At 52.2% G+C, this 43,518-nt stretch carries 31 protein-coding genes and 2 tRNA genes (1 of these 33 running past the window's edge); 15 read left to right on the top strand and 18 right to left on the bottom strand.

The genetic code is table 11. From position 1 onward, the window contains the following. Nucleotides 1–208: 208 nt before the first annotated feature. The gene (gene xylA, locus JNJ77_14235; GenBank protein ID MBL8823743.1) at nt 209–1,522 is read right to left on the bottom strand and encodes a xylose isomerase; all 1,314 of its coding nucleotides are present in this window, start codon (nt 1,520–1,522) and stop codon (nt 209–211) included. Between the two features lie 149 nt (nt 1,523–1,671). Between xylA and JNJ77_14230 the strand changes: the two genes are divergently transcribed. Further along, entirely contained in the window at nt 1,672–7,254 is a 5,583-nt protein-coding gene (locus JNJ77_14230) for a neutral/alkaline non-lysosomal ceramidase N-terminal domain-containing protein (protein MBL8823742.1), read from the top strand. A gap of 82 nt (nt 7,255–7,336) precedes the next feature. After that, the gene (locus JNJ77_14225) at nt 7,337–7,942 is read left to right on the top strand and encodes a hypothetical protein (protein ID MBL8823741.1); all 606 of its coding nucleotides are present in this window, start codon (nt 7,337–7,339) and stop codon (nt 7,940–7,942) included. Nucleotides 7,943–8,035: 93 nt separating this feature from the next. Here the strand turns inward: JNJ77_14225 and JNJ77_14220 are convergent, their stop codons facing one another. From JNJ77_14220 to argH, 4 genes are all read right to left on the bottom strand, one after another. Continuing rightward, nucleotides 8,036–9,571: a hypothetical protein gene (locus JNJ77_14220; GenBank protein ID MBL8823740.1), complete on the bottom strand. Its 1,536-nt coding sequence runs from the start codon at nt 9,569–9,571 to the stop codon at nt 8,036–8,038. A 158-nt stretch (nt 9,572–9,729) separates the two neighbouring features. Continuing rightward, nucleotides 9,730–12,015 carry a hypothetical protein gene (locus JNJ77_14215; protein MBL8823739.1) on the bottom strand — a complete coding sequence of 762 codons (2,286 nt, stop codon included), beginning with the start codon at nt 12,013–12,015 and terminating at the stop codon, nt 9,730–9,732. 70 nt (nt 12,016–12,085) lie between these two features. Next, nucleotides 12,086–13,369, bottom strand: coding sequence for a diaminopimelate decarboxylase (gene lysA, locus JNJ77_14210; GenBank protein ID MBL8823738.1), 1,284 nt, complete (start codon nt 13,367–13,369; stop codon nt 12,086–12,088). Nucleotides 13,370–13,442: 73 nt separating this feature from the next. Continuing rightward, entirely contained in the window at nt 13,443–14,846 is a 1,404-nt protein-coding gene (argH, locus tag JNJ77_14205; GenBank protein ID MBL8823737.1) for an argininosuccinate lyase, read from the bottom strand. A gap of 165 nt (nt 14,847–15,011) precedes the next feature. Between argH and JNJ77_14200 the strand changes: the two genes are divergently transcribed. Then, nucleotides 15,012–15,524, top strand: a complete 513-nt coding sequence (locus tag JNJ77_14200) for a hypothetical protein (protein ID MBL8823736.1) — start codon at nt 15,012–15,014, stop codon at nt 15,522–15,524. Between the two features lie 123 nt (nt 15,525–15,647). Here JNJ77_14200 and JNJ77_14195 read toward each other — a convergent pair whose 3' ends face one another. Beyond that, nucleotides 15,648–16,259: a YdeI/OmpD-associated family protein gene (locus JNJ77_14195; protein ID MBL8823735.1), complete on the bottom strand. Its 612-nt coding sequence runs from the start codon at nt 16,257–16,259 to the stop codon at nt 15,648–15,650. 157 nt (nt 16,260–16,416) lie between these two features. On the opposite strand from JNJ77_14195, the gene JNJ77_14190 reads away from it, so the two are divergent. From JNJ77_14190 to JNJ77_14180, 3 genes are read left to right on the top strand one after another with little or no spacing between them, the layout of a single operon-like run. Then, the gene (locus tag JNJ77_14190) at nt 16,417–19,095 is read left to right on the top strand and encodes a DUF1553 domain-containing protein (GenBank protein MBL8823734.1); all 2,679 of its coding nucleotides are present in this window, start codon (nt 16,417–16,419) and stop codon (nt 19,093–19,095) included. 18 nt (nt 19,096–19,113) lie between these two features. Continuing rightward, nucleotides 19,114–20,553 carry a DUF1501 domain-containing protein gene (locus JNJ77_14185; protein ID MBL8823733.1) on the top strand — a complete coding sequence of 480 codons (1,440 nt, stop codon included), beginning with the start codon at nt 19,114–19,116 and terminating at the stop codon, nt 20,551–20,553. 47 nt (nt 20,554–20,600) lie between these two features. Next, nucleotides 20,601–22,040 (top strand): DUF1501 domain-containing protein, encoded by a 1,440-nt coding sequence (locus JNJ77_14180; protein ID MBL8823732.1) that lies wholly within the window; start codon nt 20,601–20,603, stop codon nt 22,038–22,040. A 16-nt stretch (nt 22,041–22,056) separates the two neighbouring features. On the opposite strand, the gene JNJ77_14175 is transcribed toward JNJ77_14180, so the two are convergent. Continuing rightward, nucleotides 22,057–23,157: a hypothetical protein gene (locus JNJ77_14175; GenBank protein MBL8823731.1), complete on the bottom strand. Its 1,101-nt coding sequence runs from the start codon at nt 23,155–23,157 to the stop codon at nt 22,057–22,059. Between the two features lie 100 nt (nt 23,158–23,257). Here JNJ77_14175 and JNJ77_14170 point away from each other — a divergent pair, with 100 nt between their 5' ends. Together JNJ77_14170 and JNJ77_14165 are read left to right on the top strand one after the other, a co-directional pair. After that, nucleotides 23,258–24,373 carry an MCE family protein gene (locus JNJ77_14170; protein MBL8823730.1) on the top strand — a complete coding sequence of 372 codons (1,116 nt, stop codon included), beginning with the start codon at nt 23,258–23,260 and terminating at the stop codon, nt 24,371–24,373. 104 nt (nt 24,374–24,477) lie between these two features. Next, nucleotides 24,478–25,290: a sigma-70 family RNA polymerase sigma factor gene (locus JNJ77_14165; GenBank protein ID MBL8823729.1), complete on the top strand. Its 813-nt coding sequence runs from the start codon at nt 24,478–24,480 to the stop codon at nt 25,288–25,290. Between the two features lie 69 nt (nt 25,291–25,359). Here the strand turns inward: JNJ77_14165 and greA are convergent, their stop codons facing one another. Beyond that, nucleotides 25,360–25,833: a transcription elongation factor GreA gene (greA, locus tag JNJ77_14160; protein ID MBL8823728.1), complete on the bottom strand. Its 474-nt coding sequence runs from the start codon at nt 25,831–25,833 to the stop codon at nt 25,360–25,362. A gap of 175 nt (nt 25,834–26,008) precedes the next feature. Further along, on the bottom strand, nt 26,009–27,067 hold the full coding sequence (locus JNJ77_14155; GenBank protein MBL8823727.1) for a M42 family metallopeptidase: 1,059 nt from the start codon (nt 27,065–27,067) through the stop codon (nt 26,009–26,011). Nucleotides 27,068–27,252: 185 nt separating this feature from the next. Between JNJ77_14155 and JNJ77_14150 the strand changes: the two genes are divergently transcribed. Further along, nucleotides 27,253–27,771, top strand: a complete 519-nt coding sequence (locus JNJ77_14150) for a hypothetical protein (GenBank protein ID MBL8823726.1) — start codon at nt 27,253–27,255, stop codon at nt 27,769–27,771. Nucleotides 27,772–27,948: 177 nt separating this feature from the next. Here the strand turns inward: JNJ77_14150 and JNJ77_14145 are convergent, their stop codons facing one another. Then, nucleotides 27,949–29,511, bottom strand: a complete 1,563-nt coding sequence (locus JNJ77_14145; protein ID MBL8823725.1) for an amidophosphoribosyltransferase — start codon at nt 29,509–29,511, stop codon at nt 27,949–27,951. Nucleotides 29,512–29,692: 181 nt separating this feature from the next. Here JNJ77_14145 and JNJ77_14140 point away from each other — a divergent pair, with 181 nt between their 5' ends. Continuing rightward, the gene (locus tag JNJ77_14140) at nt 29,693–31,876 is read left to right on the top strand and encodes a hypothetical protein (protein ID MBL8823724.1); all 2,184 of its coding nucleotides are present in this window, start codon (nt 29,693–29,695) and stop codon (nt 31,874–31,876) included. 160 nt (nt 31,877–32,036) lie between these two features. On the opposite strand, the gene JNJ77_14135 is transcribed toward JNJ77_14140, so the two are convergent. Then, complete coding sequence (locus JNJ77_14135) at nt 32,037–32,288, bottom strand: hypothetical protein (GenBank protein MBL8823723.1); 252 nt, start codon at nt 32,286–32,288, stop codon at nt 32,037–32,039. After that, on the bottom strand, nt 32,288–33,154 hold the full coding sequence (locus JNJ77_14130; protein MBL8823722.1) for a fumarylacetoacetate hydrolase family protein: 867 nt from the start codon (nt 33,152–33,154) through the stop codon (nt 32,288–32,290). The genes JNJ77_14135 and JNJ77_14130 overlap by 1 nt, the downstream gene beginning before the upstream one ends. 225 nt (nt 33,155–33,379) lie before the next feature. Between JNJ77_14130 and JNJ77_14125 the strand changes: the two genes are divergently transcribed. Continuing rightward, nucleotides 33,380–33,736: a hypothetical protein gene (locus JNJ77_14125; protein MBL8823721.1), complete on the top strand. Its 357-nt coding sequence runs from the start codon at nt 33,380–33,382 to the stop codon at nt 33,734–33,736. Between the two features lie 216 nt (nt 33,737–33,952). Here the strand turns inward: JNJ77_14125 and JNJ77_14120 are convergent, their stop codons facing one another. Continuing rightward, nucleotides 33,953–35,272 (bottom strand): DUF2088 domain-containing protein, encoded by a 1,320-nt coding sequence (locus JNJ77_14120; GenBank protein ID MBL8823720.1) that lies wholly within the window; start codon nt 35,270–35,272, stop codon nt 33,953–33,955. A 60-nt stretch (nt 35,273–35,332) separates the two neighbouring features. On the opposite strand from JNJ77_14120, the gene JNJ77_14115 reads away from it, so the two are divergent. The 3 genes from JNJ77_14115 (at nt 35,333) to JNJ77_14105 (ending at nt 36,947) form a co-directional block, all read left to right on the top strand. Next, on the top strand, nt 35,333–36,667 hold the full coding sequence (locus tag JNJ77_14115; GenBank protein ID MBL8823719.1) for a bifunctional folylpolyglutamate synthase/dihydrofolate synthase: 1,335 nt from the start codon (nt 35,333–35,335) through the stop codon (nt 36,665–36,667). 111 nt (nt 36,668–36,778) lie between these two features. Further along, a tRNA-Lys gene (locus JNJ77_14110) sits at nt 36,779–36,851 on the top strand. Nucleotides 36,852–36,858: 7 nt separating this feature from the next. Continuing rightward, nucleotides 36,859–36,947 (top strand) — tRNA-Ser (locus JNJ77_14105). 39 nt (nt 36,948–36,986) lie between these two features. Here JNJ77_14105 and JNJ77_14100 read toward each other — a convergent pair. The 5 genes from JNJ77_14100 to JNJ77_14080 all read right to left on the bottom strand — a co-directional run bounded on the left by JNJ77_14100 (nt 36,987) and on the right by JNJ77_14080 (nt 42,448). After that, nucleotides 36,987–39,899, bottom strand: coding sequence for a tetratricopeptide repeat protein (locus tag JNJ77_14100; protein ID MBL8823718.1), 2,913 nt, complete (start codon nt 39,897–39,899; stop codon nt 36,987–36,989). 38 nt (nt 39,900–39,937) lie between these two features. After that, nucleotides 39,938–40,537, bottom strand: a complete 600-nt coding sequence (locus JNJ77_14095; GenBank protein ID MBL8823717.1) for an RNA polymerase subunit sigma — start codon at nt 40,535–40,537, stop codon at nt 39,938–39,940. 69 nt (nt 40,538–40,606) lie between these two features. Then, nucleotides 40,607–41,200, bottom strand: coding sequence for a hypothetical protein (locus tag JNJ77_14090; GenBank protein MBL8823716.1), 594 nt, complete (start codon nt 41,198–41,200; stop codon nt 40,607–40,609). A 159-nt stretch (nt 41,201–41,359) separates the two neighbouring features. Next, a complete protein-coding gene (locus JNJ77_14085) occupies nt 41,360–42,193 on the bottom strand; it encodes a hypothetical protein (protein MBL8823715.1) in 834 nt (277 codons plus the stop codon). Between the two features lie 18 nt (nt 42,194–42,211). Beyond that, nucleotides 42,212–42,448 carry a DUF1049 domain-containing protein gene (locus JNJ77_14080; GenBank protein ID MBL8823714.1) on the bottom strand — a complete coding sequence of 79 codons (237 nt, stop codon included), beginning with the start codon at nt 42,446–42,448 and terminating at the stop codon, nt 42,212–42,214. A 209-nt stretch (nt 42,449–42,657) separates the two neighbouring features. Between JNJ77_14080 and JNJ77_14075 the strand changes: the two genes are divergently transcribed. Continuing rightward, nucleotides 42,658–43,518 carry the 5' portion of a glycosyl hydrolase gene (locus tag JNJ77_14075; GenBank protein MBL8823713.1) on the top strand. Its footprint extends 2,298 nt past the window's final position, so 861 of the gene's 3,159 nt are visible here — the first part of the coding sequence; its start codon is at nt 42,658–42,660; its stop codon lies off the right edge, out of view.

Genomic DNA, 43,518 nt, shown 5'->3' with positions numbered 1-43,518 from the left:
GGGGAGGCGGACTAACCTGCCTCCCCGCCTGGGTACGCGGCCACCGACGCGTCCATCGTTTTGTGCAAGCCAAACTTGTCCTTACAGCACTCAAACGGCACGGACAATTAAGGACTTACGTTGCATGACGCAAAAAGCTCTAGCGCCCTGGGCTATCTTGTCTCGGCCCTTTGGGCCTGAAGCCATCTGCTTGTGGGTGCTGTCCTGCTTACAGGTACTGATTAAACACATTCTCCAAATGCTCCTGGCGGCCGCTGGTGTTGGGGGTGGCGTCGCCCTTGTCGAGCATGTACTTCTCCAGGTCTTCGAACTTGGCTGCACCCTTCTCGATAGTCGCACCAATACCACCATCCCAGGAAGCGTAGCGGTCTTTGATGAACTTGGAGAAGGCGCCGTCTTTGCGCATCTGGCTTGCGATCTTGAGGCCTCGTGCGAAGGCGTCCATGCCGCCGATGTGGGCGTGGAACAAATCTACTGGTTCGAAGCTTTCTCGTCTGACCTTGGCGTCGAAGTTGATGCCGCCGGTGCCGAAGCCGCCTTGTTGGAGGACGACTAGCATGCAGGTGGTGGTCAGATAGATATCGGTGGGGAACTGGTCGGTGTCCCAGCCGAGGAGCAGGTCGCCGCGGTTGGCGTCGATGCTGCCTAAGAAGCCGTACTGGCTGGCGTACTGCATCTCGTGGAACATGGTGTGGCCGGCCAGGGTGGCGTGGTTGGTTTCGATGTTGAGCTTGAAGTCTTTATCGAGGCCGTAGGTCTTGAGGAAGGCGATGCAACTGGCGGCGTCGAAGTCGTACTGGTGGACGGTCGGTTCCTTGGGCTTGGGTTCGATGTAGAACTGGCCGGTGAAGCCGATCTTTTTCTTGTAGTCGACGGCTAGATTGAGAAACCTACCCAGGTGGTCCAACTCCCGCTTCATGTCGGTGTTGTAGAGGTTGCTGTACCCTTCGCGGCCGCCCCAGAAGGTGTAGCCGGAACCGCCGAGGTCGTGTGTCACTTCCATCGCCTTCTTCACCTGGGCGGCGGCGTAGGCGAAGGCGTCGGCGTTGGGGCTGGTGGCAGCGCCGTGGACGTAGCGTTTGTTGCTGAAAAGATTGGCGGTGCCCCAGAGGAGCTTAATGCCGGTGCGCTGCTGTTCTTCCTTCAGCACCTTGACGACGGCATCCAGGTTTTTGTTGCACTCAGCGAGGTTCTTGCCTTCGGGGGCGACATCACGGTCGTGGAAGCAGTAGAAGCTGACGCCGAGCTTTTGCAGGAACTCGAAGGCGACACGTACGCGCTTCTGGGCCATCTCGACGCTGTCGGTGCCATCTTCCCAGGGGCGCACGGCACAGCCTGGGCCGAACGGATCAGCCCCCTGCCCTCTGAAGGTGTGCCAGTAGGAGACGGCGAAGCGGAACCAGTCGTGCATGGTCTTGCCGTCAACGACTTCGTCAGCCTTGTAGTGCTTGAAGCTGAGCGGGTTCTTGCTCGTGGGACCTTCGTACTGGATTTTGGTGGGAACTTCGGGGAAGTAGGTCATGATTCGATCTCTTCGGGGTTGTTCGTTTAGGTGAAGGATATAGGGGTGAGGGGTCTGGGGGCAGGGGTCAAAAAGGTAGGATATGAAAAACTTGTACTTTGATTTCACTCTGATACAGTACAGCATCCTACCAGTTTGGAATTCCAGCCATGCGTTGTCTGTTGTTGTCGTTTTTAGTTTTTGTCTTTCCCGAAATCAGTCTGGCACAGCCTGCTACAGTTCCTGTTGGCGTAGCCAAGGTTGACATTACGCCGAGTTATCCGGTGCGATTGTCGGGATATGGTTTCCGTCGCACGGAATCGGAAGGTGTGCTTCAGAAGATCTATGCCAAGGCTATGGTGATTGGCGACAAGGAACCGGTGATGGTGCTGGCGGTAGATGTGTGCGGTTTGTCGCATGAGTTTGTGGAAAAGTTTGCTGAGCAGTTGAAACAGAAACTGGGGCTGCCACGCGATAGGCTGGCGGTAACGGTGACGCATACGCACACTGCACCGATGGTGGGTGGTTACCTGACAACGCTTTTTGGGGTGGCAGTGCCTGAAGACCATCAGAAACGGATTGACCAGTTCACTCAGGAACTGCAGGAGAAGATGCTGACGGTTGCGGAACAGGCGTGGAAGAACAGGCAGAATTCCCACTTATCGTGGGGCATTGGGTTCGCCGGGTTTGCCCGTAATCGGCGGCCTGCTGCGTTGCAGACGCCGTCGGTTTATGGGTCGAACGCCTCACCCCTGGCCCCTCTCCCCGGAGGTGAGAGGGGAAAACTGCCTGTTGATCATGATCTGCCAGTCATGGCGGTGCGGGATGAGGCGGGGAAGTTGCGGGCGATCTGGGTGAATTACGCTTGCCATTGCACCACCATGTCGCTGAACAAAATCACCGGCGACTGGGCGGGGTATGCAGCACAGTTCCTGGAGGAAGAAAATCCAGGCTGCATCACTCTGGTATCCATTGGCTGTGGTGCCGACAGCAACCCGGAGCGGGCGGATCGGCAGGACAAAATCGAATACGCAGAAAAACAGGGCGGCTTCGTTGCAGCAGAAGTGAAGCGGATGCTCAACGGCTTCCTCGCGCCGCTCCCCGGAAAGATTGTCAGCAAGTATGACACGTTCACTCTGCCTTTGAGTGCTTTGCCCAGCGAGCAGACCTTGCAGGAACGGGCCAAGAAGAATGATGCGGTAGGCTATCAGGCTCGCATGTGTCTCGAACGGTTGGCCAAGGGTGAGAAGTTGCCTGCCGAGATTCCCTATTCGGTGCAGACGTGGAGCTTTGGCAACGATCTTGCGATGGTGTTCCTGCCTGGTGAAGTGGTGGTGGACTATGCCTTGCGTCTGAAGCAGGAACTGCACGCACAAAGGCTTTGGGTGAATGCCTATTCCAATCACGTGCCCTGCTACATCCCTAGTGAACGCATTCTGAAAGAAGGCGGTTATGAAGGTGGCGGCGCGATGGTTTATTACAATCTGTCGTCGCCTCTTGCGAGTGGAGTGGAAGACAAGATTATCAAAACCGTCAAAGAACAGCTGCCTGCATTTTCGCCACCTTATGATGATGTAACCAAGCTGGCGGGAACCAGGCCGATGTCTGCGCAACAATCGGGTGCGGTAATTAAAGTTGACCCGAAGTACACAGTAGAGTTGGTGGCCTGTGAGCCGCTGGTGGTTGATCCGGTAGCCATTTCATTTGGTGTTGATGGGCGGCTATGGGTAGCGGAGATGGGGGATTATCCGGCGGGGGCTGAATCACAAGAAATAAAGATTGTTAATCCCAAAGAATCGCTCCAAAAGGTTGAGTACGTGAAGCGCGAAAATAGACCAAAAAAAGGAGGCGGACGCATTCGCATACTCGAAGACACCAACGGCGATGGCAAGTATGACAAGGGCATTGTGTTCCTTGATAACATCCCCTACCCTACTGGGGTGACTGCCTGGCGCAAGGGTGTGTTGGTTTGTGCTGCTCCCGATATTCTTTATGCCGAAGATACCGATTCCGATGGCAAAGCGGATGTCGTGAAGAAACTCTATTCAGGGTTCGGCACGCACAATTTCCAGGCACGAGTCAACAGCTTGGAGTATGGACTCGATGGGTGGGTCTATGGTTCCTGCGGTCTCTTTGGTGGCAACATCAAGAGTTTCAATGGCAAAACCTATGCCCTGGGCAATCGCGATTTTCGAATCAAACCCGATACCGGCGAACTGGAACCTGCAACTGGCCAAACACAGCAAGGCCGGGTACGCGATGATTTCGACAACTGGTTCGGCTGCGATAACACGGTGCTGGCCCGGCATTATCCGATTGCTGATCATTATCTGTCGCGAAATGCTTCGGTGAAACCACCTGCCAACAGCATCTTTCTGCCCACAGGCAACAACGCCAACCGTCTGTTTCCGTTGCGTTCGCAAGTGCAACTGTTTGAACTCTCCGGCCCGCCGGGCTGGCCGACGGCAGCATGCGGACTGGGGGTTTATCGCGATACCTTGCTGGGCGAATCACTTAAAGGGCAGCTTTTCACCTGCGAACCAGTCAATCTGATCGTACATCGGTTGCAGCTTCAACAACAGGGCGCTACGTTCACCGGCCAACGTCCTGCTGATGAACCTAACTTTGAATTCCTGGGTAGCATCGACAACTGGTTCAGGCCGGTACAGATGCGAACTGGACCTGACGGCTGCATCTGGATTGTTGACATGCACCGCCTGGTGATTGAGCACCCGATCTGGATACCGCCAGCAGATTTAGCAAAGCTCGATGTGCGGGCGGGCAGCACCATGGGCCGCATCTTCCGTATCAAGCCAGCCAACGGCAAAGCGCATGCTGTTCCCCGGTTTGATCGCATGGATACAGCTCAGTTGATTGGAGCACTGTATTCGCCGAATGGTACACAGCGCGACCTGGCGATGATGCAACTGCTGTGGAACAAGTCAGATTCGCAAATGAAAACTTCCTTCGAATGGCAACTGCCCAAATTACCTGAGGTAAAAGTGCAGTTGCTCTCAACACTGGCGTTGCTAGGCAAGCTCGATGCCGGGATGATTCGCTCAGCCATTACCGATAGCCATGAAGCAGTACGCAAAACCGGCTGGCGGCTGGCGGAAAAATTGCCTGCATTAAACGGGCTGCTGGATAGCGTAACAAATGAACGGTTGAGCAAGGAATCGGTCCCTGTTCTGATGCAGATGGCCTGGACGCTCGGTTCTCACTTCAAGGGTGAAGGCGGTAACCAACTGGCTTCCATTCTGCTGACGCATCCCGACGATGCTTATCTGCGGGCAGCGGTGTTCAGTAGTTTGCGACCTGAACATGGCGATACCTTCTTAACAGCCATGATCCAGGCTGCGCATCAGGGCAAAGCTTCGCCGGAACTGATGATGCAGTTGATTGCAACTCTCACAGCAGACCCGCAAACCGCAGGCAACAACATGCTGAAGCGACTCGCGGTTCCAAGCGACAAGGGCTATGCCACCTGGCAATATCGTGCCGTCGCGTCGTTGCCCGTATTGAAGGCAGCAACGGTCAGTCAAGAACACCAGGCGCTGCTGCAACCCATGTATCGTGCTGCACGGGCGCTGGTGAAGAATGAATCCACTCCCGAAACAGATCGACTGGCGGCGCTTTCGATTATCATGGGATCAGGTCAAAAGGATGATAATCTGAATGAATCCCGTTCACTGCTGTTTTCACTGTTGCATCAGAATCAGACCCCGGCATTACAGCAGGCGGCGTTTGCCGTGCTGGCTAAAAATATGAATTCGGGTAATATGATGCTGATGCTGGTTTCCTGGCATGTCTTTTCACCAGCCATTCGCTCTCAACTCGTCGATTTGATGTTGAGCCGGGAGGAATGGCAGAGGGATCTGCTGGAAGCTGTCGAGAAGAAACTGATCGCGGTATCGCAGATAGATGCCAGCAGCAGGCAACGGTTGCTGCTCTCGCGGAAAGATGCCATCAGGCAGAAAGCAGAGCAACTTTTCAGTCAGGTTTCGTCCAACCGTGCCGGGCTGATTGCCGAGTATTCCCAGGCGATCAGCAAGAAGGGAAATGTTCAGCACGGCAAAGAAGTATTCACCAAGACCTGTTCAGTATGTCATCAACTGGGCGAACAGGGGCATGCGGTTGGCCCGGACTTGACGGCACTCGCCAATCGAACGCACGAATTCCTTCTGCAGGAAATTCTCGATCCTAACAAGAACCTTGACAATCGATATGTGGAATATGTCTGCGTCACCAAGGAAGGACGCACCATCACCGGTCTGTTGAGCAGTGAATCGGGCAATGCCATCACGCTCAAAGGCAAGGAAGGCAGGCAGGAAACGCTGCTCCGTTCGGAGATTGAAGAAATCAAAGCGAGTGGCAAATCGCTCATGCCCGAGGGGCTGGAAAAGGAAATCAACCCCGCGGCGATGAGCGACTTGATTGCCTACCTGGCCAGCCTGCGGGCCAATTACAAGGTGCTGGCAGGCAACACGCCAGCCGGGGTGATTCTACCGGTCAATAGTGTTCACACTTTGAAAGCGGAGCAGGCGGAAATCTACGGCAAGGATATCACGTTCGAAAAAGACTATCAGAACATCGGCTACTGGCATGATGCCAAGGACTACGTCTCGTGGACAATTGATGTGCCTGTCAAAGGCGAATACGATGTCTACTTCGACTGGGCCTGTGCCAACGACAATGCGGGCAATCCCTATGTGCTGGAAATAGGCAGCACGACGGTGAACCATGAAGTGGCTGGCACGGGAGGCTGGTCATCGTACCTGCGGGTGCGTGTTGCCCTGGCTATTGAACTTCAGGCGGGCGTACAGCGGGTGAAGCTGCGACCGGCTGGGCCTCTCAAAGGCGCCCTGATGGATTTGCGCACCGTTTATATTGCACCAGCCGAACATCGACTGAACCTGGCGGAAGGAACTTCGCGGGAGAAACCAGACGTGAATGCGATTGCCCAGCAGATTTTGAACGACAAGCTATCAGATAAAGATCGGCAAAAGACGATTGAGGATAACCTGTCGCTGGCTCCTGAACTGCTGGTTGCCATGACGAAGGATATGCCTGATGATTTGAAGGAAGAATACCGACGCATTCCGTGGATCTGGCGTGTTGCCATCGCAGCAGCGAAGAAAAATGATTTCGCTATCGTGCAGCGCATCATGGATATGGCGATGCCTAAAGAAGGAGACAAACTGCGTGACTGGCAGGCAGTCGTCATTGGCGGTGGAGTCATCAACGGACACGGCCTGGTTGATTTGTGGCCTCATGAACAGTTGAAAAAACTGATCGATTCGCCCGATAGACAGGCACGCTGGCGATGGGTGTTGAAGGAATCACATGTCATGGCACACAACGAAAAGGTGCATACTGGCACACGCTACGATGCCCTGCGTATTATTGCCCTGGATAAGCCGGAACTGGCGATACGGAACTTGAAAAAGTATCTGCCTGCGGGAGGCAATGATGAAATGCAGATGGGCGCCGTAAGTGGCTTGGTTGACGTTCCTACTGCTGAAGCAGAAGAACTGATCGCTCAGGCTTTTTCCCATTTAAAGGGAGAAAACCGGGAACTGGCCCTGATCGGCATGATGCGCAGCCCGCAACGGTTTGAACTGGTGCTCAAGCAGACAGATGCGGGAACCGTGAAACCTAGCGACTTCAATGATAAGTTGAAGCAGCAGTTGCGGAAGCAGTCGGTACAGTGGCCTGAGGGCATACGTGAACGAGTGAGGAAACTGATGCAGTGATGAATGTGGCACACAGACCTATCCACTTGATGATGCAAGGATTATCTGCCTTAGAACACAAAAAACGTTGTGCGAAATAATCATGGTCAATCTGTTAATCCCAATCGATGCCATGAACAACGCCTTGTTGGCAGATTTTGATACTGTGCAAATTACTGAAACGAAAAAAGAGAACCTCTATCAGATGTGCCTTAAGAAAATCACGCCAAACTATCGGATTGCTGTTTACAGGAAGGCAACGACGATCATATTCAACGATGTTCATTATTATGATGCCATCGTGCAATCTGATACATACCACTGCTTCTGCGTCGTGTATTTTTTAATCAATGCAGGAGCAGTAATGACTGATGTCAGTATGTATGCATTTCATGATTCAGGCTTATATGACAAAGCACATGCGGAACAATTTCTGGAAACGAAGAGAGCCATAGGAAGCTTCGACAAATTAAATGCCAAAGTGTATCAACACCCGAATACCATTCTGCTTACTGTAGTCCATGTGGCGATTGATGTGACGGATGGGGTCAACATTGGAACATTCTCAAGGTTATCTTACCCATTCGCATCTCTTGAATTCTGGGCAAGGCGCAACGCGATTCTCAAACCTGACATAATTTGCAAACGTAAGTTGTCTTCCACTCAATTAACTTTTCGACAATTACAAAAGTGTCGTAAGATTCCGTGAACAAGTAGTCCAAATACGCGACCATTCTGCATGTCTACAGGGTCATTCGGGGTACCGAATAACCCTGCCACAGTTTTCGACAGGTTCCAAAAATCAAAAATCCACATTGTGCTTGATCGACAATTTCTTGCGCATGTTGGCGGTTTCGTCGCTGAGTTGTCGCCAGAGTTCGAGGCGTTTCTTGGCGCCTACGGCCAGCACTTCCAACTGCCTGGCATAGATTTCTGGATAATTGGTCTGCACGTTAACCGTAGGTGGGGTGAACATTGGCCTGTACCAGAGTCCGCCGGGTGAAAAGGGGTCGCCGGGGTTATCGGGATTCCACGGGCCCAGGGTAAAACCCATGTAGGTTCCGGGAATGACCTGGACGTTTTTGCGTTTGCCACCTTCCACGGCATTGGCTTCGAGAATCGCTGAGCGCAGCGCATCTGCAATGGCCCGCAGCCTGGAACTCATCGTGTTGGAAAATGCAACCAATTCTTCGTCTACTCCACCCACGGGGAGTTGGTCAATCAGTCGTGCCGCCTTGTCGTACCGCTGGGCCGCCAGGATCATGTCGTTGCGTCTTTCGGCGATGGAGTTTGCTTCATTGGCCAGGTCACGCATCTGCTTGAAATACTTCTGGCTGTTCTGCACGAGTTGATCGGGGCCTTTGATAGGCACATCGCGAGGAGCGAGCACGGCACCGCTGAAAGGCGTTACCAGCCGCATGACCTTGCGTAACGCCTGGGTGGATAGCGTACTGGTAATGAGAAATGACTTGTTTTCAATCGCAGCGGAAGCTGCAGGAAATTCCTCCAGTTCGCCGCCCATTTCCTCCAGGGCACTCAGCACCAGGCCCGGCAGCACTTTGGAAACTTCGCTGATGTTCTCGGAAAAATCACCGGCGAGCGTGGCCTTGATGGTCTGATCAAACCGGACGCCAATGCGGATACCACGCGAACTGGTGAGCACTCTGACCAGGGCATCGATATTGACTTTCTTGTCTTTGAGCAACGTCGACTGAGCAAGGAAACGCCTGACCAGATGCGGATCAATGGCATCATGCAGATCAATGCTGATGATGATGTGATAGCCATCTTTGAGGGATGCAGCGGCCTGCTGCAGGTAATCGGCAATAACGGGAGACTGATTGTTCCTGCTGAACTGCAGCCAGCGTGCAGAATTCTGCCGATTTGCGGGGCTGTTCACTGCCACTTCGGAATCGCTGAGCGCCAGGATATAGGCATTGCGGGCAGTAAGGATAGCGGGAACCGAGCCGATCTGCTCTTCCATTCCATTTTCCAGCTTCACCAGTTCTTTCACGGCGGGAAACGGCCCGCCACGGATGATCACCAGATCGTTCTGACTGCGAAGCGTTCCTGGTTCCAGATGTGCCGCCAGCCAGGCTGTGTGAGTATTTTTCAGGTATGGCAGAGATGTGCCGAGCGTATCGGCAGCGGGGAGCTTTTCCCATCCTTCTTTTTGAGCGAGCGGGCTCGCCAGTATGCCACGATAATCAACCACCACGAGAGCGTTGGCCCAATCGGGTAGTTTGTTGAGCACATCGTCGGGTCTTTGTGCCCATGCCGAATGTCCAAGAGATAGCACAACCAACAGGCCAAGCATAGCAGGCATGCGCAACAACATACCATGACTCCCAGATGCATGATCGAGGCGGCAACTATGTCTCATTATACGCACGGTGGATAAGAGCTTGCGCACTTTCGTTCGACGATCAACATACAAAAACCCCGAAACAGCCTGAAAACGGCATGTTTCGGGGTTGAGTTCAATTCAATGGATAATCAGTTGCCTTCTTTGGCAGGCTCTACCTTGCCTGGCTCCACTTTGACTGGTGGCGGAGTGATGCCTGGTACATAGCCTTTCAGCCTGTTGCCGATGACGGATGCATCACCTCGCAGAATGGAAGCCACCAGGTCAGCCTGTTCACGTAGTGCTGCATCAGATGATGCTGAGGCCAGGGCAATGATGGTATTGGCCTGATCCTTAGTCAATTGACTACCAAAGCGTTGCAGGTTTGCCCGTAGAGCAGCAGCAACCTGAGCACGAGCAGCAGGTGCGATTTTGTCGCTGATCACCGAATTGGCCAGTGCGTGCTGAGCATCGCGGGTAGGCCGAAATGCCAATGCTGCTGAAGCACTGCCAGCCAGTGTTTCATTGTTCAATGCCTTGATGAGTGATGCTTCGGCTGATTTGATATCGAATCCTGATAGTTCATTGCGAGCCATGCGAGCCAGATAGTCTACCGCTGCCTTGGCCTGGGCAGCACGTTCAGCATCGGTGAAAGCGGGCTTGGATTTTTCACCAATCAGGCTATCGATTTCAGCTTGCAGCAGTTCAGCAGAACGTGGTGTCTGCTCAAGGATTTTGACATTACCCAGATGCCCCAAGGCAGAGTTCGCCAATCGGGCCTGATCTTTTTCAGCAATCAGAATCAGCGGCAAACCAGCGGTAGCGGGCTGGTTCTTGTACTGGGTCAGGAAGTAGCTGAATCCAGGTTCAGGGAGTGCTGCATCGGAAATGATCAGAGCAACATTTCCATCCTGGCTGGCTTCCTGGAGAATGTGTCTGCCCGAACCTACGATCTGCACGTCGTATTGCTTCAGACGGAGTTGATCAGCAACACGGGTGGCATCATCCGTATTGGTTAAGCCAACCAGAATTTTTGCAGTGCCATTGCCTGTAGCGGCCCGGCGAAGCACATCAACTACCCGGCTGCTGCCTGCGAACGGTTCGCCATTGGTATTCACAGCCAAGGCAGCTTCAGCGGCTGCAAACTGCACACGGCGGTCAGGATAACGCAGAGCCTGGAGCAATGCAGGTGAGCCCCGTTCGGTCGATTTAATTAAACTGGGATCGCCATGTGCTGCCAGTGCACGGATGGCACCAAGAGCGGCATTTGTCTTGCGATCATGCAGAGCCTTGGAGAGCACTTCTTCGAGCAGGTCAGCAGGGCTGCCAGCCAGAAGAGCCTGCAAGCCTGCATTGGCCTTGGCGACATCAACGTTTGGGCCAGCAGCTTCGTACAGCTTATCGAGTGCGATGGAGAAGAGTTCCACCTGTGCTGGACGGTAACGTGGATCGAGTTCAAGTGCCTTTCGGGCGTAAGCGATGCCGCGAGCCTCTTCCACCTGGGAAACGGTGGCAGGCGTTCCCATCAGACCTGTCTGTTCATTCCACGTCCAGACAGTGAGATTCTGCCCTGACAGATCAACCTGGTGCTGGTGATAGAGTTCAGCGGTCGCAACCAGTTCATTTCGAGGTTCACCCAGTTCGCTTTCTTTCTTGTTGAGGAATCGCATGAGCCATTCCCTTGCCTTGGCTTTAAGCCCTGCAGTTGAATCAGCAGCTTGACTCATGTAATAAAGATCGGGCACGATGCGTGTATCAGCACGCTGGGCAAAGACATCGATAATCGTGCCTTTGACAAAATCACTCTTGGTATCCAGTGCAGCCAGCAACGGTGGCCCGATGTCCTTATCCATTTTCAGCAGTGCATTGAAGATGGAGCCATGCATAGCCTGCTGTGCGGGATCGCGCAGAACATCCAACATGGCAGGAATCGAACGGGCGCCACTGGCACGCAATTGAGCGATAGCGTAAGCGCGTTCTTCAGGCCGTTTGTTGAGCTGGCCGACGAAGAATCGGATACGTTCGGGATCACTGAGTCGTTCTTCGATAAACTTCGTCATGCGGGCAATCAGGATATCGACTGCAGGACGATCATTACCAGAAACGGGGTCTTTCCGCATCACTGCTTTGACAGAAGGAATGGTGGAAAGCCTGAGCAAGGGTGAAATGCCTTCTGCATCGTAAAGATTGAGGAAGTACTTCTTCTGCTCTTCGGGGCCGAAAGCCATCACCTTGTCGAAGTAGTTGCCGAGCATCTGGGCAGCGCGAGCATGGTTGCCCAGGCTCAGATCATACTTGGCGGCAGCCCAGAATTCCTGGACGGTCTCCGGCGTTTTGTTGTAGGGAACGGTGAAATCCTGAGCAGGCAGGCCGCCACTGATACTGATGGCTACCACACCGGCAGCAAGCCAGGAGCGAATGTTATTCATTGGATGCATCGCTAACTCCTCTTTTCCAGGATTGACCCTGGCTGGCCGAAGGACTGCTCTGTGACAGCCTTCCTTTGTCTCACACTTCTTTTTCACACCGGATGAGATCATCCAGCGTTTCCCGCCGACGTATTAGCCGATGGCTGGCACCACTGACCAGCACTTCAGCAGCCCGCAGACGGCCGTTGTAATTGGAACTCATCACCATGCCGTAAGCCCCGGCACTGAAAGTCGCCAGCAGATCGCCTGTTTTCAGTTCAGGCAATTGGCGTTCCCGTGCCAGGTAATCGCCCGTTTCGCAGACAGGCCCCACGACATCGGTGGGATTCGTGTTTTCAATGGCAGCTTCAAAATCAGCTGGTGGCGCTGGACAGGCAGCTGGTGGATTCACCGGCCAGATGCGATGGAACGAACCATACAGCCGTGGCCGAATGAGATCATTCATCGCGGCGTCTTGAATGATGAAGCGTTTGCCAGCCGAGATTTTGGGGTAGATGACTTTACTTACCAGAACACCTGCATTGCCTGCAATGAAGCGGCCTGGTTCCAGTGCGAGTTGTACCTTGGCACGTTTCACTGCCGGGATAATGACTTTGGCAAATGCGGTGGCGGGCAATGCTTCGTTTTTCTTGTAATTGATGCCAAACCCACCGCCACAGTTAATGGTGCTGATCGGGTGCCCCTGCTCTCTCAGTTTCAACAGTAATGGTACGGCTCGTTCCAAGGCATCTTCGTAGGGCTTGGTGCTCAGAATGGGAGAACCCAGATGGAAATGCAGTCCCACCAGCTTGATGCGTGGATGATTCAACAGCGATTGTGCAATGCGTTCTACCTGATCCCAAGGCACACCGAATTTGGTGCCAAACATTCCTGTTGAGGTTTCAGGATGCGTGAGCGGATCGACATCGGGATTTACCCGTAAGGCAATCTGAGTAGTGGTGTTGAGTTTCGTCGCTACCCGATTGATGGCTTCCAGTTCTGGTTCGCTCTCCACATTGAACATGCGGACTTTGGCTTCCAGGCCCATTTTGATTTCATCATCACTTTTGCCTGCCCCGGCAAAGACGATCTTGTCGCCCGTGCCGCCAGCCTGCAGTGCACGAAACAACTCCCCTGCACTGGTGACATCGAAACCGGAACCATGTTCATGCATCAACCGGCACAGGTGCGTGTTGCCGTTAGTTTTTACGCTGTAACAGATCAGTGGTTTGACTTCTTCAAAGGCAGACTGTAGTGCCTTCAGATGGTGAACGAACGTTGCCTGACTGTAGATCCAAAGCGGCGTCCCATACGTTTCAGCCAAATGCTGAACGGGTACCTCTTCACAGAACAAGGCATGCTGCCGGTATGCGAAATGATCCATCGGCTCGTGGGACTCCCGCGCGCTCACTTCTCCATCATAACACCCTAAGGTTCATCCCCAAGACGTTTTACGCTTATATCTGGTGCAACTTGCCCAAACGTCCGCGCCAAGCGTCAAGTTGCGCCTGAACGGCATGGGGTGAAGTGGAACCCTCACTACAGAATGTCTGCAATGCCTGTTCTACTCCTAATGAAGGATATACCCGCTGGCTTAAGCCGGGGCTGACTGCATCATATGCTTCCGGTGGTAACTCCTTCAACCTGCAACGCTTCTGCTCGCACAGTCGTACCAGATTACCCACTGTCTCATGAGCTGTACGCAGTGGTATTCCCTCTTTAACCAGTATTTCCATCAAAGTCGTTGCATCTAGAAATCCATCTTCCAGCTTCGCTTCAATAGCCTGGCGATTGAACCGTGTGCCTTCAATAAGTGGAGCCGCAATTTCCACGGAGGCCAGCACGGTATCAAATGCTGCAAAGACCGCAGGCTTGTCTTCCTGCAGATCACGGTTGTAGGCCAGAGGCAAACCTTTTACCAGCACCATGAGTTGATGCAATGAGCCGAGTACCCTTGCTGATTTCCCACGGATCAACTCCAGCACATCGGGATTCTTCTTGTGAGGCATCATGCTGGAGCCGGTGCAAAAGGCATCGGGCAGTTGCAGAAAGCTGAACTCCTGTGTTGACCAGATGATCCACTCCTCTGCCCAGCCAGCCAGGTGCAAGGCAATCATGGAAAGATCGAAAACGAATTCGATCAGGAAATCACGATCGCTGGAAACATCCAGGCTGTTGGCAGCTACTCGGTCAAAGCCCAGTTCCCTGGCGGTAAACTGGCGATCAATGGGCAAACTGGTACCGGCTAATGCTGCAGCTCCCAGAGGCAACTCGTTCAGCCGCTTGCGACAGTCAGCTAATCTGCCCCGGTCACGCTCGAACTTTTCAACGTAGGCCAATAGATAGTGGGCAGCGAGTACAGGCTGAGCCCGTTGCAAATGGGTGTAGCCTGGCAGAATGACTTGTCCATCCTTTAAGGCCAGGTTTACCAGAGCATGTTGCAATGTGAGAAGGACGATATTGAGTTGATCAATGCTGCTGCGAACCCAGAGCTTGACGTCGGTGACGATCTGATCATTTCGGCTTCTGGCAGTATGGAGCTTGCGTCCTGTATCGCCCAGCTTTTTGATCAGAGCCTGTTCGATGTGGGTGTGAATATCTTCCAGGCTCGTGGTGTATTCCATTTTGCCAGCAGCAATGTCCTGACCAATCTCATTCAATGCCTTGGTGATGCTATGTACTTCATCGGTGGAAAGCAGCCCTACAGAAGCTAGCATCGTTGCATGGGCCTGACTCGCCTGGATATCAAAGGGGGCTAGCCGCTGATCGAAGCTGATGGACTCCGTGAACGCTTCCACGCGGGCATCGGTGTTGCCGGTGAAGCGGCCACCCCAGGTTTTAACAGGCGACGGTGTAGACATTCGGTGTCTCAAAAAATTGCGTAATGTGCATTGTATTTGTTTGTTTTGGGTGGATAGTGATATAGTGATATCGGAACCAAGTTTAATAAATTGTTGGCGAGCAAGTTTGCAGTTGTGGAGTGCTGTAATGAGTTCTTTGATCGTTACTCAATTAAAGGTATCCCCATGCTGCGATGGATCATTAATCGTCGTTTGAATGCTGCGGAAAAGAAACTGGGAGTTTCAGTTGATTATCTTCGACATATCGCTCGAATCTCGCTGCCTGCCTTCTTCAAGTTCGTGAAGTTCATGCCTTTGGCGGAATACCGCAAAAAGCTGCCTGCCGATGCCTATCATGTAGCCCGGATCGTTGCTGTGCAGCAGGAAGACTGCGGCAGTTGCGTGCAGATTGAAGTAAACCTGGCTCGACAGGATGGCGTGGACGCTGCACTATTGATAAATGTTCTCAATCAAGATGTGGATAAATTGTCTCCGGAGCTCGCCAACGTGTACCTTTTTGCCAAGGCCATTTCTTCACAGCAAGACGAGCCGGACCTGCGAGAACTGATAAGAATTGACTACGGCGAAGAGGGTTTGGTGGAGTTGGCACTCGCCATTGCAGCCTGCAGAGTGTTTCCAACAACGAAACGGGCACTGGGGTATGCGACGAGTTGCAGCAAGGTGGAGGTAAAGTTGTAAACTGCTCATCAACTTTGTAAGCCCGCACACTTAACTATTCTCTGTAATAGAACGGTTAGCGTGGGTACACGCAAACCGTGGCAGCCGACTCGCGTGACTTCAAATGCATGAACACTAAGCCGACTAACACTTCTCATACTTCCATTCTTTCGATTTACCTTCCTCTAACTGTGTGATGGTTGTCGCCAGCCTTTTAGCTCGAGTCTCAGGCCGTTTGGCTTCGAGAATCCAATTGACGTATTCCTTACGATGGCTGTAACTGAACTCATCGAATGTCTTTGCTGCTTTGGCATTCTTGCGCAATGCTGCCAGCAAATCTTCTGGAATGATAAGTTCTGCCTTGGGGGCCTTCGGCTTCTTTTCGGGCGATTTGATACCCTTTTCGTTGAGTTCAATCGCCTGCTGAATAAACGAAATGATCACATTGTCTGAAGGCAAATCTTTCACCGAGGTGATCCGGTGTGCACCCATTTCGGTGTTGCCAATCTGATTGAACAACCCCTTGGGATCGTGGAGCATCGACGCCTTCCAGAAACCGAAACTGGCATGGTTTTTGAAAGCAGCCATATTGCCAACGATGCCCTGGCACATGAAATGCGGAAAGTTCCACTTCATTTCTTCGGTAATCTTGGGGCTGGCCTGGTGGAACAGCTTCCTGATCTTCTTCAAAATCGGCTTGGCAAAGTCGGCTGACTTTTCAATGTAGGCATCCACTTCGGGAATTTTCCTGGGCATGTTCATCTCTCAGTGTATTGGCTCATCATAAATTCCTGCTCAAGCTCACTCAAACTAAATCCTTGCAGTACTTGAACTTTCGAGGATATTGGCTTTTCAAGCCTAGTTTCATTCGTTAGACTGGTGTTGCCTACCTGTAACAAGTGAGACCTGCCTGATGCTCCCCCGCTTGAGCGTTTGGTTGGTGGTGCTGGCCTGCGTTTTCCCACCTGCGCTGTTCGCCAACCCTGCCAATAAGAAAACACTGGAAACCTGGCTCGGGCCGTTCATGAAGCGAACGGTTGATTGCAGGTTCTGCCACCTGCCTGATGCACCAGGCACCAAACCGAGTCTGGATGATGTCGACAAGCCACACAATGCGTTTGGCCAGCGTCTCGTCAAAATCCGCAAGGAACTCGCCAAGGCTGGTAAACCTAATGACCTCGAATCACGGCTCACTGCCATCGCCCAGGAAGACAGTGATGGTGATGGCATCAGCAATCTGAAAGAGTTGCTCTCCGGCACCTACCCCGGCGATGCGGAAAGCAAACCCGATACTGCAACGCTCGCTAAGCTTGATCAGGCTCTGGCTGACTTTGCCAAATACGATGCGCGATACCGCTGGAAACCCTTTGAGCCTGTCATGCGGCCCATGGTGCCTGCAGTCAGTCCGGGTGAATCAATCAGACAACCGCTCGATGCTTTCATCATTCATGAACGACAACAACAGGGATTATCGGCTAGGCCTGAAGCATCGAGAGAAGTGTTGTTGCGGCGACTGTATCTCGATTTGATCGGTTTACCGCCCACGGCAGAAGAACGTGCAGCTTACCTAAGCGACAATAGCCCTGATTCATATGAGAGACTGGTTGATCACCTGCTGGCATCGCCCCGTTACGCTGAGCGCTGGGCAAGGCACTGGATGGACATCTGGCGGTACAGCGACTGGGCTGGTTATGGCGCCGAGGTGCGTGAGAGCCAGCCACATATCTGGCGCTGGCGTGACTGGATCGTTGATTCACTGCACGAAGATAAAGCTTATGACCAGATGGTGCGTGAGATGCTGGCTGGCGATGAGATAGCGCCAGAAGACGATAAGACCATACGCGCCACCGGTTTCCTCGTACGCAATTGGTTCCGGTTTAACCGTAATGTCTGGCTCGATAATACCGTGGAACATACTGCCAAGGCATTTCTAGGCACGACCATGAACTGTGCCCGTTGCCATGATCACATGTATGATCCAATCAAGCAGACCGATTACTATTCCTTCCGTGCTTTCTTTGAACCGTTGCAAGTCCGCATTGACCGTGTGCCCGGTCTGGCTGATACGAACAAGGACGGCTTGGCTCGCGTCTACGATGCCGATCTCGATGCGAAGACGTTTCTGTTCACACGAGGCAATGAGGCACTGGTAGACAAGGATCAGCCCTGTCCGCCTCAGGTGCCTGCCTCGATTAAAGGCCCATCGCTTGGAATCGATGCGGTCAAGTTACCGCGGGATGCTCATGATGTGGAACATCGGCAACATGTTCTGGAAGAAGTTGTCAACCAGGCCAGGAAACAGCTGGAACAGATCAAGCAGCAACGGCTTGAAAAGCATCGTGTTGCCATCACAGCCATGCTCAGCTTGCAACGACCAGGCGTGGGTGCATGGGCCAATATTCCCGTGGTACTCACTCACGACTTGGAGGCGGTAACTGTAGAGGCAGAATTTGCCGCATCACAAACCGGACTGGCCCTGGCTGAACTGTCCCTGTCGATTCGTCGACAAGCCAAGCCCGAAGAAAGCACGCTGCTGCTGGCAGAATCAACGAGACGACAATCCACACTGCTGGAGGCTCGCAAGTCTCAGCTTCAACTTCAGGCTTCCTATTGGCGAACACCTGCCAAGAAACAGGCTTCTGTTCTCGAAGCCATCAACAAAGCGGAAGGCAGTCTCAAACAGGCAGAAGCTGCGCTGCTCAGACCACTGACCGGACAACCTGTTGCTGCTAAATACCCTGCCAGCAGCACCGGCCGACGGCTGGCATTGGCAAAATGGATCACCGATACCAGGAATCCACTGGCTGCCCGCGTTGCGGTCAATCACATCTGGATGCGTCATTTTGGTCAGCCGCTGGCAGGCACCATGTTTGATTTTGGCAAGAACGGGCAAGTGCCTACACAACCTGCCCTGCTCGACTGGCTTGCAGTTGAGTTTATGGAATCGGGTTGGAGTCTAAAGAAACTGCATAAGCTGATTGTCACCAGCAGCACCTATCGGCTCGATTCCACACCAAACAGCGAAGCCATCGCACGAGACCCCGATAACAAGTATTACTGGCGACGGTTGCCCCAACGTATGCAGGCCGAAGCAGTCCGCGACAGCCTACTGCATCTGGCTGGCAAACTTGATCTGAAGCAGGGCGGCCCTGAACTGGATCATGAAGCAGGATTATCGACCTATCGACGAAGCCTCTACTATCGCCATGCCAATGAAAAGCAGATGACCTTCCTGGTTTCGTTCGATGCCCCGACACCTACTGAATGTTATCGCCGGGACTGCAGCGTGGTACCTCAGCAGGCATTGGCTCTGGCAAACAGTTCGCTGGCCCAGGAAGCCAGTGCAGCGATTGCCAGCCGATTGGTTGCACAGCTTGGACCGCAAGCATCTGCATCAGCCTTTGTCGATGCAGCTTTTCAGTCCTTAATTGGACGACATGCAACAGATGAGGAACAAAAGCTGTGTCAATCTTTCCTGACGGAACAGGAAAAGCGATCACAGGCGACTGCATCGGTAACAGTTACACAGAAATCGCGAGCCAGCCTGGTGCTCGTGCTGCTGAATCACCATGAATTTGTGACGGTACGTTAGTAACCCTGCGAGACAGTGATGCTCTTCCCCACACGGCGTACATTCCTGACAGATATCGGCATGGGCTTTTCTGGCTTAGCGCTCAGCGCCATGCTGCATCGTGATGGGTTTGGTAAAGATGCCAGCATACCTGCCCTGCACTTTCCAGCCAAAGCCAAACGCGTCATCTGGCTGTTTATGGTGGGTGGCACCAGCCACCTGGAGAGCTTTGATCCCAAGCCGATGTTGAACAAGTACGAAGGCAAGACGATTGAAGAAACACCTTATGCTGCCAGTTTGAAATCGAACCACCTGAAGGAGAATCTTCGCGAAATTATCCCCGGGTTGCATAAGGTTCATCCCAAGATCTTTCGGATGCAGGTAGATTACAAGAAGTGGGGGCAAAGCGGGCTGGAGATCAGCAACTGGTGGCCTCATGTCGCAGCCCATGCTGACAAGCTGGCGATCGTTCGATCACTCTGGACCACGGATAATAATCACGGGGCACAACTTCAGTTTCACACAGGCCGGCATGTACTGGATGGTCCGCAGCCAACGATTGGTTCCTGGGTGCATTATGGTCTGGGGTCGCTCAAAGACAATCTTCCCAGCTTTGTCGTGCTCGGAACGCCGCTGGCCGATTGCTGCGGTGGCATGCATGCACATGGCAGCCATTATCTTGGACCAGAGCACAATGGCATTCGCCTGAATGTCGATCCACGCAACCCGTTGCCCTTTGCATCCTCTGCACAACGCAAATCGATGCAGGAACAGGCAGCAGAGTTTGAACTAGCTGGCAAACTCAATGCCCTGGCGAATGTCACCTATCCCGATGATCCATCCCTGCGGGCACGTATCAAGAGTTACGAACTGGCATTCAAGATGCAGACCAGTTTACCTGATGCCGTGCAGTTCAAAACGGAACCTGAAGCAATCCGGAAGCTGTACGGACTTGACCAACCCAGGACCAAGCCGTTTGGCGAGCTTTGCCTCACTGCTCGCCGCCTGGTTGAAAAAGGCGTACGCTTTGTGCAAATCTTCCACGGCAGCAATGGTGGTGCGGGCGCCTGGGATGCTCATGGCGGCCTGAAGGCTAACCATTCAGAACTATGTGGACAGGTAGATCAACCGATTGGTGCCCTGCTGACCGACCTGGCCCAACGAGGCTTGCTGGATGAAACGCTGGTAGTTTGGGGAACGGAATTCGGCAGAACGCCCGGCGCTGAACGCAGCGACGGTCGCGATCATCACCCCTATGGTTTCTCAGCCTGGATATGTGGCGGTGGCATTAAAGGCGGCATTGCCCATGGCGCTACCGATGAACTCGGCTTTCATGCGGTGGAGAATCGTCACTATGTGACGGACCTGCATGCCACGGTGCTGCGACAACTTGGGCTCGACTCCAGGCGACTGGAAGTTCCAGGTCGCAAACGGCTTGAAATGGAGTTTGGCACCCCCATTCAGGAAGTGATTAGTTAAGAACGTTATGGCTGGCTGCTCGAATCACGTATTCATGTGGATTTAAAATGTTGTTACCTTCACGACGCACTTTTCTGTCAGACATCGGCATGGGCTTTTCTGGCTTAGCGCTCAGCGCCATGCTGCATCGCGACGGGTACGGCAAAGATGGCAGTAGCCCTGCCCTGAATTTCCCAGCCAAAGCCAAGCGCGTCATCTGGCTCTTTATGGTGGGTGGCACCAGCCACATGGAGAGCTTTGATCCCAAGCCGATGCTGAACAAGTACGATGGCAAAACCATCGCTGAAACACCTTATAAAGATCTGTTGAATTCGCCGCATCTGAAAACCAACTTGCGGGAACTGCTACCTGGTCAGCATAAGGTTCAGCCTAAGGTCTACCGCATGCAGGTGGATCACAAGAAGTGGGGCATGAGCGGATTGGACATCAGCAACTGGTGGCCGCACGTCGCTGCGCATGCTGACAAGCTGGCTATCGTTCGCTCCTTGTGGACAACCGACAACGATCACGGCGCTCAACTCCAGTTCCATACTGGCAGACACGTACTGGAAGGCCCACACCCGACAATTGGTTCCTGGGCCCACTATGGACTGGGTTCCTTGAATGAAAACCTTCCCAGTTTTGTAGTGCTGGGCACTCCACTGGCAGATTGCTGTGGCGGCGTGCACGGACATGGTAGCCATTACCTGGGGCCGGAGCATAATGGTATAAGGCTCAAGGTCGATCCGAAGAACCCGTTGCCTTTCGCTGTTTCCTCCATGCCCAAATCAGCCATGGAACAGGCAGCGGAGTTTGAACTGGCAGGCAAGTTGAACGCACTTTCCAATGTCACCTATCCTGATGATCCAGCACTGCGAGCACGCATCAAGAGTTATGAACTGGCTTACAAGATGCAGAGCAGCGTGCCGGAGGTGGTCAATTTTGCCAGTGAAAGTGAAGCAACTCGCAAACTCTATGGTTTAGACAATGCCAAGACCAAACCGTTCGGCGAACAATGCCTGGCAGCCCGGCGGTTAGTTGAACGGGGAGTTCGATTCGTGCAGGTATTTCATGGCAGCAATGGCGGCGCTGGCGCCTGGGATGCACATGGTGGATTGAAATCGAATCATACTGAATTGTGTGCTCAGGTCGATCAACCCATCGGCGCATTACTCACCGATCTGGACCAGCGTGGCCTGCTCGATGAAACCATCGTAGTGTGGGGCAGTGAATTTGGCAGAACGCCCGGTGCTGAAAAGAGTGATGGCCGCGATCATCACCCGTATGGTTTCTCGGCCTGGATGTGTGGCGGTGGCATCAAGGGTGGCATCGCTCATGGAGCCACCGATGAACTGGGATTCCATGCGGTGGAGCATCGCCATTATGTGACCGACCTGCACGCGACCGTTCTGCATCAGTTGGGATTGGATTCGCGCAAGCTGGAAATCCCCGGCCGCAAACGTCTGGAAATTGATTTTGGCGAGGTGATTAGGGAAGTTATTGGGTAAAACGCGTTAATTACAACTATTTCCTGCTCGGCTTCTTTAAGAACGGCAACGTATCTGGCTGATGCTCAGCAGGTATTTCACTAATCGCTGGCATTGTCTCAGCCAGATGAGGTGGCTGCAGCAAGCCCTGTTCGATGTGGCAGGCCCAGTTGGTGAGAGCCATCGGCATGAGTTCCAGCGGCAATACGGATATCGATCGCTGATTCATACTTGCCTGATACAGTGCCTGAGGCAAGCCAGGTAATGAACCTGCTTCAGGCGAGAGGAACCAGCTTTCACTTTCTTTCTTCGCCACGATGTACTGTGCCAGGCGATTAGCAAGAGGAGAACAGACTGCCTGCACGTCACTGGCGTTCATGGGCAGATCATCCTGCCAATCCTGCTGCTTCAAGTGAATGCGGGCATCTTGCTGGCTGGCCCAATCGGGCAGCTTCCGCTGAATCTGCTCATAGAGTTGCTGATCGGTTTCCGCATTGGCTCGCGGATCACGGCGATAATCCTGAAGGCAGCGGGAAGCCACTAGGCCCGCAATGCGTTCTGACCAGATGGGTATAGCCAGGTCGGTCAGGGTTTGCGTGTGCTCATATTGCAGGCCTCCCGATCGTGATTGCAGTCGGTTCTGAGTAATGGTGGCAGCAAAGGCATCCACATCAACAACCAGGCCCGGAGACAAACCTGAAAGCACGAGGCCACGCTTGATGCTGCCCAGTGATCGCAAACCGGCCTGACGGGTCTGGTCTTCCAGCAAGGCAGCCTGCTCACGATTCCAATAGCTGGGCACGATGTGCAACACCGATTTTCCCGGCAACTTGTCTTTGATTTTCTGCAGCACCAGCGCGAACCCATCGCGGCTTTCGAGTGTATGTCTCCGATACTGCCAGCTTCGATCCATACCCAAATGTGGTACGAAACATTCCATGACCTGCTGCGGTTGCAGCCTGATGAGCTTGTAACCCGATTTGCCGAGTTGCAGTCGTCGCTCTGCCATGCTGATGACGAGAGGTAATACTGTCTCGTTCTCATCGAGGATAACAGGCCTTGGCGAAGCGCCTGGTGAAAGCATCCAGGCACGAAGCTTGTCGGCTTGCCAATCCAATATCACGGGTGTAGAAGCCATAAGACTCGTGGGCAAAAATCTCGTGTCGCAACTTTCTATTCAGGTTAAGGGTATAATACGGTACCATACCGCATCCAGAAACCAGTCTGGGGTGAAAAACATGACGGAAGTTCTCAGTCGCAAACAAGCCTGGCTCTTTGCTGCCGCCGTGGTTATCGGTCTCCTGCTGTTTGCGTTCGGTCTTTTTTCCATTGGCGACAAGCAGCAGCTCTGGAACGGCACATTCAACATTACGATGAAAGTGGGCAACGCTGCCGGGCTGGAGCCAGGAACGCGGGTACGCATTCAGGGTGTACCCGCTGGGCAGGTAGCATCCATTGAACAGCCCGTTCAGCGTGGTGGTGATCTGCTGGTGACTTTGAAGCTGGATGGAAGATGTCGAGCATTACTGGGACAGGATGCCCGTGCAGAGATCAAGCCTGAAGGTTTACTTGGTGGCAAGGTGATTGACATCTTCCCTGGTTCTCCCGGCTCGGAAACATTGGCTGAGCATGCCATTATTCCAGGCCGTGAAGATTCCCTGGCGGATGATCTGAAGAAACTGGCAAGCGAATCGCATCAGACATTGGAGGATGTTCGCAAGCTTTCTGAACACATGAAATCGCTGAGCGTTCGCAGCGAAAAGGCTGTGAAAGAAATTGAAGGATTAACCAGCGACCTGCGAGAAGGCAAAGGTGTTCTAGGCCAGGAAGTTTTAAGCACTATCAAACAGGTGCGGGATACCAGCCAGTCGGTACAGTTCGGCTTTGATGCCATGAAACAGTTGCCGCTGGTAGGCAAGCATGTTGATCCAAACACGAAACTGCTGGTTCGCCCAGGCATGGACAAAGTGGTGGGAGTGTTTACAGAGGCAGAGTTGTTTCATGAAGGCCGTTCGGTTTTTCATCCCGAAGGTGTCGAACAACTTCGTGCCTGGGCAGCCAAGACATTGCCTGGAACGAAGTTGAGCGGTTCGGAAGTGGTGATTGTTTCGTACACCGATCCGAATTATCCGGATCAGCGGGCAGCGGAAATTCTGACCCAGGAACAGGCAGAAGCGATTCGCACTTATCTCACCGATCATCATGGCATTCACAAAACGGGAACTTTCAGCCGTCGTACGGTGCATGCTATTGGTATGGGTACACGCGTAGCGCCGGGAATGACTGCGTCGCCATCGACGCCGCTGCGTAGAATAGAAATAATTATCTTCGCTCCGGCAGGGACGCTTTCGTGAGCACATTGTCTGAACTTCGCATCCATCTGCTGTATCATTTCTGCCGCATTCAACGCCCACAACTGGTGATTGAGTTTTCATCGTTCTTTGAGCATCTGAAACGGATGTATGAACGAGCCCGGGTGATGCAACCTGACCTGGATTGGGCTGGTTTCGTCTCTCAGTTGCAATCGCTGGATGCCTACCTGGTTATGGCATGCTTGGAGAGACAGGAAGCCGCCTGGGATAATTTATTTCAGTCTAAAGTTGGCCGGGCAGATCGACTGCTGCTGGATGCCTTGCGATCACGGGCTGCCAGACTTTATCCACGAATGGAACTGGAACAGGAAACCGCGATTAACGATTTCTGGGGACACTTGATAGTGTCTTCCAGTGAAGAGTCGTTGCCCATCCTCGCCCGTTATGATGGCTTGAGGCCACTGGTCCCCTGGCTCCTGAGGGTGTTTCAAAACCGGCAACTTTCGAATCTGCGATCGCCGTCGCATCGCGTGGCAGACCTTGGTGATGACGATCTTCTGCAGGCATTTGAAAAGCCTGATACGCTTTCTTCCAGTCATTGGCATGAATTGTTTCGTGATGCTACCCGAGCCTGGCTGACCACGCTGAATGATCAGGAGTTGATTTTGCTTGGCTTGCGATGGAGATATCAACTAAGCCAGCGTGAATCGGCACAGCTACTTGGGATACATGAAGGAACCTTGTCGCGTCAGATGGATAAACTGCGCGAACGATGCCTTACAGAGATTCAGGAGCAACTGGAATCGCAGGGCTGGACCGGCGACGATCTGCAGGATTTCATCCTCAGTGAGATGGCTACTGTACTTCTGGAAGACAGCAGACTCTCGATGGCGTCACTGCGACAGAGATTGAAGAAGGCTGGTATAAAGATTCAAGTACCTGTATCCGAGCCAGGTTAGTCGCATCGACATTCCTGTCGGTGCGCACAGACAGGAATGTCTGTGCCTCCCAAGAGACTGAAAATTGTCCTATCGAATGGCTTTGATTTCGTACTTCATTACGCCGGCGGGCGCCTGGAATTGAGCGGTATCGCCTACTTTTTTACCCATCAGGGCCTGCCCCATCGGGCTCGAAGCGAGAATCTTGTTATTGTCATAATCTTCTTCACCTGGCCCGACGAGTTCAAACTCTTCCGTTTCCTTGAACTTCAGATCGTACACTTTCACCTTGGAACCGAACACGACCTGATCCGTGGGCAGCGTAGATTTGTCGACTATAAATGCGTGGGCGAGTTTGTCCTTCAAAGCATCAATACGGGCCTTGAGCATGCCCTGATCTTCACGGGCAGCATGATACTCAGCATTTTCACTGAGGTCACCCATTTCGCGTGCCGTTGCTATGCGCTTGGCTATCTCAATCATTTCGACGTTCTGCATACGATCGAGATCGACTTTGAGCTTATCGTAGCCTTCACGCGTCATGACGATTTGTTCAGCACCCATGACCAGACCCTGCCAAAAATGAAAACGAAGAACAAGTCAGCACCAGCGTGCCGACTTGTGATGAATGTCAAAACAGAAATCGCAAATCCTTGGGGCTCGACACCCGGTGATTTGCGACTGCTGTAATTATACGCTGACCTGGCAGGAAAATCCAGCAATCAGGCGAGATTCCGCATTATGGCGTCCAATCATCTCCGTTTTTAATGGCAGAACAGAATTCCGCCAATAACTGACTTGCAGCAACCAGATCACCCAGATGTACCATCTCCACCGGGCTATGCATGTAGCGATTGGGGATGCCAACTAATCCGGCAGCAACGCCATCTCTGGTGAGTTGGATGGAATTGGCATCGGTTCCCGTTGCACGGTTATGAGCTTTGCGTTGCACCGTGATCTGTTTGCGTTCAGCAGCCTGCACCAGTTTTTGATAGACATGTGGGTTCGCATTGGGACCACGGCTGAGAACAGGCCCTTTGCCCAAGCTGCATTCGCCTGTTGATTTTTTCTCATTACCCGGCGTATCGGTGGCGTGAGTGACATCCACTGCAATACCGACCGTGGGATGAATGCCATAACTGCTTGTCGTCGCGCCGCGCAACCCGATCTCTTCCTGTACTGTGGAAACAAAATAGACGCTGCAATCCAAAGGCTGTTGATGCAGCAAGCGAAGTGTTTCGAAGACTGTCCACAGGCCAGATTTATCATCCATGCCCGGCGCACAGGCTATCTGTCCGCGGATTTCGCGATAGCCTAGCACGAGCGTTACTGTATCGCCGATAAAGACCAGTTCCTCTGCTTCTTTCTTGTCCTTGACGCCAATATCGACCCATATGTCGTGAAACTGTGGGACCTTATTTTTCTCATCACCTGTCATCAGGTGCGGCGCTTTGCGGGCTACCACGCCGGGTACAGGGCCATTTCTTGTCCAGACGAGCAGGTTAGAGCCCAAGAGCACCTGCATATCCCAACCGCCCATGGGCTGCACGTAAAGATAACCATCGTTATCGATGTACTGGACCATCAGTGATAACTGATCGCAGTGCCCAGCCAGCATGATGCGTTGGTCTCTGCCCGGGTTCAGGCAGGCAATCACATTTCCATGTCTGTCGGTTGAGATGTGGCTGGTGTACTGCCCGGCCCAGGCTCGAACGATGTCCTGCACGGGCCTTTCATATCCGGGTGGGCTGGGAGTCTGTAACAGATTCTTGAAGAACTGAAGCGACGAAGGGTTCATAGCGCCTCGTGGTGGAATAGCACTTCTTTTCTGATGATGTTCGAATGTGTGGGCAAGACCGTTATATCAGACAAATTATCGCAGGTGAACTGTTTCTCGGCAAATCAACTGAAATGGCTGTCACACCGTGTGATCTCAACGGTATGAGGTGTGAACTCAACTTATCTCAATCACGGAGCATTGTCATGAAACTCATTCAAACTCTTCTTGACCAAGGCATGAATCATCAGGAAGCCACCAACCAGGCATTGAAACTGGGAATGGAAAAGAAAAACGTTGCCCGGTTTCTAGCCAATATCGCAGATGCACCCTTGATTCAGTCGCATCAAAACGAAATCACTTTTCTGCAAGCATACATGATGCTACTGAATGTGATAGCTATCGCAAGCCTGACCTGGCTGGGATATGAACAGAGTAATCAGCTGTTTTACGGGCTGGCTGGTTTTGCCGTGGTGATTGCCCTGGCCTGCTGGTACGGCATCAGCCGACATCGCGCTTCTGCTTATGTTGCTGTGTGCATGTTGACTGCGATGAGCAGCATGCAGGCTTTGCGAGGGTTTCAGGAATCACCTGCGATGGTGAGTGTCTGCATCGCGCTGAATCTGATACTCATCGGACTGGCTATTCGATTGAAGTTGAAACTTTTCCCACAGCAGAACTTCTTCAACAATAAGAAATGTGAGAATGGGAATCTTTGTTATTGAGAAGTGTAATAAACGGTGATCGTGCCACACTTCGACGAGTACTCTCGTCGAGGTGTGCTGCTGTTGATCGTGGTATCACTTTAAAAATGAGTGGAGATCAATGTTTCCCGAAACGACATCCGGATCGTGAGTACACGACGGAATGTGGCACAGATTCCGCCAAAATGTATCTAACTGTTATTTCTCGTAAGTACGTCGATCGCCGCAGGCTGGCTTGAGTGAGAGTTGATAAAGTTGCTCGCCAACTGGCGTGGGGTATTCACCGGTCACACACGCCCGGCACAGTTTTTCTGTCTGAATGCCAATGCAACGAGCAAGAGATTCTACCGGTAGATAGGCAAGACTGTCTGCCCCCAGTTCCTGGGCCATTTTGCGCTCATATTCCCGAGATATTGGCTGACCGTGCAGGAACCGTGGAGCAAAGAGTTCCTGAATCGTGGACATATCGATGCCATAAAAACAGGGAGCAATGATAGGCGGGCAGGCGACACGGACGTGAATTTCCTTCGCGTGTCCCACGCTGCGCATGACTCCCAATAGCGCTTTCATGGTCGAACTGCGGACAATGGTATCTTCCACCAGGAGCACTCGTTTGCCTTCAAGCACCTGCCTGAGCGGTGTGTACTTGGCTCGAATGCGTGCTTCACGGTTTTCGCCTTCGATAAATGTGCGACCAACATACCGGTTACGCATCAGCCCTTCGACCGATGGTAACTTCAAAGCAAAAGCCATTGCATCCGCCGCTGCTTTGGCTGTATCGGGCACTGGTACCACAATGGTGTCATCATCCAGCGGAACAATTCCCAGTTCTTTTTCCTGCTGTGCCAGTTCAATACCGAGAGCATTTCGTGTCAGGTAGACGCTGTGGCCATCGAGTTCACTGGCTACATTGGCAAAATAAATCCATTCAAAGAAGCAATGCTTCGGTGTTTTCTTCGGTGCAAACCGTTCCAGTCTGAATTGACCATCCTCAATGATGATCATTTCACCTGGCTGTAGCGTGTTGACTTGAGTGAACCCCAGGTTTTGCAGCGCCACGCTTTCACTGGCAGCAGCAAACAGGTTGCCATCCATCGCCCAGCACATGGGACGAATGCCATTGGGATCGCGGGAGATGACCATATCGCCCATGGCATTCATGTAGACGATGTTGTAAGCGCCATCAAACCGCTCGCCGAGATTCTTGAAGACTTCCACCAGATCAGGCTGTGCGTCGCCACGTAACTCGTGGCTGAGATAATGCATGATGACTTCGGTATCGGTATCGCGGGTGAGATGATAATCCCGCATCTGCAGCAGTTCGTTCTTCAGTTCGCCATAGTTGGCAAGCTGTCCATTGAAGGCGAAGCTGAACCATTTCCATTTGCAGCCATGGTAACGGTTGAAAGGCTGGGCATAGCTGCGTTCATCGGTACCGCAGGTGGCATAGCGGACATGGCCAATGCCAGCCGAGGCTGCATATTCCTGCTGAATATTCTTGCTTTTGCCTTTGTGATTCAGGCGAAAGGCTTCAATGACTGTGCCTAATTCTTTGTGCGTATCGAGCAGTTTTTCGCGATTCGGATCGTAAGTAGCCATGCCTGCAGCAAGCTGACCACGATTCTGAAGATCGAGCAGCATGCGGGGCAAGAGTGAGGATGCCAGTTTGGGATCACCATGTGGCAACAATCGCGATTGAGGCATGAAGCCGGAAAGCACATAGATAGCTGCCAAACCGCATTCATGCTGCAAAATGGCCATGCAGAGTACCCGAAGTAAGTGAGAGGCAGACCCAGATGATCTGCAGGTGAAGTCGTTATAGCAACCGACAGGCGATGAAACAGGATGATGTCATGAGTTGGTCTTCCTCGTGCTTGCACAAGCGGTTATGATGCGGCGAATGCGAAGAACAACGAATCAAATTTCACATAAAGGGTTCATCATGCAACAATCATTATGGAAGCGAAGTTCCATACTGGTCTTCCTGGCAGCACTGGTTATCGGCCTATGCTGGGCAGGAGCCAAAGAGCCAGCCGCTCCAACGTTTAGAAACCAGGCTGATCTGCTCACTACGACAGCGCTGCGTCTGGCCCCGGCGGACTGCACCTACTTCAGCACATCTCTTCGGATGAAGGAACAACTGCTGCAATTGTGGAACACCAAAGCCGTCCAGAACATCTGGAACACACCGCTGGTGAAGGCAGGCTGGAAGGAAGTTATCACCAATTGGGAACAGCAGAGTGGCCCGCTGAAGGGCATGCTGGAACAGAAGGAAAATCAGGAACTTCTTTCACTGTTGATGGAAATGGTGAGCGAAGAATGCTTCGTGATTGGCGGTCCAAAATTGCCCAAGTTCATGACCAGCCTTGGAACTGCTTTCTCGGCAGCGTATTTCGGTGCTCAGGTTTCTCGAGCTTTCGGCGAACCGATGGATAGTCCATTTGAAATAATCCGGGAAGTTTGCTCTGCCCTGCAGGACGACCTTGATAATGTTGTGATTCCCGATCTGGTATTCGGCTTCAAAGTAAGCGATCCGAAGGTAGCTAAACGGCAGGTAGCCCGGCTTGCGGTAATACTCAATGCCGCTGCCCTGGCTGTTCCACCACTGACGGGTAATGTCAAGAATCAGAAAGTGGGCGAAGACAGTCTGACCACGGTTACTCTCGACGGCGCCAAGATTCCCTGGGATCAAATCCCCTGGGAACTGATAGAAGAGGATGCCGGCGACCTCCAGGAGCTGCGAGACCATTTGAAAACCATGAAGCTGACCGTTTACCTTGGCTATTATGATGGATATGTCGTGTTCGGCATTGGCGATTCACTTCGCTTCCTGGAAAGCTTTGGCAAAGCAAAAAAACTGGTAGACAACCCGGAACTCGCTCCCCTCAAGCAGCATCTGGACAAGAAAATTACCTCCATCAGCTACACCAGCAAACGGATGAATGCTGGTTCAGGCTTTACCCGTTCCGACGCGGATGATCTGGTGGCACAACTCAACAAGTTACTGGAAGAGAGTTCGCTCGAAGATGAGATTCGTGAACGGCTGGAAAAAGACTTCAAAGAACTGGGTAACGATGCGTTCAAACTGATGGGGCACGAGCCTGGAGCTGCGCTCAGCGTGTCGTTCCAGACACCTCGTGGCCAGGAATCCTTCCTGTATGATTACGCACCGAATCCCAAACAAGATTATTCCAAAGAGTTGAGCCTGCTCAACCATATGGGTGGTGATCCCATCCTGGCGGTTATTGGCAGAAGCAAAATGAACCCGGAACACTGGGACATCCTCGTCAAGTGGATCAAGAAAGGGGATGGCTACCTTCGCAAGTTTGGTTTCCCCATGATTGAGCAGTTTGCAGGAGAAGATACGGTCAAGAAGATTGAACAAGTACTCGAAGGTTTTACACCTTCACTTCGAAGGCTGGACAACACCGTCCGAACCAATTTGATCCCTGCACTGGCTGATGGCCAATCGGGGTTCATGATCGACAACATACTGGTCAGCACGCAGTGGCACCGCGATATGCCCTCTTCAGCCAAGCCGCTGCCCATTCTGGAACCAGCACTGATTCTGGGTGTCAGCGACCGCGACAAGTTGGTGGCAGCTGCGACCGACATCAGACAAGCCTTCAACGATATGGCCAAAGTCATTCACGAGCTTGATCCTGATGAGATTCCGTCGATCCATTGGCCTGCACCTGAAATGAAGAAAATCGACGATTTCACGCTGGCTTGGTATTCGTTCCCCGATGAATTGAAGCTCGATGGCCGCCTGAAGCCATCTGCTGGTTTAAGCAAGAACCTCTGTACTCTGACGGTTTCCAATGAGCATGCGATGCGGTTGATGCAGGCCACTCCCCTCAAGGCAGAAAGTGGACCGTTGACTAATCTCAACAGACCGCTGGGGTCTGCAACCTATTTCCGCATTTCCGGCTTGATGGATACCGCTGACTCCTGGGCAGACTTCATGTTCCAGGAGAGTGAACTTAAAGAACATCAGGCACATGCCAAGGATATCAAGACGATTATACAGTCGCTGAAACTGTTCAAAAGTTACAGCAGCGTGACTTATCGTGAAAAAGAAATGTCCATCACTCACAGTGAACTGCATGTGAAGGATGTGCCTTAACAGCACTGGACTTTATCACAATGGGAACTCGTAATGAGTTCCTCTGTAAATATGAGTAATTTCACTTTGATTTTTCTTGGCGCTTCTTGGCTACTTGGCGGTTCATTTATTTTTTACCGCCATGACGCCAAGAAGCGCCAAGGAGACAACGCGAAGTAAATTACTGACTCGTATTGGAGCGAACTGGCACAAATGCCCGAAAGAGACCATAGGAAGAAACCATCGCCCAGACGCCTTCCAGAAGCAGAAAGCCCCATTGGTATTCGATGGCAGCCAAGATGGCCAGCGTCAGTGCACCCACAAAGTTTAGTAACAGGTATCCGATACTGTGCGAATCCATCCGCTTCGCCTGGTTCAAGGCAAAAGCGACTAGAATCAGCAACGCTCCAATGATCTGAATCGTCTGAAGCATTACCTGCCCTGCACTACTGGATTTCGCAATTGTCCCAGTCCTTCAATTTCCACCTCAGCCACATCGCCGGGTTTCATATAGACCGGAGGCTTACGGGCATCTCCAACCCCAGGTGGCGTACCGGTAAAGATCAAGTCGCCCGGAGTAAGGGTGAACACTTGTGAAATGTAGGCAATCAGTTTGGGGATGGAGAAGATTAACTGATTCGTATTCGATTCCTGCATCACTTCGCCGTTGAGTTTAAGTCGAATCGGCAACTGATGAGGGTCTTTCACTTCATCTGCAGTGATGAACTCCGGGCCAGTGGGGGCAAAGGTGTCAAACGATTTGCCACACAGCCACTGCTTGCCATCTTTTTCCTTCTGCCAGTCGCGGGCTGAGACATCGTGGCCCACCATGTAGCCTGCGACATGGTCCATGCCATCCGCTTCACTGATCATCCGCCCGCCTTTGCCGATGACGACCACCAGTTCCGCTTCGTAATCAACCTTGTTGCTGACCGAAGGCAGTTCAATGTTCTGACCATGGCCAATCAGCGTGGTGACAAACTTACTGAACACCACCGGTTCTTTGGGTGGCTGCAGGTTCTGTTCCTTGGCATGATCGCTGTAGTTGAGTCCAATGCAGATGATCTTTTGTGGATCGAGAATGGGGGCATGATAGCTGGCATCTTTCACCGGAGACATGGGTGTGCCTTGCCGCTTGGCCACCTCGATGATCTTGCGATACAATTCCGAGCCGCCGGCAATCCACTCTCGAACCGAGTTAGGCAGTGTCGGCTCTGCATCATTGATATCGAAGTAGTAATCCTGGTAACGAAGGACCGCACGAGGGCCTTGAGGAGTTTGTAGAGTGGCGAGACGCATGGGTGAACCTGTGGTCAGAAGTTTGAAAAGTTATGTTACGAACAGTTCATGAAATGAGATACGACAAAGAGCCGCGCACGCAGTAAGCGGTTGGGTTAGGTGAGAAAATACAATACTTCCGATAAATGGCAAACCGTTTGTTGTGTGCTACAGTGTTACAGTTTAAGTCAAGACCGCTTACTATGTGCGCGGCTCTTTAGGTTGATTCGGAATTTGGAGTAATTTATGGCGTTGGCGTATTTCATTACGTTCTCGACATATGGAACCTGGCTTCCTGGCAGCGCGAAGGGGAAGGGATCGGTAGATCGAGAGCATAACGAATACGGAACGCCATTTGTGGAGCCGGATCCGCAGCGGGAACGTTGGGCTCGCGTCGCGATGACACAACCAGCTTTTGTGATGAGTCCGCAGGAACGGGAGATCGTCTGCCAGGCATTCGTGGAACTGGCGAAGGAACGAGGCTGGCAGTTATGGGCGGCAGCATGTACGGAGCAACCATGTGCATGTGGTGCTCAGCGGGGAAGGCAACCCGGACCGCATTATGAGCGACTTGAAGGGGCGTGCCTCCAAGAATCTGAATAATGCCGGGTTTGACAGTGCTGAACGGAAACGATGGACCCGGCACGGCAGCACGAGACATCTTTTCAGCGAGGAAAAAGTGGAAGAGAGAATACGGTATACCCTGGATGAACAGGGCACTCGTATGGCCTGGTACGAAGAGCCACGCACGAAGTAGCACCAAGAGCCGCGCACGCAGTAAGCGGGGGGTTGCAGTGTTTGAGACGGAGTCACCGCCGCTTACTTCGCGCGCAGCACTTGATGCCGCTTTCCTTGTGTACTATTTGGAAAAAGAATCGCCTGTTCAACTCGCCCGTCAGCGGTCCATGGCAATGTTCTAGTAGTCGTGCCAATCTCCACTTCCTTGTTACTCTTCAACTGCTCCAGGGCGGCAGCAGTTGCCCAGATATGTGCCAGTTCCAGTGTGTTGGGAATAAAGGCCAGCTTCAACTTTGCCAGATCAGGTTGCCAGCACGTGGCCATTCCCTGGGCAATGCACTCACGATCACCAGGAAGATCTATCGGAATTTTGGACCGGAGCAGGCAACAACTCGTCAGACAATTCATGTCTGACTTATGCTTATCGATCTTCTTGACTATGCGTGTTGTTGTCAGATCTGCAATGCCTACGCCTGTTGCGTTGCCTTCGGTTTCCTCTGAAAGATCGAGTAGACAGATACGGGTGATGTTGGGTTTAAGGAGATCGGGTACACCTTCGAGCATCTGCCGACCCAACACGTTGACATCCATGCCGGTGCCGGAGTAGTTCTTGCCACACTCGCCGATGATCAGCAGATCGAGTTGCTGGAAAGGCAATTGAGCCATCCAGGCACGAGCCAGGGACAACAGGCCTGGCTCCTTAACCAGCAGATCATCCCGATCAATCAGTTCAATGCAGCCAGGCTCGTCATCGGCATTTTCCACGATCGCCAGGCCTGCCAGGAACTTGGTCTTTTGCAGAACAACTTCCACTGATTGCGGGATGAAGTCCCGTAAGCCTCGCACGCCATACACATGATGCACCGAAGCACCCGGCTGCTTGCCCAGCCCGATAACCAGCATTTTGACGATACCGCTTTCATAAGTGCCATGAAAATCAGTATGGGGTTTGATTCTCGAAATAGTAAAAACGCCGTCAGCAGCCAGGGCGTTCCTGTCCCAATAGACGGGTATGCCCGATTGATTGACTCCTATTTGTTCGACATCCATATCACTGAGCACCGGCACACCCATGGCATTTTCATGGATGCCATAATGAGCCAGTAATTCACGCTGTCCTTCTGATGTAGCTCCACCATGCGAACCCATCGCAGCGACAATGAAAGGCTGATGGCCCATCCTTTTGAGCGTAGTCACTGTCGAGAGTACATAGGTCGACAAGTGATTGATGCCTCGGCTGCCAACCGCGATGGCAATCCGACTGCCTGTGGGAAGTGCCTGCAGGCGTTTCGATTTTTTCAGTTCCTGCGTTACCGTTCCCGCAATGTCCGTAACAAGTCGCTGTTTTCGAACTTGCTTGACAGGGTACAACTGAATTTGATCTACTTTTTCCAGAGACATGTGTCACCAGGGATACATCACGATATCATCGACAGGATAGGAACTACTATACTCTGAATCATGCCGATTGAAACCTACGAACAGGCCGTCGCCTTCTGGAATAGCCGAATCAACTATGAAAAGATCGGCATGCCACAGGATGTTCGCCTGCTGAAACTGGATCGCATGCGGCTGATGTTGCAGTTGCTGGGCAACCCGCACGAGGCGTTCCGTTCCATTCATATTACCGGCACTAAGGGCAAGGGTTCCACGGCGACGATGATCGCCAGTGTTTTGCAAGAGGCTGGTTATCGCGTAGGTCTTTACACCTCTCCTCACCTGGTGCGTGTGGAGGAAAGAATACAGATCAACAGCCAGCCTATTGATCAATCCAGTATGATCCAATGCATGCGGATGGTTGCTGAAGCCTGCGATGAAGTGGAACACCGCAAAGAAATGCCACCGACTTTTTTCGAGATCATCACCGCGGTGGGGATGCTTCATTTCGCACAACAGAAGGTCGATTATGCGGTGCTGGAAGTGGGCATGGGTGGTCGTTTCGATGCAACCAATGTGGTGATGCCGGAAGTGTCGGTCATCACGAGCATCAGTCTGGATCATATTGAACAACTGGGGGACACGGTTGAAAAGATTGCCTTTGAAAAGGCCGGGATCATCAAGCGAGGGCGGCCGGTGGTTTCGGGAGTGCGTGAACCAGGCCCCGCAGCAGTCATCGAAAGAGTAGCGAAGGAACAGGAGGCCCCGCTCTATCGACTTGATTCTGAGTTTGATGGCATGTGTTGGCCGGGGGACATTCGTCAGAACATTAAACCCAAAGTCATGTGGCTGGGGCAAACGACTCTTTCCCCCTGGTGTGAACTATCTCTCTGGGGTAAGCACCAGGCAGACAACGCGGTAATTGCACTGCAAACACTTCATCTGCTGGAGCCACAGGCAAAACTCTCTTTAGAAGCCTATCAACAGGGCATGGTCAAAGCGATCATTCCAGGGCGACTGGAAATCGTGGGTGAGAAGCCTTGGCTTATTCTCGATGCAGCCCACAATGAAGCATCCATCGGTGTTTTGTTACGTTGGCTCGATTCATTGCAAGCTCCTGGTTTACAACTGCTCTTTGCAGTTTCCAAGGACAAACAAATTCGTGAGATGCTGAAGTTGCTGAAAGGGAAGGTCAAGCAGATTGTCTTTACACGCTATTCGAGTAGCAGTCGCGGAGCAGATCCGCGTGAACTACTTGGTCTGTGGCATGATATTGGTGGTGTTGGCGGAACAGTCGTCGAGCCAGCAACGCAGGCCTGGAAATATCTGGCGAATCAGGCGAGTAGCGATGAAATTGTGGTAGCCACCGGGTCGGTATTCCTGGTCGGCGAAATTCGCCAGCTTTATCATCCATCTTGATTGAATAAAGTGAACCAATTGTGGCAATTACGGGTCGTACAGAGATAAAAAAGTCGTTTGGGTGTGACTTGTTTCCTGAGAAAAGTCTTGTATCTTTTCGACTGAGACTGCGGGGACGTAGCTCAACTGGCAGAGCAGTAGACTTTTAATCTATTGGTTCAGGGTTCGAGTCCCTGCGTCCCCATCTCTCGGGAGAGGTGGCTGAGTGGTCGAAAGCACCGCTTTGCTAAAGCGGCGTAGGGGTCAAACCCTACCGCGGGTTCGAATCCCGCCCTCTCCGCTTGTCCTTGCCTAATCTGATCACAAATGTTGTATACCCCTACGACTTTGCATTGGGGAGTATCCTTTTTTTCAAATTCTCTTTCTCCTTTTGCCACTTCATGACCTCTTCGGATTTGTTGATCTCGGTGTAAAGTTTGATAAGCCGGTCAATGGCATTGTTGATGAAAGATTTGTCCCTGTCGGGAATCGCTTTCTCCCGCGATTTCATTCCGTTGTATCCAGTGATCAAGAACAGCTCGGCTTCGGCATATTTCTTTTGTTCGAGTAGAACTGCACCCAGCAGATATTGAGCACGGAAAACATTCCAATGATCAGGTGTCAGCTTTTTCAGTTTCGTTGCGCCTTGGCGCAGCAGTTTCTCGGCTTCTTCCAATTTCCCGGTATACAACAGGCAATTACCCAGGTTTATCAAGCTTGCGATGGTGGGTTGGGATTCTGCTCCATGCCGACGCTGTTGTTTGTCGTGGTACTCACGCAACAGTGGCTCGCATTCCTGATAACGATTCAGTTTGGGTAACAGACTGGTATAGTTGCCCAGTAGTTGAATCGTGATTGGGTGGTCTTCTCCCTCCACCTTTCTGCTGCGTGCTAAGGCATCCTGAAGAATGGGCTGGGCATCCGTGTAACGCTGCATGGTGGTGTAGACTGCAGCTAGGTTTCCCATGGCAGTAATGGTGCGAGGATGGTCGTCTCCCTGCACGCGTCGTCGGCTTGCGAGCAATTCGAGCATGATAGGCTCAGCCAGTTCAGGGTGGTTCATCTGCGTGTAAAGCACAGCCAGGTTGTTCATCGCAGACATGGTGCCTGAATGATCCGGACCATAGCAGTTGCGAAATCCTTCCAAGGCACGTTTTGTCAACGGTAATGCCTCCTCCAGTTTCTTTTGGTCGCGAAGTACATCAGCCAGATTGTGGCAAGCGATCACGGTCAATTCATGATCCTCTCCGTTGATGCGGCACATGATCTCAAAACGGCGACGCCTCAGTTTTTCAGCTTGCTCAAACTTGTCCAGGTGTTGATACAGGGATGCCAGATTACTAGCCACCGTTTGCGTTGGGTTCGATTCTTCCCCATAGACACGCTGGTAACCCGCCAGTGCTTCGTTGAACAGTGCTTCCGACTCTGCATACCGAGCCATGTCCTTGTACATCAGGGCCAGGTTGTTCATGACTTGCAGCGTTTCTCGGTCGTCAGGTGAGTTTAGCTTGCGAAACAGTTCCAGTGATCGTACAAGATGGGGCAACCCTTCCTCGCGGCGGCCCAGCTTGCGATACGTCTCGCCAATGGTTTGCCGAACTGCAGCTTCGATAGCTGGCTTTTCCGCAAATTTTTCTCCCACATGCTGGGCAGCACGATCCAGCAGCACACGCACCGAGACTTCCCGATTTGGCTTTTGACCGGCGCGGGCCTGCTCATCAGTATCGGCCTGCCCGATCAGGTCATCCCGCAGGAATTCGTTGACAGCCTGCGTAATGGCTGTCTGTTCTTCAGCACGTTTCCTGGCGGTTTCTGCTCGTTTTTCTCCTTCCTCCGCACGTTGCTGCTCGCTGACTGCTTTTCGTCGCTGTTGTTCTTCCTGGGCGCGTGCGCTTTCAGCTTCCTGCCGCAGCCGTTCTGCCCGCACGAAGCCAATGAGAGTACCAGCCATTCCCAGTAATAATGCCAGCAGAACCAGAGTTGCTGCCAGCACCTTGCCCCTATTGCGTTTCACGAACTTCCGCAGCCGATATCCCGCACTGGGTGGCCCCGCACTCACCGGTTCGTCTGCCAGGTAACGCTGTACGTCCATCGCAAAACCGTTGGCAGTCTCATACCGACGGCTGCGGTCTTTTTCCAGAGCCTTCATCACAATCCAATCAAGATCGCCCGAGAGCAACTGGGTCAATTGCCTGGGTTCCAGTTTGCGCTGAGCCGACAGGCTGGCCAACTGGTTGCTCTCACTCAGCTTGGTGCTGGGCTTGGGTGGATCTTCCTCACGAATAATTCGCAGCACTTCATCCCATGCTGCCTGCTTGAATCTCTGCTTTTCGAGTGGTGTCGTGCCCGTTAATAACTCGTAGAGAATCACACCCAGTGCGTAGATGTCCGTACGCGTATCCACATCAACATTATTCACTTCTGCCTGCTCCGGACTCATGTACAGCGGCGTTCCCAGCACCATGTCGTGTCCGGTATGAAGTGTAAGGTCTGTCAATGGCTGATGCAGAGCCTTGGCCAGGCCAAAGTCAATCACCTTGGGCACCGGCTTGCCATCATACAGGCATACCAGGATATTCCCCGGCTTCAAATCGCGGTGAATCACGCCTTTCTGATGGGCATGTTGCACCGCATGGCAAATCTGGATGAACAATTCCAGCCGTTGTTTCACTGTCAGTTGTTCGCGATCGCAGAAATCATTGAGTGGATCGCCTTTGACATATTCCATCACAAAGAAAGGTCGGTGATCTTCCGTCATCCCGCCATCGAGCACCTTGGCAATGTTGGGGTGATCCATCAGCGCCAGCGCCTGTCGTTCCTGTTCAAACCGTGCCAGCACCTGGCCGGTGTCCATACCCATCTTGATGATCTTGACTGCTACTTTGCGACGGACAGGTTGCGACTGCTCAGCAACATAGACCGTCCCCATGCCACCGAAGCCGATCTGTTCCAGTAACTTGTATCGACCAGCCAGCACCTCTCCTGGCATATGATCTGCTTCTGCAGGTATCCGTTTAAATACAGTGCCATTTTCACCATGACTGAACACACCGGTGGCTTCCAAGGCAGGTTGCGACAGAAAGTTTCCTGCTTGTTCATGTGCTGCAAACAGGGCTTCGACCTTACGACGCAGTTCGGCATCTGTCCCGCAGGCTTTTTCGAGAAAAGCATACCGGGCTTCATCAGTCAGATCGATGGCTTGCAGAAAAATATCTCGTTCGGACATGGATATGACCTCACACCGGGACTTCATCCTGCCATGGGAAATCGACTGCAATCGTGCGCCAGTAATTATTCTGAATGTTCAGAAAGATCACGAAACAGCCAAGCTCGTGCAAACGACCACAACCGGTCAGCACTTCGCAGAGGTAAATCGAGCACTGCAGCTGCCTCGGCATGGGTACAACCAGCAAAATAACGCAATTTCACCAGCTCTGCTGCAACAGGATCTACAGCATGGAGACCATCCAGCGCCTCGTGCACATCCAGAATATGATCAGCCTGCTTGAGTGAGATGTCATCCGCTGATTGCTTGTCTGCTCCGGCTCCTCGTTTCAAACTCTGCTTTTGCCGATACCGCTCGACCAGAATTCGTCGCATCGCCTCTGCAGCTGCTGCAAAGAAATAACGGCGCTTATCCCCGTTTTCTGCATTCTCTCCAGGTGGGAGAGGGGTTGGGGGTGAGGGGTGTTCGGCTAGCGGTGATTTCATCAGTCTCAACCATGCCTCGTGCACCAGCGCCGTCGGCTGCAACGTCTGTCCAGGTTGCTCCCTCGCCATCTTCATTGCTGCCAATTGACGCAACTCCTCATAGACCAGCGGCAACAGTTGCTCCATAGCCTGTGGCTCGCCACGCTCCATCGCCTGAAGTATTCTGGTTACGTCAGTCATTCACCTAGCCTAACTGCCATGACACTACATTGCCAGCATCAATGATGGTAAGGTCCATATGAATTCGTGTTACTTGACTGGCTGAATAGTGACAGTCGGGCCATCCCAACCGACCATGGTATCTCCACCCTGAATTTTCACTGCTGCCCGAACAGGTACTCCCAGCATGTTAGCGAGAGCCTGCATGAAGTTCGTGCCAATTGATGAAGTATTGGCAGCAGGCTTGCGTGCATTGTCTTTGCCAGGCGGCGCACTCACTGTTGGTCCACTGGCTGCCGCGGTGTTACAGGAATGGAGTTCACACACTCCAGATGGGTCCATGCACGGACGGAACGCTGCAAGCTTGTGAACGTTAGACGCCACCAGATGTCGATAAGGCGAACCGTTGGAGGTTGATCCGCCAGACTGGTTATATCCACCGGCAATGGGTTCGCTGTAAAGCTCAAGGCCCCCTGGAAAGCCATGACATTGAAAACTCAGCAGCTTAATCTGACCTGTCGCTCCTACAAGATTGGCCATTTCGGTTGCAATGGCTTCCACCAGAGGGGCTGCTGTGGGGAATTTCTCATCAAGAACCAGAACTTTGCCAGGCTGAGACTGCATTTCAGAGACTGGAACGAAATCGCGAGTTGAAGCGACATATAGCACTTGATTGCTGTTCATTTTGGCTCTCCACAAAAAATGAGCGTGTTCAAGAAACCGGGCTCATAGCTTTCAAAGTAACCTGCGAAATCGGTTGAGTGATCGCGCCAAAATAAGTCTGGAATTTTTGAAAATGTGACGTGCTGACGCGGGTGACTAATAATAACGAATTTTTCAAGACTATTTTTGGGCGGGCATACCGGTCCCGATATTCGATTTCTTATATTCGTTCCATTCATCTCTGTTCATTTTGCCTTGGCTTTGGCGAACCAGCTTGAGGCTGTTCCAACCAGGATTATTAGGCACAGGTGACTCCCATTTCTGTAGGAAACCATCAGACTGGTTGATCCACAGTTGCGAAAGTTGGTCTTTCATTCCTTTTCCACGAACCTCATAGCGCCAGGTATCAATGCCATCAAATTTCTCCGCTTTTACATATTTGGCGAGTACCGATCCACGATCTTCTACCAGTGGTGGACTGCTGCGAAAAGTGGGTTCGACTATGGAAAACTGAAAATCGAATGCGGGGTTTTTCAGGTATGGCAAGGTCACATTAAGAGACATTAAATCGAAGTTGTAGACATGCACCGGAAATACGCTAACCGTTAATTCATCGCTAACTGTTCCGATTTTTACCAGCAACTTGTCTTTTTCCAGGGTAACCGTGGCACGTGATTCACGCTTGCCTGATCTGGTCACCACACCGCCATCCAGATGTGCAAAGCTGAAACGTGACCAATCCATACGTGCAATGACATCAGCAGCATCGATCAGACCTTTTTCACTCTTATAAACTTCGATACAGTCAGCATCAGCAATATACATGGTAATCAAAGATGGCTTGGATCCATCCAAGTTTGATTTGACATACTGCACCAGGGTACCAGGAGTCACCTTCCCAGGCTGATATGCGAATGCGGATGATGGCTGCGCAGCGAGGGGATTCTGCAGCCATGCCATCAGGAGAAATGCAGGTAGAAACAACCTGATTGAAACAGGTGAAATGAGCTTCATCTCATGCTCCAGAGCAGACTACTTGGTTGGTTCAATTGGCTTGGAAGAAAGATTCTGAAAAGCTTTCTTGAGCACATCAATCAATCCCCAGCCACTGACCATGCCAAGCAGATAAACAAGGAGAATCAACAGGATTTTAGGCATGGATAAGGAAAACACCAGAAACTGCACGTCAACAGATTCAAGGTTCTGTATGGCGAAAATCACCATGACTACAAGCAACACTACGGAAAGCAGAGTACTGATACGTTTCATGTTTCACCCCAGGTATCATTCAGTTGATAGTTGGAGAAAATACTATCGCCTTTCTCCATACTTTGCGATGTAATTCGATTCCTGATGTGAGTAATTTGCCTGACTCCATTCGGTTCATGCCAGTTTTGACATGTGTGAAGATTCCAGTGGCTTTTGACTCTGATGATAGATACTCTGCAAGGTGTTGATACACCATGGAGTCTGCATCGATGCACTGGATTCTCAAGGCAGCATGTGTGCTGGCAGTTGTTCTTTCCATACTACCCGCACTCGAAGCACAAGCGCCGACTGATGAACAAGACAAGGTCAAGCCGTTTCAGGCGATGAAATACCGCTCGATAGGGCCGTACCGAGGTGGTCGTTCTGCAGCAGTCACGGGTGTACCTGGCAAACCAATGCTCTTCTATTTCGGGAGCGTGGGGGGCGGCGTCTGGCGAACCACCGATGCCGGCACCAGTTGGATGAACATTTCGGATGGCTTCTTTGGCGGTTCCATTGGTGCAGTGGCTGTCAGCGAATCTGATCACAATGTCATCTACGTGGGTGGTGGCGAAAAAACCGTGCGAGGCAACGTCTCGCATGGATACGGCATGTGGCGTTCAACTGATGCAGGCAAAACATGGAAGTCTATTGGTCTGGAAGACAGCAGACATATTTCACGCATCAGAATTCATCCGACCAATCCAGACATCTTGTATGTTGCTGCCATGGGTCACCTGTACGGCCCCAATAAACAGCGTGGCATATTTCGCAGCAAGGATGGAGGAACAACCTGGCAGAATATACTCTTTGTGAATGAAGAAGTGGGTGCGGTTGATCTGTTACTTGATCCGAATAATCCACGCATTCTGTTCGCAACTACCTGGCGCATCAAGCGAACAGCTTACAGCCTGGAAAGCGGCGGCGATGGATCGGGGTTATGGAAAAGCACCGATGGTGGAGATACCTGGAAGGAAATTACGCGGAGCAAAGGGTTGCCCAAAGCCACGGTAGGCATCATTGGAATTACTGTCTCACCAGTTAACTCCGATCGCATGTGGGCCATCATCGAAGCAGATGATGGCGGTGTA

The organism is Planctomycetia bacterium, assembly GCA_016795155.1.
Taxonomy (GTDB): Bacteria; Planctomycetota; Planctomycetia; order Gemmatales; family HRBIN36; genus JAEUIE01.
Note: the sequence above shows the minus strand (reverse complement) of the source record. Positions and strands in the feature narration are given on the sequence as shown.

Bases quoted from the DNA above. Each gene is read 5' to 3' on its own strand.
- JNJ77_14225 (MBL8823741.1), top strand. From the start codon at position 7,337: ATGGTCAATCTGTTAATCCCAATCGATGCCATGAACAACGCCTTGTTG.
- JNJ77_14115 (MBL8823719.1), top strand. From the start codon at position 35,333: ATGCCGATTGAAACCTACGAACAGGCCGTCGCCTTCTGGAATAGCCGA.
- JNJ77_14130 (MBL8823722.1), bottom strand. From the start codon at position 33,154: ATGCGTCTCGCCACTCTACAAACTCCTCAAGGCCCTCGTGCGGTCCTT.
- JNJ77_14170 (MBL8823730.1), top strand. From the start codon at position 23,258: ATGACGGAAGTTCTCAGTCGCAAACAAGCCTGGCTCTTTGCTGCCGCC.
- JNJ77_14145 (MBL8823725.1), bottom strand. From the start codon at position 29,511: ATGGCCATTTTGCAGCATGAATGCGGTTTGGCAGCTATCTATGTGCTT.
- JNJ77_14165 (MBL8823729.1), top strand. From the start codon at position 24,478: ATGTATGAACGAGCCCGGGTGATGCAACCTGACCTGGATTGGGCTGGT.
- JNJ77_14190 (MBL8823734.1), top strand. From the start codon at position 16,417: ATGCTCCCCCGCTTGAGCGTTTGGTTGGTGGTGCTGGCCTGCGTTTTC.
- lysA (MBL8823738.1), bottom strand. From the start codon at position 13,369: ATGGATCATTTCGCATACCGGCAGCATGCCTTGTTCTGTGAAGAGGTA.
- greA (MBL8823728.1), bottom strand. From the start codon at position 25,833: ATGGGTGCTGAACAAATCGTCATGACGCGTGAAGGCTACGATAAGCTC.
- JNJ77_14150 (MBL8823726.1), top strand. From the start codon at position 27,253: ATGAAACTCATTCAAACTCTTCTTGACCAAGGCATGAATCATCAGGAA.
- JNJ77_14175 (MBL8823731.1), bottom strand. From the start codon at position 23,157: ATGGCTTCTACACCCGTGATATTGGATTGGCAAGCCGACAAGCTTCGT.
- JNJ77_14230 (MBL8823742.1), top strand. From the start codon at position 1,672: ATGCGTTGTCTGTTGTTGTCGTTTTTAGTTTTTGTCTTTCCCGAAATC.
- JNJ77_14195 (MBL8823735.1), bottom strand. From the start codon at position 16,259: ATGCCCAGGAAAATTCCCGAAGTGGATGCCTACATTGAAAAGTCAGCC.
- JNJ77_14095 (MBL8823717.1), bottom strand. From the start codon at position 40,537: ATGACTGACGTAACCAGAATACTTCAGGCGATGGAGCGTGGCGAGCCA.
- JNJ77_14085 (MBL8823715.1), bottom strand. From the start codon at position 42,193: ATGAAGCTCATTTCACCTGTTTCAATCAGGTTGTTTCTACCTGCATTT.
- JNJ77_14140 (MBL8823724.1), top strand. From the start codon at position 29,693: ATGCAACAATCATTATGGAAGCGAAGTTCCATACTGGTCTTCCTGGCA.
- JNJ77_14185 (MBL8823733.1), top strand. From the start codon at position 19,114: ATGCTCTTCCCCACACGGCGTACATTCCTGACAGATATCGGCATGGGC.
- JNJ77_14135 (MBL8823723.1), bottom strand. From the start codon at position 32,288: ATGCTTCAGACGATTCAGATCATTGGAGCGTTGCTGATTCTAGTCGCT.
- JNJ77_14180 (MBL8823732.1), top strand. From the start codon at position 20,601: ATGTTGTTACCTTCACGACGCACTTTTCTGTCAGACATCGGCATGGGC.
- JNJ77_14080 (MBL8823714.1), bottom strand. From the start codon at position 42,448: ATGAAACGTATCAGTACTCTGCTTTCCGTAGTGTTGCTTGTAGTCATG.
- JNJ77_14220 (MBL8823740.1), bottom strand. From the start codon at position 9,571: ATGTTGTTGCGCATGCCTGCTATGCTTGGCCTGTTGGTTGTGCTATCT.
- JNJ77_14125 (MBL8823721.1), top strand. From the start codon at position 33,380: ATGGCGTTGGCGTATTTCATTACGTTCTCGACATATGGAACCTGGCTT.
- JNJ77_14100 (MBL8823718.1), bottom strand. From the start codon at position 39,899: ATGAAGTCCCGGTGTGAGGTCATATCCATGTCCGAACGAGATATTTTT.
- JNJ77_14120 (MBL8823720.1), bottom strand. From the start codon at position 35,272: ATGTCTCTGGAAAAAGTAGATCAAATTCAGTTGTACCCTGTCAAGCAA.
- JNJ77_14215 (MBL8823739.1), bottom strand. From the start codon at position 12,015: ATGCATCCAATGAATAACATTCGCTCCTGGCTTGCTGCCGGTGTGGTA.
- JNJ77_14200 (MBL8823736.1), top strand. From the start codon at position 15,012: ATGCTGCGATGGATCATTAATCGTCGTTTGAATGCTGCGGAAAAGAAA.
- JNJ77_14090 (MBL8823716.1), bottom strand. From the start codon at position 41,200: ATGAACAGCAATCAAGTGCTATATGTCGCTTCAACTCGCGATTTCGTT.
- xylA (MBL8823743.1), bottom strand. From the start codon at position 1,522: ATGACCTACTTCCCCGAAGTTCCCACCAAAATCCAGTACGAAGGTCCC.
- argH (MBL8823737.1), bottom strand. From the start codon at position 14,846: ATGTCTACACCGTCGCCTGTTAAAACCTGGGGTGGCCGCTTCACCGGC.
- JNJ77_14155 (MBL8823727.1), bottom strand. From the start codon at position 27,067: ATGAACCCTTCGTCGCTTCAGTTCTTCAAGAATCTGTTACAGACTCCC.